This window comes from Parablautia sp. Marseille-Q6255 (assembly GCF_951230155.1).
Lineage (GTDB): Bacteria > Bacillota > Clostridia > Lachnospirales > Lachnospiraceae > Choladousia.
Genome location: NZ_CATNVD010000001.1, coordinates 288,358 through 346,028 on the forward strand (window position 1 = coordinate 288,358; position 57,671 = coordinate 346,028).

The following is a 57,671-nucleotide window of genomic DNA, read 5'->3' on the forward strand; positions in this document are numbered from 1 at the left end:
TAATTCCCCTCAATCCCTGCTTCGTCATGATACCAATATCAACTGCGTTTTGAGGAAATATATCTTTAAGCAAAAGATATGTCGTCGCTCTATCCCTCTTCCTTACAAACTCGATCGCATTGCAAAAGGTAATTGGCGGCGTAGAATAGATGACGGCATCAAACTTTACATTAGCAAAGTATCTTTTAATTCCCCGAATAAACTGATATTCAATGCAAACAGTTGAAATTCCTTTTTCTAAAAAAATTTGTTTTTTGTGTATTTCCAATTCTAAGCTTTAATATTGTTGCCATTTCCGTTTTCAAGATTAATGTATCCTGTTTTCTTCTTCTCTCAACTGGAGATATTACATAAACAGAATGTCCATTCTTATAAAATTCTCTTAAAAGATCTTGATAAATACCCGGCTCATCAATTGTACTAAAATCAATAAGTGTTAAAAAAAGAATATTCATAGCACTCCTCGTATTACAGACGGCTCAGATAAAACTCCTGTAGCAATCCCGCCTCATGAGAAATATCATAATGCCTCTCAATTAATTTCATTTTTGCATCTAAACGATGGTTATTACAAGATGACATAATCGCCTTCGCCCATTCATCATTACTTGTCTCTAAACTCAATATTTTTAGCTTATTAATCAAATCAGGTGCTGGAACAAGCTCAGAAATAACACAGGGTAATCCCGTACCCTGAGCTTCAACTATAACTACCGGTAAACCTTCATAATAAGATGGCATAAAGAATACATCCATTGCCATCATTAAATGATTTACATCCTCACGTTTACCTAATAATTTTACTTTACCAGAAAGCTGAAGGTCTTCTATTTGCTTTTGAAGTTTTTCTTTATCTGGTCCGTCACCAACCATAATAAGAACTGCATTTTCATCCAGTTTTGCAATTGAAGAAAAAATGTCAATTAGACGAAATAAATTCTTTTGTCCATCAAATAATCTTCCCACGTATCCTACAACAAATGCATCCCTAATCCCCAGATTTTCTCGAGTAGCTTCTCGAATTTCAAAACTAAAAGCATACTTTTCTAAATCTATTGCATTATTTATAATTTTAACATCACTTCTATTTCCAAAAACCCATCGTCCAGCGGCTTCTGAGCATCCAAAACGATCTGTTAAAAATAAATTAACAAACGGTTTAAAAAAATAGTGCTGCCACATGACATTACAGCATGTATTATGAGAATGTCCAACTATTGTTGAAACTCCACACAGTTTTGCTACGAAGGCATCCATCACCATACTAGCACTATTTTGATGTATATGAACAATCTCATAATTATTTTCTTTTATTATACGCTTAAGTTCCCTCATATAAGAAAAGGGGTGCCGAGATCTAGATGGTAATCTATGTATACCCCCCCCCGGTATAAAATTTCATTATCATATCTTTCTGCTGACTTTGAACAAGTAACAAAGTCAAATTGCACTTGCGATCTATCCATGTGCCTATAGTAATTCATCACAACAGCCTCTACACCAGCATATCCTAACGAGCCGATAATTTGTAATACTCGAATCATAATACTTTTCCCCGTATATCATTTATAGTTGTAACTTCCTCTTGCATTGCCGAGTGAGAATACAAACCATCTTCATTTCTAAAATAAATCCATTGCATTCCCAGTTGTTTACATGCTTGGAAATCCTTATTTGGATTGTCACCCACATAAACTATCTGTTCATATGGTATTCTCCAACGATTCTGCATTATGCGAAAAGAAATATCACACGGCTTTCTAAACTGAACACCGCCTAATTCATCCGTAATAATAATATCATCCATCACTTCATATAAACCAAGTGCTTCAAGTTTAGCTCTTTGTCCTTCAATCCTTCCATCTGTAATAATTCCAACTTTGATACCCCTATGCTTCAAATCCTGAACAAATTCAAGAACACCATCATACAAAGATATCTCTGGTATTTGCTCTCTGTAAATTTTTACACATTCATCTTTCTTTTCCACTTCTCCAATTTCAATTAGATATTCATCAATCGCCGATTTTCCAGCCATAAAGTGTGACCATAGCTTATCCGCAGCATCCTCTCTAGCTAGAAACTCACCAATTTTTTTATAACCACTTTTCACATACTGTTTCTCACTATATAACGTGTCATCAAGATCAAAAATAATGCCCTTTATTTGCCGTATGTTATCTCCTTCAGAAATACATACGCTTTGGTCAAAGCGGCTATATACCAAACCATCATCAACGGTATCTGTATACTCCACTTTTTCTTTCAACAACATTCTGAGAATTGCCTCTGCTGATCTTGCACCGGCTTTCATACTGAGCGGCGCACCACCTCCAAATCGAGGATTGATCTCTATGTAATAGTCATCACCTGTTCTATTCTGTCGGATCAGCTGCACTGTCATCGGACCACATGGCTGAAATTTATCTATTAGTTTACGACACTCTTCTATAATCTTCTTATCCATTACAATCTCTGTTTTAAGAACCTCTCCAGCTCTCACTGCACTTCGAATACGTGGTGTGATAAATATCGGATTACCTTCATAATCACAGAAGATATCAACTGTATATTCTGTACCCTCAATAAAAGGCTGAACAATATAATCTCCAACCTGCTCTGCATAGATCTTTAGTTCGGATTCTTTTTCCACCTTAAATGCATTAATGCTGCTACTTCCATCCTTTGGCTTAATGAAACACGGATACTGATCATGATAAAGCTGATAATCATTAACTGTCCGAGGTGCCTTTAAGCCACAGGATTCAAAAAAATCCGCTGTATAATTTTTATCTCTACATATTGCAATCTTATCTGACTTACTGATAAGCACCTTTGTCCCAATCGCATCAAATTCTGCCTCATTCCGACTAAGCACCAAAAGGTCAGTATCTATCGTAGGTATAAGCAAATCAATGTGATCAACTTTGCAAATTCTCAACAACTGTGGAATATAATCAACATCTCGCATTCCGCACACTTTCCGAGTATAATCACAAAAAGCCAATGCTGGTGCTGTTCCTGCCATATCTGCTCCATATAATTTCAGTTTAACATTCAAACAATTTGCTGCTTGTCGAAAAGCTTGCACCAGTTCCACACGTCTGCCTACACCAGTAAACAAAATTCTAAATGATCTCATCATGCAGCCCTCCCACTCATGAGAAGTTGCGAAAAGGTCTTATGATTTACTATTCGGCGGGATACCCCCCCCCATATTTTTAGTTGATTTCTTTCCCATTTCCATTCTCCTTGCCGGAACTCCTATAAATATTCCTGATTCTTCTATATTACTAATCACAACTGCCCCAGCTCCTATCATACAGTCAGAAGAGATAGAAGCATTATTTCTGACAGTTGCTCCAGCTCCAATCCATGTTCCATCTCCCACAATGACAGTCCCGCATAAATGGCTGCCAACTGCAATATGCACATAATCGCCCACCGTGCAATCATGATCCACCGAAGAACAAGTATTAATAATGCATCCCTTTCCAATCTTTGCTCCCGGATTAATCACAACACCGGCCATGACTACTGTTCCTGCACCTATCACTACATCCTCCGCAACAACTGCATCTGGATGAACAAGCGTAGTCAGTTTCTCCACTGGAATTGATTCCTGTATCCGCTTCCGAATATCCGCATTGCCAATTCCAACGATTACATCTGCATCTATCCTTTCAGCTTCTATACTTTTTCCTATGACTGGATAACCTCCACATTCATGGACATTTTCATCGTCATCTAAAAAAACAATCTCTCTATAACTATTTTTTTTTGCAATATCTGCAACTACCTTTCCGTGTCCACTTGCACCGATAATTGCCAATTTATTCATTTCCTCACCTTCTCAGTAATCCAGTATTTCCTGTACCCATAAATTCTTCCATTGTCGCAGAAGTTTCTGAGGAAATGCCTTCACTCTTTAACACTGTTTTCACCGTTTGAAGGATAATTTTTACATCTCCCCAAAAAGTAATATGGTTTACATACCACACATCCATCTCAAATTTCTCTTCCCATGTCACCGCATTTCGGCCATTTGCCTGTGCATACCCTGTCAATCCCGGACGCACATCATGACGATGCTTTTGATACTCATTGTAGCGATCCAAATATACTACTAGAAGCGGCCGCGGCCCGATAATGCTCATATCGCCTTTAACAATATTCAGTAATTCAGGCAATTCATCAAGACTTGTTTTCCGCAAAAACTTGCCATATGAGGTGAGTCTTTTCTCATCAGGCAACAGTTTTCCATTTTTATCCTTTTTGTTCGTCATCGTCCTGAATTTGATCAGCTTAAAGATTCTTTCATTTTTCCCCGGACGCTCCTGTGTAAAAAATGGATTACCATGCATTGCGATTGTCCCAAATATCGTCAGTATCAAAAGTACCGGAGACAATACCACTAATGCACAGAATGCAAGAAAGAAATCCAAACATCGCTTGATATACTTCTCGTAGAATCCTGGCTTTTTCTTCACAAATACTTGTGTACTATGATCTGACGCCTTATTCATTGAAAACAACCTTTCACAATTTCAATTATAATATCTTGTTGCTCTTCCGTCATCTTATTATCACTCGGCAAACAAAGTCCTCTGTGGAAAATATCCATTCCCACATCCAATGGAAGCCCATCTTTTCCTGTTGCCCCGCCGGAAATATAGGCGTTTGTCTTTGCTCGCCCATTCCCTTCCCTGGTGACAAATCCATTCATCCGATAGATCGGCTGCATGTGCATTGGTTTCCAGATTGGTCTGCCTTCTGCATTATATTTAGCAAGCAGTTCCAAAATCTCTGTAGGGCAGGTCTTGCCAGGCTCACTGATATAAAGCGCTTCCTGTTCTCCCCGTACCTGTTTACACATAGCCTCCGGATGGATCAGCATGCAGGAAAGCCAATAATTTGGCTCTGAATTTTCTTCATCAAAAGGATTCATGATTACAGGCAGATCCTGAAAGCCTTTTTTATATCTTTCATAAATCACTTTTTTCTGTGCAATGTGCTCCTCCAAATACGGAATCTGCCCCCGTACTACACCGGCGATCACATTACTCATGCGGTAATTATATCCTAGCTCTTCATGCTGATACCATGGAGCATTTTCTCTTGCCTGCGTGGACCATTTGCGCACCTTATTGGCAGCTTCCTTGTCATCTGTAAGCAACATCCCCCCGGCAGATCCGGTGATGATCTTATTACCATTAAAGCTGATCGCATTGTATGTGCCAAAGCTTCCCGTCTGCTGTCCTTTATATGTAGCACCAAGGCTTTCTGCCGCATCCTCAATGATCACTGCATGATGTTTCTCACAGATACTGCGTATTTCATCTATTTTCCCCGGCACTCCGTACAGATGCGCCACCACTACCGCTTTCACTTCCGGATAAAGCTCAAATGCTCTTTCAAGAGCTATAGGATCCATATTCCAGGTATCGTATTCTGTGTCAATAAATACAGGCACACCGCCCTCGTATACAACAGGATTCACTGTTGCATCAAAAGTCATATCTGAACAGAAAACTTTGTCCCCCGGCTTTACCCCGGCCAACTTCACTGCCATATGCAACGCTGCTGTACCTGCTGAAAGCGCTACGGCATATCTGCATCCCACTTTCTCGCAAATCTGCCCTTCCACTTCATTGATATTTTTACCAACTGTAGACATCCAATTCGTCTCATAAGCTTCCGTCACGTATTTCAGCTCTTCTCCATGCATGGTTGGTGAAGAAAGCCATACTTTTTTTTCAAATGGTTTTATCTGCATCTTTATTTACCAGCTTTCATTATATATATAAACTTTATCATTTTAGCAAAACAAATTTTCTATTCAGGCTTACTATCTCACTTATTATTTTACACATCAATAATCAATGCAGGAAAGCTAAATTTCATTTCCTTCCCGCGCCGCTGCCGCCTCCTGCATCAGCTTTTCATACACTGCTCCCTTTGCCTCGCTGCCTTCTCTCCCCGCCGGACGGAAGGTCGGCACCATTTTCTGGAGCAGCTCGCGGATATTCCTGCTGTTTGTGTAAGCTGCGTCCATCAGTCCATTAAGCTGTGCAATGAATTCATCGATATCAAATGCGATCGGCTTGCCGACATGGATCAGGTCATTTGCTGTCTTTTTCAGTCCTTCTTCTGCAAGAAGTTTTTCTTCGTACAGCTTTTCTCCCGGACGAAGTCCTGTATACTCGACCTTAATATCAATATCAGGGCGATAGCCTGACAGCTTGATCAGGTTGCGGGCCAGTGTGTCGATCTTGACCGGGCTTCCCATGTCAAGGACAAAAATCTCGCCGCCATTTGCATACGTACCTGCCTGAAGGACAAGGCTGACTGCCTCCGGTATCGTCATAAAGTAGCGGATGATATCGGGATGAGTGACTGTGACAGGACCGCCTTCTGCGATCTGTTTTTTAAACAGCGGAATAACAGAACCGTTGCTGCCGAGAACGTTTCCAAAACGGACTGCCACGAATTCTGTCTTTGCCTGTTTCAGCCGCTCAATGGTATCCGGCTTCTGCGCATGCCCCTTCATCCAGTGCGTAAAGAGCTGCGGGATATCTGCTGCTCTTCCCTGCTTGATCATAGTATCAAAGCAGAAAATGATCTTCTCACATGCACGCTTGGAAGCGCCCATCACATTTGTCGGATTGACTGCCTTATCTGTACTGATCAGCACGAAACGCTTCGTACCGTTTGCCATTGCAGCATAAGCTGTCTTATATGTACCGATCACGTTATTTTTGATCGCTTCACACGGGCTGTCCTCCATCAGAGGCACGTGCTTGTGTGCTGCAGCGTGGTAAACAATATCCGGGTGATACGTCTCAAACACATCAAAGATCTTCCGGCTGTCCCGCACAGAACCAATGATGACCTCCAGATTCAGCTCCGGATGATCATGGCGCAGCTCCTGCTGGATCGCATAGGCGCTGTTTTCATAAATATCAAAGATAATAAGCTGTTTTGGCTGGTGCCCTGCGATCTGACGGCAAAGCTCGCTTCCGATCGAGCCGCCCCCGCCTGTGACAAGGATCACCTTTCCTTTCAGATACTGGAATATTTCGTCCATATTTACCTTGATCGGATCGCGCTCCAAAAGCTCCTCGATATCAACATCACGAAGTCCGCCTACCAGAGCTTCTGATGGAGCTTCTCCTTTTACCAGCTGGTAGATGCCCGGAAGGCTCTTCAGCTCACAGCCTGCTTCTTTGCAGATATTCAGGATTTCTCTTTTCTGCTCTTTTGTCGCGCTCGGCATGGCGACACAGATCTTTTCTATATTATAGTCCTCCACTGAGGAAAGGATCTTGTCGCGGCCGCCGACTACCGGGACTCCCTCAATGTAACGCCCCCATTTGTTTGGATTGTCGTCAATAAAGCAGCAGACCTTATTGTTGAGTTCCTTTGACTTCATCATCTCGCGCAGGATGATCTGACCTGCCTGTCCGGCGCCTACGATCATGATACGCTTCGCGCGCGCCTCTTTATCTTTTTTCGTCCTTGTCTTTCTTTCTAATAAAATAAACCGATAGGAAAAACGGATTCCCAAAACGAGAAGGAACTGAAAGAGCGCACCGACCACGTAGTAAAAGCCCGGCATCCGGTGAAACAGCAGCGTGATCCCCACTGTATGAAAGATCGCTGTGACAACCGTCGACAGCACCACTCTGGAAAGCTCATTGTAGCTGGCAAACCGCCATATACTTTTATACAGACGCAGGCGCCAGAAAACTGCAATACAAAAAACCGTATAGATCGGCGCAAACTTTATCCACGCCCCCAGAAGCTCCTTCGGTATCATAGAAAAACGGCTGTCAAACCGAAGCCAGAGCACAAAAAAATAGGAACCGTTGACAACAATCGCGTCATAAATAATCAGATATAACGCTATAAGATGCCAGTGTTCCACTCTCAGACGCCTATTTTCGGCATTATTCATAATTTTTGTAGCCCCCCCCCTTGAAATTTTTGTTCATCATTTCTCTCTCCTGTTTTCATGCTGTTTTATACTGTTTTATACTTTTTTTATAATTCTTTATCTATTCTTTATATACCATACTTCCCACTTTTTGTAAACATTTGTTTGCAAAAAAATACAAAAGTCGACGAATTATAAGCCTCGCCGGTCCGTTCCCGACATATTTCTCCGCATCAAAAACGCACCGCCGAAGCGGTGCGCTCTTTCCGTTTGTACTCTATCTATCTTTCTTTTCCGTCAGCAGAATTTACTCTGTCTTTCCGTACAGTGTAACAAGCTTGTTCAGATACTCGTATCTTTCCTTATTGCACTCTGCGTTCTTAGCAAACAGCTTCTCTGCTCTTTCCGGATTTGCTCTCTTTAAGGAGTTGTAGCGAACCTCGCCATCAAGGAATGCCATGATATCCTCTGTCGGAGCCTTGGAGTCAAGTGTGAACTTGTTCTCTGCAGCCGGGTTGAAGCGGAACAGATGCCAGTATCCTGACTTAACTGCCAGCTCTTCCTCTGTCTGAGCCTTGCTCATACCCTTCTTGATACCGTGATTGATACACGGAGCGTATGCGATGATCAGTGACGGTCCCGGATATGCCTCTGCCTCTGCAAGTGCCTTAACTGTCTGGTTGTAGTCAGCACCCATAGCGATCTGTGCAACGTATACGTATCCGTAGCTCATTGCGATAGAAGCCATATCTTTCTTCTTCACTTCTTTTCCGCCTGCTGCGAACTGTGCTACTGCACCCGGCTGTGTAGCCTTGGAAGCCTGTCCGCCTGTGTTGGAGTAAACCTCTGTATCGAATACCATTACGTTGATGTCCTGACCGCTTGCAAGCACGTGGTCTACACCGCCGAATCCGATATCGTAAGCCCATCCGTCACCACCAAAGATCCACTGGGATTTCTTTCCAAGGAAGTCTTTGTTCTTCAGGATCTCTTTTGCAGCGTCACATCCGCATGCTTCCAGAGCAGCGATCAGCTTCTCTGTAGCTGTTCCGTTTGTAGCGCCTACGCCGTATGTGTCAAGCCATTCCTGACCTGCAGCCTTTACAGCCTCGTTGCTTCCCTCTGCTACGAGAGCCTCAACCTTAGCCTTCAGTCCGCCTCTGATCGCGTTCTGAGCAAGCAGCATACCGTAACCGAACTCAGCGTTGTCCTCGAACAGAGAGTTGGACCATGCCGGACCCTGTCCCTTTTCGTTTACTGTGTACGGTGTGGACGGTGAGGAGTTACCCCAGATAGAAGAGCATCCTGTAGCGTTTGCGATATACATTCTGTCACCGAAAAGCTGTGTGATCAGTTTTGCGTACGGTGTCTCACCACAGCCTGCACATGCGCCTGAGAACTCAAGCAGCGGCTGTTTGAACTGAGAACCTTTGACAGTATTCTCTTTGAATTTCTCTACTACGTCGAGTTTTGCCGGAAGCTCTACTGCGTAATCGAAGAACTTCTGCTCTCCTACGTTTGCTTCCATGTTCTCCATAGCCAGTGCCTTTGCACCCTTCTTGCCCGGGCAGACATTTGCACAGGAACCGCAGCCTGTACAGTCAAGAGCGGATACTACCATAGCGAACTTGTAGTCAGCCATACCTGTCATCGGAAGCATTCTCATGCCTTCCGGAGCTGCCTCTGCCTCTGCCTGTGTCAGAGCGATCGGACGGATAACAGCGTGCGGACATACGTATGCACAACGGTTACACTGGATACAGTTTTCCGGATTCCATACCGGGATATCTACTGCGATACCGCGCTTCTCGAATGCGGAAGATCCTGACGGTGTCGTACCGTCTACGTACTCTGTAAATGCAGATACCGGGAGGTTGTTTCCTTCCTGAGCATTTACTGCGTGCTGGATGTTGTTTACGAAATCAACAACGTCCTTTCTCTTGCCTTCTACATTCTTTGCGATGATGCTTTCTTCTTCAGCGTCTTTCCAGCTTTCCGGAACCTGGATCTCTACTACCTGCTTAGCGCCTGCGTCGATCGCATCGTAGTTCATCTGAACGATCGCATCACCCTTACGTCCGTAAGTAGCCTTTGCAGCAGCCTTCATCAGCTCGATCGCCTGCTCCTCCGGAATGATGTTTGCCAGTTTGAAGAATGCAGACTGAAGAACTGTGTTGATACGTCCGCCAAGTCCGATCTCCTTACCGATCTTGATACCGTCGATCACATACAGCTTGATGTTGTGGTCAGCGATGAATTTCTTTACCTGTCCCGGAAGATGCTGCTCCAGACCTTCCATATCCCACGGACAGTTCAGAAGGAATGTACCACCGTCTACCAGTTCCTGTACCATGTTGTACTTGCGTACGTAGGACGGGTTGTGGCATGCTACGAAGTTTGCCTTGTGGATCAGGTATGTGGATTTGATCGGGCTCTTACCGAAGCGAAGGTGAGACATTGTAACACCGCCGGACTTCTTGGAGTCGTAATCAAAGTATGCCTGAGCATACATATCTGTGTTGTCACCGATGATCTTGATGGAGTTCTTGTTTGCACCTACTGTACCGTCTGCGCCAAGTCCCCAGAACTTGCAGTTGATCGTGCCTTCCGGTGTCGTAACGAGCGGAGCGCCCAGCTCGAGGGAAAGGTTTGTCACGTCATCTACAATACCGATCGTGAATTTCTGCTTTGTTGTGTTGTTGTATACAGCAACGATCTGTGCCGGTGTCGTATCCTTGGAACCAAGTCCGTAACGTCCTGTAAAGATCGGTGTGTCGTTGAACTTGCTGCCCTTAAGAGCTGCAACAACATCCAGATACAGCGGCTCGCCAAGAGCGCCCGGCTCTTTTGTTCTGTCGAGAACTGTGATCTGCTTAACTGTCTCCGGAATAGCCTCGATGAGAGCCTCTGCGCAGAACGGTCTGTAAAGACGAACCTTTACAACACCGACTTTCTCGCCTGCTGCCATCAGGTAGTCGATCGTCTCTTCGATCGTATCACATACGGAGCCCATAGCGATGATGACCTTCTCAGCGTCAGCAGCACCGTAGTAGTTGAACAGCTTGTAATCTGTACCGATCTTAGCGTTCACCTTGTCCATGTACTCCTGTACGATTGCCGGCATAGCATCGTAGTACGGGTTGATCGCTTCTCTTGCCTGGAAGAAGATATCCGGGTTCTGTGCAGAACCTCTCTGACACGGATGGTTCGGATTCAGACACTGATCTCTCCATGCCTGCAGAGCGTCCATATCTGTCATCTCTTTGAGATCATCGTAATCCCATACTTCGATCTTCTGGATCTCATGTGATGTACGGAATCCGTCGAAGAAGTTGATGAACGGAAGACGGCCCTTGATCGCTGCAAGGTGTGCAACTGCTGTCAGGTCCATAACCTCCTGTACGCTGGATTCGCACAGCATACAAGCGCCTGTCTGACGGCAAGCGTATACGTCAGAGTGATCACCGAAAATAGAAAGTGCATGGCTCGCAAGAGCACGTGCAGAAACGTTGAATACGCCCGGAAGTCTCTCACCTGCAACCTTGTAAAGGTTCGGGATCATAAGAAGCAGACCCTGAGACGCTGTGTATGTAGTCGTAAGAGCACCTGCTGACAGAGATCCGTGTACCGTACCTGCTGCACCTGCCTCAGACTGCATCTCTGTTACCTGAACAGTCTGCCCAAACATGTTGAGACGGCCCTGTGTTGCCCACTCGTCTGTGGCTTCAGCCATGACGGATGACGGGGTAATCGGGAAAATCGCTGCTACGTCAGTAAAAGCATATGACGCATGAGCTGCAGCATGATTACCATCCATGGTCTTCATTTTTCTAGCCATTTGTGTATTCCTCCTTATAATTTGAGTATTTCACTCATTATTACTTCTCATACGGATTTAATTTTATCATATTTTCGTTTTTTTGTCTATTTCTGAGAGAGGATTTTTCCGTCTTTTTTGTATTTTTTATGGTACAGTCTCTGTTTTTCTCAGAAGATATCGTAAAAGTTTTCCTTCCAGAGGCGGTAATTGCAAAATCCCCGGCGCAGCCACTCACAGTCGCCGCAGGCTCTGCAAAACAGCTCCTGCGACATAAAAATCCCCGCCTTCTTTTTCAGCTCCTCTGCCTCACAGGGCATCCCGGCTTCTATGTGCAGCCCCTCAAGCAGCGTCCGGTCCTTTCGGATGATCTCCGCCTCCTTTTCACACCGGCAGCTGCCGCGCTCCAGGTTCTGTGCACTGTCCCGCATAAGATTCGGACAGTGCCTGCACAAAATATCCGGCTCATCCAGAAGCACAAGTCTGCCTTCATGCGCTTTCAGAGCTTTTATCACCGCCTCCATCTGGCTGCAAAATGCTTCGCTGTATCCGTTTCCCTGATACTGCGGGATACACAGCAAATGATGTGCCCGCAGCTTCAGCAGGTCTTTCTCTATACGCATATCCTTTCTATCCTCCTCTTCTTTGTCGTACGCGCCTCCAGTGCATACGCTTCTGCCACATCCTGCGCGACACTGCATGCGCCTGTACGCTCTGTCCAGTGTCCGGCTCTGCTTCATCGGCCGCGACATCAAAAAATCTGACACCCCTTTTGCCCGGGCTTCTGACCGCTTTTCTTTCAGCCTGCAAAAGGAATCTCAGATTTTCTTTTTTCTTTATATCACGCTTTGCTCACAAGAGAAACTCCTGCCGCACGCAGCCCTGTGCGGACTGCCTTCGCCACCGCATATGCGCCGACAAGCGACAGCACATCCTTGACCAGATACGGAAAAGATGCGAGAAGAAATGCTTCTCCGGGTGCCATCCCCATAACTGCCGAAAACTGCAGCACTCCTGTCAGATGACAGATCGCCAGCCCGGCAAGCGAAGCCGCAGCAAAGATCACCGGTTTTTTCGCATACCCGTATCCGCAGCATGCTGCCATTACCGGAAATCCCCATATAAAGCCTCCAGTCGCTCCGACCAGCACGCCGACTCCCCCGGAAAACTGCGAAAACACCGGCGCGCCCACTGCGCCAAGCAGTATCCATGCCGCTGTAGATACCAGACCGAATTTCCAGCCCAGAACATACCCGGCAAGCGCTACCGCAAAGGTCTGAAGCGTCACCGGCACACCGGAGGGCATCGGGATCTGCAATTGCGACAGCACCGCAAGCACCGCTACAAACATCCCGGATAAAACAAGCATCTTCGTGGAGTTTCTTTGCATTTTCATATGGAACCTCTCTTTGTAAACTTTTATTTTATTTTAGTTGACAATTTGAGTTTACATTATGAAGAGCTGTTTGTCAACTCTTATTTTAAGTTGGTTTACGTATGTCTGTTTTCACTTTCATCCTGCCGCGCTTACGCTCATTCCCCGCCGTATCACTCTCTTTTTCACATACAGATAGCAGATAAAATGCACTGCCTCCGTCACGATCCAGGTCACCGGATAAGACAGATACAGTACCGGAAGTGTACGATCCGCTGCAAATATCGTATAGATCCAGACCACGCGCAGCAGGCAGGAACCGATCATGGAGACAACCATAGGAAGCATAGATTCTCCCACCCCGCGCAGCATGCCGGAGAGCACATCCATGATACCACAGAGGAAGTATGTCGTTGCAATGATCCCCATGCGGGCAAGACCGTACCGGATCGCGTCCGCATCATCCGGCAGGTAAATCCCCAGAAGCTGCTCGCCAAAGAAGTACGCGCCCCATCCCAGCACAAGTCCTGTGACCACCACCATAGCAAGACAGTTTAAAAACACCTTATTGATCCTCTCGTACTTTCTGCCACCGACATTCTGGCTCGTAAAGGTCTGCGCTGCCTGATAAAAGGAATTCATAGAAATATAAACAAAGCCCTCGATATTTGACGCCGCTGAATTGCCTGCCACTGCCAGCTCTCCAAAGCTGTTGACAGACGACTGGATCAGCACATTAGATAAGGAAAAGATCGTCGACTGGATTCCTGCCGGGATCCCGACCTTCATGATCCGGCGAAGCTTGGGACCGGAAATGCGGATCTTTGCAGGCTCCAGCGCGATCTCCGGCTCCATATGCATCATGTGACGCACCGTCAGCGCTGCGGAAATCGTCTGTGATACGACAGTCGCAATCGCCACCCCTGCTACGTCCAGATGGAACACGATCACAAGAATAAGGTTTAAAATCACGTTAATAATACCGCCGATGATCAGATAATACAGCGGCCGTTTCGTATCTCCAAGCGAACGCAGGATCGCACTGCCGAAATTATAAAGAGACATTGCAGGAAAGCCAAGAAAATAAATCTTCAGATACACTTTTGCCAGGCCAATGATATTCTCCGGCGTATCCATCATTTCCAGTAAAAGTCCGCTCGCAAAAAAACCGACTGCCGCACAGATTACGCCGCCCAGCAGGCTGATCGCGATCGAGGTATGGATCGTCTCCTTTACCTGCTCCATTTCCCTTGCGCCGTAATAAAAAGCAACTGCCACCGCAGCTCCAACCGACAGACCGACTAACACATTCACGATCAGATTGATCAAAGCTCCGTTTGAACCGACCGCCGCAAGAGCATTGCTGCCCGCAAACCGGCCGACTACAATAATATCTGCCGCATTAAACAGAAGCTGCAAAATACCAGACAGCATGATCGGCAGCGTAAACACAAGGAGCTTCCCCGCCAGCGGCCCGTGCAGCATGTCTATTTTCTGTTCCTGCATGTTACCTGTTTTCTTCTCTGGTGCTCTTCTTTTCATCCCACTCTCACCCTCATCCAACCCTTTTTTCTTCTTAACAACTTAACAATATGATGCACAAACGGACAGCCTCCGCTGCCCGTCTGTGTATTTTACTCCTGCCTGTGCATAAATGCAAGTATATATTTCCAGATAATCACCTTCCCTGTTTTTTCCATACTTCTTATTTAAAGACTTGCTTTTTTCCAGTATTTCAGTACAATGATAATAGCATCTGTGCGCAATGGGACAGCGTATCCCCTGCATACCGATGATATATTTTACAACATCTATAAAGAAAACGAGGTTATCAAATGATCAGTGCAAACAACGTAACGCTTCGAATCGGCAAAAAAGCGCTTTTCGAGGACGTAAATATCAAATTTACCGAAGGCAACTGCTATGGTCTGATCGGCGCGAACGGAGCCGGGAAATCTACCTTTCTGAAGATCCTGTCCGGAAAGCTGGAGACGACAAAGGGCGACGTCGTAATGACGCCGGGACAGCGTCTGTCTGTCCTTGAGCAGGATCACTTTAAATATGACGAGTACACAGTACTGGATACCGTCATCATGGGCAATCAGAGACTGTATGATATCATGAAGGAAAAGGATGCGATCTACGCAAAGGAGGACTTCACAGACGAGGACGGCATCCGTGCAAGTGAGCTGGAGGGTGAATTTGCCGAGATGAACGGCTGGGAGGCAGAATCTGACGCTGCTACGCTCCTGAACGGTCTGGGGATCGACACCTCTCTCCATTACAGTCTGATGAAGGATTTAAACGGAAATGAAAAGGTCAAGGTGCTCCTTGCGCGCGCTCTGTTCGGCAATCCGGATATCCTGCTGCTCGACGAGCCGACAAACCACCTGGATCTCGAAGCCATCAACTGGCTCGAGGAGTTCCTGATCAACTTTGACAATACAGTCATTGTCGTATCGCACGACCGCTACTTCCTGAATAAGGTCTGCACGCAGATCGCCGATATTGATTACGGAAAGATCCAGCTCTACGCCGGAAACTATGATTTCTGGTACGAGTCCAGCCAGCTTCTGATCAAGCAGATGAAGGAAGCAAACAAGAAAAAGGAAGAAAAGATCAAGGAGCTGCAGGAGTTCATCTCCCGTTTCTCTGCAAACGCTTCCAAATCCAAGCAGGCAACATCGAGAAAACGTGCCCTGGAAAAGATCCAGCTCGATGAGATCAAACCGTCCAGCCGTAAGTATCCGTACATTGATTTCCGCCCGAACCGCGAGATCGGAAATGAGGTCCTCATGGTGGAAAATCTCTCCAAAACGATCGATGGTGTAAAAATACTCGACGGTATTACCTTCACACTCGGCCACGATGACAAGGTCGCGTTTGTCGGCAACAATGAGCTGGCAAAGACAACCTTCTTCCAGATCCTCGCAGGCGAGATGGAGCCGGATGAGGGCAGCTTCAAATGGGGCGTAACGACATCTCAGGCATATTTCCCGAAGGACAGCACGAAGGAATTTGACAATGACCTGACGATCGTAGACTGGCTGACACAGTTTTCCGAGATCAAGGACGCCACATACGTGCGCGGCTTCCTCGGCAGAATGCTGTTTGCCGGAGACGATGGAGTCAAGAAGCTCAAGGTCCTCTCCGGAGGCGAGCGTGTGCGCTGCCTGCTTTCCAAGATGATGATCTCCGGCGCAAATGTGCTTCTGTTAAATGAGCCGACAGACCATCTGGATATGGAATCCATCACTGCACTCAACAATGGAATGATCAAATTCCCGGGAGTACTGCTCTTCTCCTCCCGCGACCATCAGATTGTCCAGACAACAGCGAACCGTATTATGGAATTTCTGCCAAACGGCAAGATGATCGACAAGATCACAACGTACGATGAGTATCTGGAAAGCGACGAGATGGCAAGAAAGCGTCAGGTATACACGACTGACGGCACTCCTGAGGACAACTGAGCATTTTCATAAAAGGCTGCAAAAATACCATTTTATTTAAGGAGGGCTTACAAATGGCTGCAAAACACAAGATTATAAACGGATCTGTTTTTCAGGAAGAGGGGAGCTTTATCCAGGACACGCTCTATATGTGCGATGAGCGCATCGTTTCCCGCGAAGAATACGAAGCGGCGCCCGGAGAAGAAAGCGTCACAGACGCTTCCGGCTGCTATATTATACCGGGACTGACAGATATTCATTTTCACGGATGTATGGGAAGCGACTGCTGCGACGGCACAGCAGAAGATTTCGCCACGATCGCGCGGTACGAGCTGCGCCAGGGCGTCACTTCGATCACCCCTGCTACAATGACCATGTCAGAAGAGGTGCTTTCCGGCATCAGCGAGGCTGTTCGGGACTTTTCCTGCCCGGACGGCGCCGACCTTGTCGGGCTGTACATGGAAGGTCCGTTCATCAACATGGCTAAAAAAGGCGCACAGAACGGAAAATACATCCACCAGGCAGATACTGCTATGCTGGACCGTCTCCAGAAGCTGTCCGGCAACAAGTTTCTCAGCGTTGTCGTAGCACCGGAGACAGAGGGCGCGCTTGATTTTATCAGCGAGAACAGCGGTAAAATCAATATTTCCATCGCGCATACGACTGCTGACTACGAGACCGCAAAGGAAGCGATCGCACGCGGAGCTTCACAGCTTACCCATACCTTCAATGCCATGCCGCCGTTTACTCACCGCGCGCCGGGACCGATCGGAGCAGCGGCAGATGATGACCACTGCATGGCCGAGCTGATCTGCGACGGCATTCATATCCATCCGGCAGTCGTGCGCACCACCTTCAAGATCTTCGGCGATGACCGCATCATCCTGATCAGCGACAGCATGCGCGCGACAGGTATGGAGGACGGAGAGTACGATCTCGGCGGACAGAAAGTCATTGTCCGCGGCAACCTTGCTACGCTCGAGGATGGTACGATCGCAGGCTCTGCCACCAACCTGATGGACTGTGTGCGAACGGCAGTAAAAGAAATGGGGATCCCTCTTACAAGCGCCATCAAATGTGCTGCCGTCAACCCGGCGCGCGCCGTAGGCATTATCAAAGACTACGGTACTCTGGCTCCCGGCAAATACGCCAACGTTGTGATCCTTGATCAGCAGCTTGACACAAAGCATATCTTCCGCCACGGAACGCCAGTGACAGATTAATCTTTTATACAATAAAACACGAAAGGGGCGATTGCAGATCCACCGGACCCTGTGTTCTGCAACCGCCCCTTATCTATGTATTCTGAAGCCCTAAAAAGAACCGCCTCTGCCTCCGGCACGGCCGCCGGATGACGTCTGATGCGTTGCTCCGCCACCGCCTTCTCCCCCGGATGGTTTTTCCCTGCGGACCCTCGATACCGTCCGATACAGGTATACGTCTCTTTTGCGCGTCACGCGGAAGCTTCCCTCCCGCACATACTCCTGTGCCGCATCCCTTACTCCGACAGACCGAAGCTGTCCAAAGAGCACATACAGCACACTGCCCGCGACGATCAGCCCCGCGACTGCCGCGATCGCCAAACGTGTCCCCAGACTCATTTTCTGCCTGTATGTGTGATCGACATCGTACGGCTCCTGCGTCACTCCCTCCTTCACAAATTCTTCCGTCAGATCTGCGAATAAGGAAAATGCCTTCCCGTACGCTCCGTCAGAAAGCTTCTCCGAAACAAGCTCATCCATCCGCTCCAGGCCGTACGCAGTAAAAATATCTGTAGCATTTCCAAAGGTGGCAAAATAGTACTGGCGGTCTCCCATGCTCACAAGCATCATGATACCGTCATTTTCTTCTCCGAATCCATACCCCTGCGACAGATAATAGTCCTCAGCAAACTGCTGTGTACTCTTCCCTTCACACGAATCTACCGTCAGGATCACCGCGTCGTACTGGTAGGTCTGCGCAACTGCACTGAGCTGTTCCTGTAATTCTTTCTCCTGCTCCTCCGAAAGGATCTGTGCCTCATCAATCACCTTCCGCTGTGCATCCGCCCTTACAGACACTGTAAAGGACAGAATCATACACATCGCACAGATCAGACAGAGCAGCAGACTGGTTCTTTTTTTCTGCACCACTCTTCCCTCCCGTCTAAAACAACATCGTGACCAGAAAAGCCAGCGCAGCCGCGGCTGCAAAGGAACCTGCTGCGGCAATGGCTGCTTTCCCCTTATCGACCGGCAGATTGCCTACAAACTTTCCGGTCTGCCCGTTCATCGCAAACGTATAAAGCTTCCCCCTGTAGCGCGTATGCAGCACCCACACCGGAAGCAGCGCATATGTGATCTTCCCCTGCTTCAGCCGGATATCCGTATGCTCTGGAATGCAGGTCGCATATCCTGAGATCGTGCGCATAAAAGAATCCACCGTGCTTTGCCGCATGCGCGCGTTTGCACACGGCGCACATTCAGCCGCAGACTGATCGTATTTATCTGCCAGATAGCCCGCCAGATACGCCGTCTGAAAATCCACTGCCTCTGTATAATCAAACGGTTCGATCGACTGCATCAGAGCGTCATCCATCTTTGTCGAGCCATCCACCGGTACGAAATCAAAGCCAAGCTCTCCGCCGCGGCTTACCAGATAATGTCTCGTCTCGGTATAGCTGTAATCATCTGTGTTCCAGCAGCGGACTCTTGTCGCACGGCAGCGAAGCTCCGCCCGGGCGTCGCAGTCATACAGCCAGAACGGTACATAAACTCCTCGTATTTCCTCCAGCCTGTTTTCTGAGCGAAACAGTGACGGCAGCAGCACCTTGCCTTTCAGATGGCTGCGCAGCTGCTCCTTTGCCTGCTTCGCATCAAGCTTAAAAGGGATCACCAGATCCGGACGCAGTGCGCCGGAAAGCTTTCGGGGAATAATGACCGGATTTGCGCAAAACGGGCAGCTTGAGGCAGCCATATTCCGGTCTGCTACGATCTCTCCGCCGCATGATTCACACGTATACGAGACGAGCGTCCCATCCTCATCTTCCAGCTCCTCCTGTGTCTGCCATACATTTTCGCCATCCCACTGCGGATCGTGATCCTCCTCCATCCGCTCCTCCTCAAATTCTTTGAGTGATTCGATTTCAAACTCTGTATCGCAGTACGGACATTTCATTTTCTGCGCCTGACTGTCAAACGTGATCGCGCCTGCGCAGCAGGGACATTTATATTCCAAAACATCTGCCATATCTCTGTCTTTGCTCCTTTTTATGCACAGTACTTACGGTCTCTTTGCCCCGCATTCCGAACAGAATCTTCCGGTATTGACCGTCCCGCAGGTGCAACGCCAGCTCTCCTGCGGCCGCTTCGTCCCGCACTCCGAACAGAACTTCCCGGTATTGACCGTCCCGCAGGCGCAGGTCCACTGCTCATCCGGATGCGCAGCGTACGCTCCCGGCCTTTGCTGTCCCATTGAAAAAAGATCCTGCACATTCACGCCGCCTGCATTGCCGGCCATTCCCATTCCCATAAATCCTGCCATCGCGCCGGCAGGATTCGCTGCCGCTGTGCGCATCGCATCGCTTTGTGCTCCGACAAGCGCTGCCGCCGCCATCGCAGGATCTCTCAGCACGGCGCTTTTTTGCAGCTGCCGGATCATATCCTCATCCTCTTTAGAAGCCGAGACAGAGTTTAACCCCATCGAAGCGATCACGATCCCCCGCAGATCCTTCCACTTCTTCGAAAGGACCTCGTTGAGCACAGAGGCCAGCTCAAGCGTGTGCCCCGGAAGCTCACTGTAGCGCACACCCATGGCCGAGATCTGAGCAAATGCAGGCTGAAGCGCCGTCAAAAGCTCCGATTTAAGCATCTGTTCCAGTTCTGAGCGTTCATAGATATCGTCCACGTTTCCGCAGACATTCGTATAAAACAGGATCGGATCGGCGATCCTGTAGGAGTACTCGCCATTGCAGCGGACAGAGATGTCAACGTCCAGACCGATATTTCGGTCTGTCACACGGAACGGAACCGGCGTCGGTGTTCCGTACTTATTGCCCATGATTTCCTTCGTATTAAAATAATAGATCCTCTGATCCTGCGGCGCTTCCCCACCAAAGGCAAAGCGTTTTCCTATCTGTGCAAAGGTCCGCACGATCCCTTCACCCAGACTTCCGCCAAATATGGACGGCTCGGCCGCACTGTCATACGTATACTCTCCCGGCTCCGCACAGACCTCTGCCACCTTTCCGCCTTCCACAATCATCATGCACTGACCGTCTGCCACCAGGATCACTGAGCCATCCGAGATCACATGGTCATTCCCACGCCGGTTGGAGGAACGCCCGGAAGCCCTTTTTTGTCCTCTGCAAACCAGTATATCTGAATCCATTGCATCACAGTAAAAATATTCCTTCCATGCATCCGCAAACACTCCTCCGGCTGCACCTGTCGCCGCTTTCACCAGTCCCATACCATACCTCCATTTTTGTTGCGCATTTTAATTCTTCTATTTTCGCCAGATGGTTTCATTATATCAAATAAATTTGTCTTATTACAATGTTTTTTCAGAAAATCGAAAAATCAGTAACACTTCCGGCCGCTTCCTGCATACGATAAAAGTAAGTGTCCATCAGGAGTCACACGATCATGAACCGTTCTTCTTTTCAAACGCGGCTGCGCGCTGCACAGACGGATATGACAGATACCGGAAGTCTGCAGATCACCGCCGTCTCCGAACAGAATATCCCTGTAGAAGACGCCACCGTACAGATTTCCTACACCGGAGAGCCCGGGAGTACGATTGAAGAAATACAGACCGACAGCAGCGGACAGACCGAAGCGCTCGCACTTCGCACTCCGCCCGTCGAATACAGTCTTCAGCCATCAGAAATTATGCCCTATGCGGAATACACCGTCCGCGTCACTGCCCCGGGCTTTGAGCCAGTGGAGATCAGCGGCGTAGAGGTGCTCGGCGCACAGCTCTCCCTGCAGAACGTGCGTATGCGTCCTGTCCTGGTCGGGGAAGCGCCGGATGTGATCGCCATACCCGACCACACCCTGTACGGGGTCTATCCTCCAAAGATCGCAGAGGCAGAGATCAAGCCTGTCAATGTCAGCGGAGAGATTGTTCTGGATCAGGTGGTCGTCCCGGAGTTCGTGGTGGTCCATAACGGAACGCCCGGCGACACTTCCGCCGGCAACTATTATGTCCGCTACAAGGATTACATCAAAAATGTAGCCAGCTCCGAAATTTACGCAACCTGGCCGTATGAATCACTCATCGCCAATATTCTGGCGATCCAGTCCTTTACTATGAACCGCATTTACACGGAATGGTACAGAAACAAGGGATATAATTTCACGATCACATCATCTACTGCCTTTGACCAGAAATGGATTTATGGAAGAAATATTTTTGAGAGCATTGACGCCGCTGTTGATGACGTTTTTCTCAACTATCTGTCCCGCCCAAATGTGCGCCAGCCGATCCTCACCCAGTACTGTGACGGCAAACGGGTGCAGTGCCCGCAGTGGCTCTCTCAGTGGGGAAGCGCCGCCCTCGGCGAGCAGGGCTATGACGCGATCTCTATCATCCGCAATTATTACGGAGACACCATGTACATCAATGCCGCCGAGGAAGTATCCGGCGTCCCGGAGTCCTATCCCGGCTTTCCGCTGTCTATCGGCTCTGTAGGATCGGATGTCCTGAAAATCCAGGAACAGCTCAATACGATCTCCGACAACTATCCTCTGATCCCCAAGCTGACGCCAGATGGGATCTTCGGCGAAGCGACACAGGAGGCAGTCCGTACCTTCCAGTCCGTATTCGGACTCGGGCAGGATGGCATCGTCGGTCCGCGCACCTGGTACCGCATTCAGGATATTTACGTCGCAGTCACACGGATCGCCGAAAATATCTGACGCCGCTGCAGAAAATCCAAAAGGCTGCTGCAAAACACCCATTCCGGTGCATTTTGCAACAGCCTCATACTCAAAGGAGTAGTATCATACCTGTATTTCGTAAGGTTCCGTTCTCGTCCTTTTATTTTATTTTTAATACCTTTGCTTTGGACGAAAGCCCTTTACTTCTAAGCATCTTTTTATAAGAAGACAACTTCTGTGCAGGCACCTTCACCTTCAGTTTCCGCAGCTCTTTTCTGCCCACATTCGTAAATGCTTTGCTTCCTACGTTTTTCGCCGAGAGCTTTGACGTACGGATTGTCAGTGATGTCATTGCCTTGCAGTTATAAAACGCTCTGCTTCCAATACTCTTAACCTGTCCGCCCAATTCTACGCTCTTTAGAGCACTGCACCCCTCAAAAGCTCCTGCTCCGATACTCGTAACACTCTTTGGAATAACTACCTTTTTCAGTTTCCTGTTATTCTTAAACGCGTTCTTTGCGATCGAAGTCACCTGATACGTCACACCTTTTATCTTGATCCTGGATGGAACCGTGACAGTAGTCTTTGACGTATTTTTTTGCTCTTTTAATGCAACTGTGGATCCGCCCGTCACTGTATAGACAGTCCCCGTCTTTTTATCCGTCAGTTTCGTTCCTTTTGCCGAAGATACAATCTTAAATTTATGGACAATCGTACCGTCATACGTGCCGCATCCCTTAATTATCACGGATGCCGTTCCCACTTTTTTATTCTTCTTATAGGATACCGTAAAATCTCTATTTTCTTTTAAAGTCTTCTTTCCAATCTTTACAGTCACCTTTGGCGTAAGTTTCTTACCTGTATAGGTATAGCTCTTTTTTATGCCGCTTACCTTTGCTTCCAAAAGGCTAATCTGATAAGAAATGCCATGTTTCTTTGCATATTTGATCGCATAAGATCCCTGCGGTGCGCAAATAGTAGCCGATGTCAGATGTCGTCCTCCGCTTTCCCAGCCTGTCCATAAAACATCTTCTCCTATATTTGTCACGCTCGATGGGATCGTGATTTTTTCCAGCTTTTCACAATGAGCAAATGCTTCTTTTCCAATGGAGGTAAGTCCCGGCTCGATCACTACCTCCTTTAAGTTGTCCATATAAGCAAATGCCTTTTCTGGTATCCTTGTTATCCCTCTTCCGATCACAATCTTCTCAGCATGATCGCCAAGAAATGCCCACGCACTGCTGTTTTCCGATCCCACTTCCATATCACCGCTTCCGGAGATCGTAAGCTTGCCATCTTTAAAATCCCAGGTGCTCTGCTCTCCTGCCACCCGGTAGATCCTTTTGTTCACCTTTCCACTTACAGAATCAATCGAATAAAAATTCACCATATTTCCATTGGACGCATAATATACAACTTTCGAGCCTTTCACAATCGGCTGACAGTCAGAAAAAGACGTTGCTGCGGTATACTCCGTGCTGATCTTATTTCCATTTCCATCAACAAAAAGATAATGAAGGATCCCGGACGAAAGACTGTCGTCCAGGCTTGCAGCCCCTTTGCTTCCCACTTCCTCCCAAGAGATCATAAAGCGATTGTCGTTCACCTTTGTAATCCTGGCTCCTTTGAACCGTTTTCCATTTCCTCTATATGAGGTCAGCCACTTTACACTTGTCGCTCCTTCCGAAAAATTGGCCTTCGGCGTTACCGTCAGATAAATATTATACGGTGTATTCGCAGATACACTGTTATACTGCGACTGATCAATCGATGTACCCAGACACAGAATATTGTTTGCCGACATGGCCATGCCATCCACGCTTGCATAGCAGGGAATTGCCCAGGCAGAGTCCTGCGTTCCTCCGTACTGAAAGATATTTAAAGATGTCTCTTCAAATGTGGTCGCATTATATTTACTCAGCTTCATATACCTGGAACCCTCACTTTGCTCCAGAACATACAGGTCTTTCCCGTCACTTTTGATATACTGCGCAAAAGAATGCCACTGATCACCGGCTACAATCCTGCCTGTCATCGTTGCCGTATCCACCTCAACCATCAAAAAGCCCTGATGCCCCTGCTGAAAAAGCGGATCCACATATCCTTCATGTCCTGTAACAATGTACAGTTTCCCATTATTCTCTGTTACCTCCACACATCCATAGTCAAATGGATAACGCACCTTCCCGCCGAAAATCTCCGGGTTGCTGATAATCCGCGCGCTCCCGACGCGTCTCCAGTTAAAATCATATCGGATCACACGAATGACCTCTGCGGCATTATTCTCAGCTTCATTCGCCTGCCCTTCTATCAGATAATACCCATTGGACCCAGCATAAAATCCACCCCAGACCGGAAGCTCCATAGGAATCTCCCGCTTGCTCTTTATCTGGAAATTATCATCATAATACTCGATCCCTACTGTGTTTTTCTTCTCCTTATAAAACACTCTCATATATCCGTCCCGTATAGATACGATATCGGACCCGCGCCGCAAGCCAATCTCCAGGTTATCCCATGCAGTCGGCACATATGCTGCTGACACCTTTGCCGGATACCCTGCAAACAGCAGCATCAGAAAACATCCGCACAGCAGATACAGCTTTTTCAGATTTTTCTGTAACTTTTTTTGCATTCTTTGTTTCATTTTCTTCTCCCTCTTTCCATTCATCCAATCGCATATTTTTCCGTATTCTTATGCAGCAGGCTCTGCACCTGCATACGGATACTGTTCCTTTAGCATACCACCTTCCGAAGACATTTTCTACTGATCACTGCCAAAATATGACATATTTCGAAAGAATTTTTCTCACCACATCAAAAAAGAACAGTCAATCCTGACTGCTCCATCTGCTTTGAATCATTTAACTTTTATAACAGTTCGTAGGGGAATCGAACCCCTGTTTCCGCCGTGAGAGGGCGGCGTCTTAACCGCTTGACCAACGAACCATACGTATGTTTTCTTTTCTCCAAGAAAGAGCCTTCGCACTTTCTTAACAGTTCGTAGGGGAATCGAACCCCTGTTTCCGCCGTGAGAGGGCGGCGTCTTAACCGCTTGACCAACGAACCACACACATGTTATCTTTTCTTCAAGAAAGGGCTTTCGCACTTTCTCAACAGTTCGTAGGGGAATCGAACCCCTGTTTCCGCCGTGAGAGGGCGGCGTCTTAACCGCTTGACCAACGAACCATGCTGCTGTAGTATACCAACTGTTTTTACAAATTGCAAGTGTTTTTTGCATTTATTTTCAGGTTTTTTTGTATTAATTTCAGTACAATCCAAAAAAGCCCGGTTTTACGGTCTTTTTCCGCCCTTCGGACGCTTACCGCATCATACGCTGGATCGTCGTACACAGCTCTTCTACCGCGCCCTCCTGTCCTTCCCTGATATCGTGTACCACACAGGTCTGAATATGATTTGTCAAAAGAAGCTTATTAAAGCTGTTCAGTGCAGACTGTACGGCCGATACCTGTGTCATAATGTCAATGCAGTACCGGTCCTCCTCTACCATTTTCTGGATCCCGCGCACCTGGCCCTCGATCCTTTTCAGCCGGTTCTGCAGATCGCGGTATTCTTTCTCTTCCCGGTGCTTCGTACGGCATTCACAGCTGCGCGTCTCCTCTGTATGACAACAGCATGCTGTCGGTTCTTCTGTCTCCTGATTTATAAGCGCTTTTTCTATTTCTGCCATTTCTGCCTCCTTTACCGCATCAGATCTCTTTTTGTCATTCTTCCTACACACTAGCACAGACTCTGCCTGCTTGTCAACCGGCTTCCGGAGGTATCCGAAAAACGGGCGCCTGAAGAGATGCTATCCGCATTGCAGAAGATCTGCCTGTTTACATCTTTTCCTTTTTCGGTTATACTGGCAATAGCATCAGTGAACAGGGGACAACACCCACTGACGCTAGCTTCATTTTATAACGCAAAGGAGAATACAGATGAAATTAATAGATCTTCACACACATTCTTGCAGCTCTGACGGTACCCTGACGCCAGCCGAACTCGTCAGATGCGCTTCCGAGTGTGGACTTGCAGCATTTGCGCTGACAGATCATGACAACACAGACGGACTCCCGGAGGCCTTTGAGGCTGCCGCACAGTACGGGATCGAGCTCGTCCCGGGGATCGAATTTTCCACGGAGTACCTCGGTACAGATATCCACATCGTAGGCATTGACTTTGACTGGAAAAATCCCGCCTTTCAAAAGCGGATCGACTATTACCGTTCCGAACGTGTCCGCCGCAACCAGAAAATGATCGATATGATGGCTGCTGACGGCATTGATATTTCTTATGAGCAGATGGCGCAGTCCTTCGGGGAATCCGTATGGACGCGTGCACATTTCGCAAAGTTCCTGCTTGCAAAAGGCTACATTAAAGATATCAGCGAAGCCTTCACGACTTATATCGGAGATAACTGTAAATATTTTATTCCGCGCGAAAAGGTGAGTCCGTTTGAGGTCGTAGAGCTGATCCGCGAATTTGGCGGCATTCCGATCCTTGCGCATCCATTTCAGTACAAGTTCTCTGATGAAGTGCTGCGCACACTTATCCAGAAGCTGATCGACGCAGGGCTTCTCGGCATGGAGGTTTATTATTCCACCCATACGCAGGAGCAGTGCGACTACCTGCTGGCACTTGCTGATGAATTTGGGCTTGCCCCAAGCGGCGGTTCTGATTTTCACGGTTCCAATAAGCCGGATATCAGCCTTGGCAGCGGCAAAAATAATCTGCAGATCCCGTACAGCATACTGGAGCATCTGCGAGACAGACTACAGGAGGCAGAAAGATGAAGTTCCGTGAACGGTACATGCGCCATGAAGCCGAGTTTGAGGAAATTTTTGTCCTGACAGATGAGTGGAATTTCAGCGATGAGACCTGCACGCTCCGCGAATACCTGGGTCTGACCGCCCAGGAAGAGGACGTCTGGATCAGTGAAAGCGACGAGGCTCTGGAGGAATTGCTGGAAAAAGAACGTATCCGTCTGGATACAGAAAAGGGGACACATGAATAAAAAAATTCTTTTTACTGACCTGGACGGCACCTTATTAAATGATGAAAAAGAAATCTCAGAAGAAAATCAGCTGGCGATCGACGAGGCTTTGCAAAAGGGTCATTTTGTCGTCATATCCACCGGAAGGCCGCTCCCCAGCGCACGCATTCAGGCGAACCGCCTGGGGCTTGTAAAGGAAGGCTGTTTTGCAATCACATACAACGGAGCACAGATCTACGATTTTCACAATGAAAAAACGATCTACAAACGCGGTGTGCCGCATCGGCTGGTCGCTCCGCTATTTGAAGCTGCCGCCTCCTGCGGCCTGCATTTTCAGACATACAGCGATACGCATGTGATCGCGCAGAAGGAGCGCCCGGAGCTGATCCGCTACAGCGGCATCCTGCAGGTTCCTTATCTGATCACAGACCACATAGAAGAAGCCCTGGCGCAGGATCCCTACAAGTTCCTCGCCATTGACCCAGATCATGATAAGCTGGAGGATTTTCAGAAAAATGTCCTCTCCCGGTACAGTGACCATCTGACCTCCTTTTTCTCAAATGAGCATTATCTGGAGATCGTCCCTCTCGGGATTTCCAAGGGCTTTGCCGTCACCTGGCTGTGCGATTATCTCAATATCCCCATCGAAAACTCAGTAGCTGCAGGCGATGCACAAAATGATATTGAGATGCTCCAGGCTGCCCATATCGGAGCAGTGATGTGCAATGCCTTTCCGGGTGTTGCACAGTACGGTGATTACGTGACCGAAGCGGACAACAACCACAGCGGCCTTGCAGAGATCATTCGCCGCTTTATCCTTTAAAATATATCAGAAAAGGCTGTTACAAAATACATCCGGCGGTGTGAATTTCCATCGGGATCCGTATTTTGCAACAGCCATTTTTATATCCGGTATATCAGTTACATCTTATTGTAGATTTCCCGCAGTCCCTGCGCGATCTTGCCGATCGTACCCTCCTCAAACGGAGAATCCAGTCCCGCTGCTTTTACGGTATTCGTAAAGAAATCTGACGCGCTTGCCTGGCAGAAGCCAAGGTAGCTTTCCCACGCTGCCCGGTAATCTTTCTGCATCCAAATCTTGTACTGGAACGCATCGGTCTGCGCGATCACATAGTCAATGTAATAGAACGGGAAACTGTAAATATGGTGCTGACGCTGCCAGAAGCCTCCGCCCTGATAGAAGGAAGACTCGTCCTCATACTTCATATGCGGCTTGTACTCTGCCTCCAGCTTTTTCCACGCCTCTTTGCGCTGTGCCGGAGTCATCTGCGGATGGTCGTATACGATATGCTGGAACTCGTCTACCATGCTTCCATACGGAATAAATACTACGGCATCTTCAAGCTGGGATTTCAGGAAATCAGAAGCTCTGTCCCCAAAGAACTTCTCCATCCACGGATTCGTGAAAAACTCCATCGACATAGAGTGCGTCTCTGCAGTTTCCATGGTAATGTCTGCGTGCTCCATGACCGGATCTTTTCCGGAGAGATAGCCCTGGAAGGCATGGCCGCACTCATGCGTCACCACATCGACATCTCCGGCTGTCCCGTTAAAGTTTGCGAAGATAAACGGCGCATGGTAATCCGGCAGATACGTCATATATCCGCCCACCTGCTTATGCGGACGTGAAAATACGTCAAACAGCTCTCCATCCATCATAAAGTCAAAAAATTCTTTTGTCTCCGGTGAAAGCTCCTCATACATCTCCTGACCGCTCTTTAAAATCTCCTCCGGTGTGCCGGTCGGCTTCGGACTGCCCTGCGGGAAGCTTACGCCCTCATCCATATGATACATGACGTCCAGACCAAGCCTCTTTCTGCGGTTCTCCCACATCTCTTCCGCAAACGGCACCCACTCCTTCTTGACCTGCGCGCGGAAACGCTCCACATCCTCTCTCCAGTAGCTGTTGCGCTGCATACGGCAGTAGCCAAGCTCCGTATACGTCTCAAACCCGAGCTTCTTCGCCTGCTGCGTGCGGTTCTTTACCAGTCTGTCATACAGATCGTCCAGCTGTGCTTCTACGCTCTCATAAAACGTATTTACCTTTTTAGCTGCCCTTCTGCGGACATCGCGGTCCTTATGGTTCAGATACGGAATGATCGTGGACAGATTCAGTGTATCTCCATCCCAGTCGATCGCAGCGCTTGCAAGAAGCTTTTCATACTCTGTCACAAGTGCATTCTCTTCCTGCATCAGAGGAATGATCTCCTCACTCACAGACTTTGACGCAAGCTCGATATTCCGGATCGCCGGTCCCCCGATCACCTTCTCGATCTCCTCCCGGTATGGTGATGCGTATAACAGCTTTCTGTACTGCACCGCCAGATGCTCAAATGCCGGAGTCTCCTGATCATAATACGTCTTCTCTGCTTCATAAAATTCATCGGAAGTATCAATACTGTGACGGATGCTTGCGATCGTCATCTGCGTCTGCATTCTGCCGGACAGCGCATAGTAGCGTCTGTGTACCTCCAGCTGCTCGTCTGCCGACTTTGCTGCCTGAAATGCTTCCATAATGGAAGCCAGCTCTTTTTTCGCCGCCTCAATATCTACTCTCTCGTACGGCATGTCTTTGAATTTCATACGTGTTATCCTCCTGTCTTTCTCCTGCATCAATACAGGTTGCGCACCTTGAATTCCTTTTCCGCCTCTCTGCGCTGGTCTTTCTTTGCAATGTCCTGACGCTTATCATACAGCTTCTTTCCTTTTGCAAGACCGATCTCCACCTTTGCGAGACTTCCCTTGAAATATACCTGAAGCGGCACAAGTGTATATCCCTTTTCTGCGATTTTGCCGGTGATCTTATTGATCTCGCCCCGGTGCAGCAGCAGTTTACGCACACGCAGAGGATCCTTGTTGAAAATATTCCCCTTCTCATACGGGCTGATATGCATCCCGTAAATGAGTACTTCTCCGTTTTCAATTCGGATAAAGGATTCCTTGACGCTGCACTTTCCCATGCGCAGCGACTTCACCTCTGTGCCGTGCAGCGATATACCCGCTTCGTATTTATCTTCAATGAAATAATCATGGTACGCTTTTTTATTGTTTGCGATCAGCTTTACAGATCCTGCCATCTTTTTCCCCCTCTTACACAAGCTCAAAATCAACGGTCTTTGCCGCCTTATCTGCATCTGTCACACGCACGCGGATCGTATCGCCAAGCCGGAAGATGCGGCCTGTATCCATCCCGTACATTTCGTAGGACTCCTCCCGGTAATAATATCTGTCATCGTACATGCGCGTGACATGGATCAGTCCCTCTACCGTATTTGGAAGCTCCGCGTACATGCCATAGGACATAAGGCCTGTAATGACGGCATCGTACTCCTCCCCGATATGGCCCGCCATATACTCTGCCTTTTTCATCTTCACTGTATCACGCTCCGCCTCATCTGCTCTTCTCTCAGTCCTGCTGCAGTGCTGCGCAATATCAGGCAGGAGCTGCGCATAATGCCCGTTCTTTTCCTGCCCCAGTCTGCCACGCAGCACATCCTTGATGATCCGGTGTATCTGCAGATCAGGATAGCGGCGGATCGGCGAAGTAAAATGACAGTAATGCTGCGCTGCAAGTCCGAAATGTCCGGTATCCTCTGTCGCATACCGCGCCTGCTTCATGGAACGCAGCGTCAGCCTGCTGATCATCAGCTCCTCCGGCGTATCTGCCGTCCTCGCCAGAAGCTTCTGGAGTTCCTTTGGATGCACCTCATCCGAAATCCCCTTTATGCCATAGCCAAAGCTTGCAATAAAGGCAGCCAGCTGTTCTATCTTTTCACTGTCCGGCGCTTCGTGTATCCGGTACAAGAACGGAGTCTCCTGCCAGAAGAAATGCTCTGCTACTGTCTCATTGGCACACAGCATAAATTCTTCAATGATCCGCGTCGCCGTATTGGGCTCCTGCGGCCGTATTTCCAGAGGAACACCGTTTTCATCCAGCACGACCTTTGACTCCGAAAAGTTAAAGTCAATCGCCCCGCGCTTTTTTCTCTTTTTGCGCAGGATCTGCATCAGACGTTCCATCTCTTCAAGCATCGGGACAACATCTTTGTATTCCTCACGGAGCTGTTTCCCGATCTCATCGGTACAGGGCTGCTTTGTACCAGAAAGGATCTCCTTTACCTGTGTGTAGGACAGCCTGTGTCTGACGCAGATCACAGACTCCGTGATTTCGTGGTCGATCACATTGCCTTTGGCGTCTATTTTCATCAGGCAGCTCATTGCGAGACGATCCACTCCCGCATTCAGAGAACAGATCCCGTTTGACAGCCGGTGCGGCAGCATCGGTATCACCCGATCCGCCAGATACACGCTCGTCCCTCTCTGTCTTGCCTCGCAGTCCAGCGCACTGTTTTCCTGCACATAATTCGCCACATCCGCAATGTGCACGCCAAGATGGTAATCCGTCCCGTCAAAGGAAAGTGAAACAGCATCGTCCAGATCCTTTGCGTCTTCTCCGTCTATCGTCACCATCGTCATGCTGCGCAGATCGCGCCTTCCCTGCCTGTCTGCCTCACTGACGCAGACGGATGTCCTCTCGGCCTGCTTCATCACACGATCCGGAAATTCAAACGGCAGGCTGTACTCATAGACGACTGACAAAATGTCTGTCCCCGGATCATTGATATGCCCGATGATCTCTTTGATGCGCCCCTCCGGGCTTTTTCCTTTCTCACCGTAGGAGAGCAGCTCCACCAGGACCTTATGCCCGTCCATCGCGCCTGCGCTGTTTTCCTGCGCGATAAATATGTCTCTCGTGATGCGCTGATTATCCGGCAGGACAAATCCGTAATTTTGTGTGCTGCGGCTTTGATACGTGCCGATCAGCTCTTTGATCCCGCGCTCTGTGATCTTTACGACCGTACCCTCCTGCCGTTTTCCCTCCGTCCTCTGCAGGATCGCTACCTGCACCGTATCCCGGTGCATCGCTCCTCCTGTCTGATCCTCCGGAATAAAAATATCCGACTCGCGCCCATCCACCTCTACAAAGCCAAAACCGCGCGGATGTGCAATAAAGGTCCCTTCCAGAAACTTTGCGGTTGCCCTGCGATATTTTCCTTTGGCAGTAAGCTCTATCTTTCCTTCTACGATCAGAGCATCCAGCACTTCCCGAAGCTCCTCCCGCTGTTCGCGGGGCACACTCAGAAGAATGGCGATCTCTTTGATTTTCATGGGAATATAGTGCTTATCACAGATCATGTCATACAGCACTTTTTTCCGTCGTTCTAACTGTTCCTTCTTTTCTGCCATAACATCTCCTGTCTTTTTTATAATGCAAAGGGACTGCTGCGCCACCGCATCAGTCCCCTGTCTCTTAAAAGTTCAAGTTCAAAATAATGGCAAGCACAATAAACAGAACTGCCAGCCATGTCGTAATCTTAACAAGTCTGCCTTCCATGGAACGTGACTTGTTCTTTCCCCAATAGGTATCACCTATTCCGCCGATCGCTCCCAGGCCGGCATCCTTCCCCTGCTGAGCCAGAACAATACCTGTCAGTACAATGCAAACTAATAAAAAAACAATCGTTAAAAAGATTCTCACAGCGAACTACACCTCCTATGTCAAACATAATTAGTCTATCACAGGAAATGCCAGATTTCAACTGTTTTTTTCCATTTGGAGAACAATTTAGAGAAAGCGAACCTTTTCCTATATCCGGGCAAATGGATTCTCATATACCGCTGCAAATCCCACGGCATCCTCGATCCGCAGGAGCTGGTTGTACTTTGCAACGCGCTCTGTCCTGCACGGCGCTCCTGCTTTGATCTGCCCTGCTCCGGTCGCCACTGCAATATCCGCGATCATCGTATCCTCCGTCTCTCCTGAACGGTGAGAAAGGATCGTCCGATATCCCTTTTGCTGTGCCAGCCGGATCGCATCGAACGCCTCTGTCAGCGTCCCGATCTGGTTGACCTTCACCAGTATGGCATTTGCCGCCCCCATCTGGATCCCCTTTTGCAGGCGGCTCTCATTCGTAACGAACAGATCGTCACCCACAAGCTGTATTCTGGAACCGAGTCTGCCGGTAAGCTCCTGCCAGCCGCTCCAGTCATTTTCATCCAGTCCGTCCTCTATGGACACGATCGGAAAACGGCTGCAAAGTTCCTCCAGGTAGCTGATCATCTCACCGGTCGTTCTGGTGATCACTTCACCTTTCATCTGGCTCTCACCCGGAAAACGATAGACATGCTCCTGTGCATCGTACAGCTCGCTCGCCGCTACATCCAGAGCGATCACAATATCTTTTCCCGCCGCATATCCGGCTTTTTCCACAGCCTCACAGATCAGCTGCAGCACTGCCGCCCCGTCCGGCACATCCGGAGCAAAGCCTCCCTCATCTCCCACGCCGGTAGCCATCCCGCGCTCCTTTAAAATAGCTTTCAGCGTATGATAAATCTCCGCGCACATCTGAAGGCCATGCGCAAAGCCATCCGCCCCGACCGGCATGATCATAAACTCCTGGATATCCACACAGTTTGCGGCATGCGCGCCTCCATTAAAAATATTCATCATCGGCACCGGCATCCGGTTGGCATGCATGCCGCCCAGATACCGGAACAGCGGCGTATGCAAAGACTTTGCTGCTGTAACAGCCGCCGCCATGGATACCCCAAGGATCGCATTCGCTCCGAGCCGTTTCTTGGACGGCGTACCGTCCTCCCGGCAGAGCAGCCGATCAATCGACGCCTGATCGTATACATTCTCCCCGATCACAGCATCCGCAAGGATCGTATTGACAAAATGGCACGCCTGCTCCACGCCTTTTCCAAGGTAGCGCTTCTGTCCGTCGCGAAGCTCGACCGCCTCGTACTGACCAGTCGAAGCGCCGGAGGGCACTGCCGCCCTGCCGACGCTTCCATCTTCTGTCATCATCTCTACTTCAACGGTCGGATTCCCTCTGGAATCCAGTATCTCTCTCGCATAAACATCCGTAATCGGCATATAATTGCACATATTGTAAAACCTCCTGTATCCCTCTTTCGATCACAGCTGCTTTATACATCCAACGCACCGTATTCTGTATCAAACAGCTGCATCCGGTTTACAATAGTGTATCCATTTTCTTATCGAACAATACGGATAATATAGCCGACTTTCCAGTTATTCATATCTACTGACGGCACAGGACCAAAGGAATTATAAATAAAAATATTTTTATTTGTCACTTCATTATGTCCGCCGTCATTTTTAATATCTTCCTCGATCACAGCCTCCGGCACTCCTGCTGCGATCAGCTCCTTCTTGGTCACGCCAGACTGACCGTCTCCGCTTCTTCCTGCATCGTACCAGACATCTCTGCCTGAGGCGTCCTTTCCGGCATAAACATTCGTATGCGTCATCCCATGCCATGTACAGATGTCACCCGGAAGCAGGAGACCCTCCGCCAAAAGCTGCGCAGGACTCTTATGCACCTCTATGATCCGGCAGCTCTGCCTGAGCGTATTCTCCACTCCGCTGTTAAAGTGAATGCCTCCGTCTGTTCCCCAGAAATTCTGCTTTTCTCCGAGGCGTCCCATCTCGCGCAGCGCCATACGCACCATAAGGGCACAATTGTTGTACGTGATGCCGCGTGTATTCATCGTTGCCTTTGCCTGCGCCCATGTATATGGCGTCAGCTTGCTGCTGTTCGAATATGCCACATATTTTCCCGACGCCCGCGCTGCTTTTAATTCCTGTGAATACCGCTCCAGGATACCCAGAAACTGGTACGCCGCTGCAGAAGGTGACGTCTCGGACTTCACAACGCGCACCGTGCAGTACGCATACTGCGTCCCCTGTGTATTTGCCGCCACGATCATCGCAGTCCCTTCATTCACACCGATCACAGTACCGTTGCGCGTCACAGTCGCCACAAGGCTGTTCGAAGTCCCCCACACAACACTCCCGACTGCTCCCGATACAGAAAGTGTACGGCTGTCTCCCTCAAGAAGCTCCATCGACGACGGATTCATGCCTAGCTGTGGAACGGCTGTTCCCGAATCTGTCATGACAAGGCAGGACCCCTTCACGCCGCTTCCATCCTTTGCAGACGCTGTGATCACCGCATTGCCTACGCCGACTGCCTTTACTCTGCCTTTTGATGAGACAGTAGCTACAGACGGATTGCTGCTCGACCACACAAGGCCTTTATTATCCGCGCTCTTTGGTCCTACAGTCGCCTTGAGCGAGTATTTTTTGCCGGTCTTTAAGGATATGCTCGTTCTGTTCAGGCGGATTTTTGTCACCGGCTGCTTTACTGTGACCCTGCAGCGGTATGACCTTCCGTTCACCTTTGCCGTGATTACCGCTGTCCCCTTCTTTCTGGCCCTGACCACGCCCTGCTTATTTACCGTTGCCACCTGTTTTTTTGAACTGCTCCATTTTACTTTCTTCTTTGTCCGTTTCATTTTAAGTGTGGTGGAGGAGCCCTTCAAAAGCGTCACGCTCGTTTTATTAAGCCGTGGTTTTGCCGCCTTCGCCTGAACTGGCATCGCCAGAAGCAAAACTGCCAGCAAAACCAGAAGCCTCCCCCGCCATCTCTTTTTTTCTGTTTTCATCGCTGTCGCCCTCTTCACTGTCACACGCTTATTGTTATCTCAGTCTTATAATATGTCCGATCGTCGTGCCTGACATATTGACTGCCGCCGCAGGTCCAAAGGAGGTAAAGCTTCCCGCACTCTTATTGTAATTCACTCCGCGCCCGGCGTCATACCACAATCCGTTCCCTGCATATATGTTTGTATGCTGATACTCCACATAAGTACAAATATCTCCCGGAAGAAGATTTCCCTCTTTTAAAAGCTGATTTGGCGTCTTGTATACCGGGATAATATCGCAGTGCCGCAGCAGCTGCTCTTTTACATTCCCACGGTACTCGATCCCGCCTCCGATCAGCCCCCAGAAATTTGTGGAGTCAATGATCCCCATATCCCGCAGCCCCCAGCGTGCCAGAAGCGCACAGTTGCATTTCGGATTCTTTTTCTTTGCCTGCTTCCAGGTAGACGCAACGCCACTGTTCGCATAGCCCCAGTGTCTTCCCTGCGCGTAGTCCCGCTCTACCTGATCAGAATATTTCTGCAGCAGCGAAAGGAACTGTGCTGCCTTTGGAGATGCGCCGGACGGCGGCGTCACCTGCGGCTCCTGCGGTGTCTGCTCTTCTTCGGAGGAATCTCCCTGGGAAGCCTCCTTTACTGTCACTTTGCAGTATACCGTCTGCCTGTTGTCTGCACGATAGGCAGCAATGGATGCCGTACCTTTTCCTACTGCCCTCACCGTACCATTTCCGGATACTGTGGCAACCGCCTTATTGGAGCTTCCCCATGCAACGGGCATGCCTGCACTCCCTTTGACTCTCAGTCGGATACTCTGCCCCTCCTCCAGTGTCACAGAGGTCTTTTTCATCTTCATAGAAACAGAGGTCACAGTGATCCGGCAGGATGCCTTCGCCCCGCTTCCGTCTTTTGCCCGTGCAGTCACTACCGCAGTCCCGCTTCTTTTTCCCTTCACATTGCCCTGCGTGTCTACAGAAGCAACATCCGGATTGCTGCTTGACCAGACAAGCGTTTTGTCTGAAGCATTTGACGGCTTCACAGATGCCTGGAGCATCGCAGTCTTTCCCTGCTTTACTACGAGGACAGAATGGTTCAGCGACAGCTTTGTCACAGGCTGCTTTACCTTTACCCTGCACTGGTACACATCCTCCCCGACCTGTGCCGTGATCACGGTCTTCCCTTTTTTTCTTGTCTTTACAAGTCCCTTTTTATTTACAGTCGCCACGCTGCTCTTTGAACTGCTCCACTTCACTTCTCCCTCTACTCCGGGGAGGAGCAGACGATAGCGCTCTCCGTTTTGCGCCGTGATCTTTTTCTTTACTGTCATATTTACCTTCTCCGCCGCACTTGCAGAAAGCGGCAGAGAAAGCAATGTGATCGCCAAAAATAAAACTATGCGATACATCCAGATTTTCTTTTCCGTCTTCATAGATGATGCCTTCTCCTTTCAATTCCAACTTATCCAGCTTATTTTCATTATACACATATTTACCATATTTACAAATAGTTTTTTACAATTTTATTAAATTTATTTCTTACTTTTAAATAATTCATTACGTCCATCCACAGGACTTTTCTGTATCAAAAAAGCTGCCCCAAGAGATACGCTCTTTTGCATATCTCCTGCTGCAGCTTCTTTTGCAGATATCTCTGCCTGTTCTGGAACTTTTTCAGAGGGAAGCTCAGAATCCCTCATGATGATTGAAGTAATAATACGGAAATCTGCGGAAGCCCTCCGGCATGGAAGGAAGCTCTTCGCGACGCTCCTCCTGCATCTGCGCATCCAGCTCTGTCTCATCCTCCTGCGGCTCTGACTCCTGCGCCTCTGATTTTTCCTGTGCTGCGGACTCCTCGCCTTCCTGCAGTGTGACCTCTGCCTCTCTGCTCTCATAGGAACCATTATTAGCCGTCTGGAGCTCTACCGTCACCGTCTCGCCCACTGCATAGTAGCTGATCTTATCGATCAGATCGTCGGAGCTGGTCACCGCTTCTCCGTCAAACCGGGTGATAATATCTCCCTTGCGGATGCCTGCCTTATCCGCAGCAGAGCCTTCTGCTACTTCATAGACAAATGCGCCCTCCGGCATATCATAGAGATCCTTCGCGTCCTCATTTACATTCACAACTGTAGCGCCAAGATATCCGCGCTGTGTATTTTCCATTTTATCGCGGGTTTCTTTGTTCGCCAGACGCTCCAGTACCGGTATCGCAGTATCGATCGGCACAGCATAGCCCATGCCTCCGTCCTCATATGCCACGCTGATGCCGATGACCTCGCCCTGCGTATTGAGCACGGCACCGCCTATACTGCTGTAACGCATCGGCGCATCGATCAGAAAGGTATCCGTATCTACATCGCCGGATTCAAAGGACCGATCCAGCGCACTGACAATACCGGTTGTGACATTGCAGCCATAATCCGGCTCATGTCCGATCGCAAGAACCGGCTGTCCCGTCTTCAGATCCTCTGACTCTCCAAGGCTCGCGATCCTGATCTGCTCATAAACATCCTCCGGAATATCAGCAAGCGATACGGCAACCACTGCGAGTGCATCACTATTATCCACTCCCTTTATCTTCGCCGGAATCCCCTTTGCATCCTTTTCATCCTTATCTGCTGCAAACCATACCTCCAGATCCACTGCGTCTGCTGCGATGGAACTGTTTGTCGCGATCAGGAGCTCCTCTTCATTCTGAGCAATGACAATACCCGAAGTCAGCTCTGTCACATCCGGTACCGTGTCCTGCGGCAGATATCCTTCCATGTTAAGGCTGCCGTACGGATCTAACATATAGCCGCCTTCCTGAGCATACGCATCTTCTCCTGATTCCTGCTCCACGGTATTTCGGATCAGGACGATCGAAGACTGCACCTTCTCAACGACCTCCGAAACGTCCGTAGCCACTACAGAGCCTTCGCCGGTCTCTACAGACTCCATCTTTGCGTATGACTCCTCGTCATCCTTTTTATCTTCTTTATCGGATTTCTTATCATCATCCTTTTTATCCGATTTTTCATCTTTCTTGTCGGATTTCTCATCGTCATCCTTTTTATCCGATTTTTCATCCTCCTTATCGGATTTCTCATCGTCATCCTTTTTATCCGATTTTTCATCCTCCTTATCGGATTTCTTATCGTCCTCTTTCTTGTCTGACTTCTTATCCGACTTCTCGTCCGCATCATCCTTCTTATCCGATTTTTTATCTTTCTCTTTTTTGTCGGATTTTTCTGTCTCTTCTTCCTCTGCAGTTTTGAGGGTGATCCGTTCCTCTTCTTCCTCATCTGCAGTCTTCATCGTGATCCGCTGCTCTTCCTGTGCATAGGCGATATCAGCGCCAGCCCCTGCGCCCGCCGCCGTACCTGCCAGAAATACACTTGCCATAGCGATCACACCATAACGCTTCCATGCATTCCATTTACGGTCTTTGCTCTTTTTATTCTGATCAGACATTGCTGCATCCTCCTTTTATACCTTGATGATTTTCTTCAATATACCGAATGAATGTGTCAAAAATGTGAAAAATACTGCAAAACTATTTTTCTGGAAGATCTATACTTTCAGACAGTTTTGCAGCCTTTTACATGCCGTCACACCGCTTTATCATGACGCGAGTACGGATTTTCCCCATTTTATGATTTCATCCGCCATTTTCAAAGCGTCTCTGACATGATGTTCCTCTAAAAATAATTCGCTAGGATACCGCACAGCAACACCATACGGTGTCAGCTCATCTGCATAATCATAAAGTTCATCTCGCACAGACACCTGATTTTTTATTTGATTCATCAAAAATGATAAATCATGTGATTTTGGCATCCCTCCCCTGGAACCACTTGCTATAATAATTCCCTTCATTATTTTTTCTGCCGATTGCTGACAATGATAACAAATAATCTCATACGGTTTGGGGTAATATGTTTCATACAAATGCTTTGCTACCCCATAGTCCATTTCTGCCATATCAACCCACTTTTTTATTTCCTGATTCATACAAAAGCACTCCTTTTTTTTCCACCTCATTTTCTACTGACGGAATATTCTTTTTATTTTCAAATGTGCTTTCTGTTCCAACAATAATATCTACTGGACGTTTTTTTATCTTTCGGATGGAACGATATGCCTGTGTAGTCAAATCCTTTAAATTCTCCTTTGCATCGTTCACAATAATGTAAAAATCAAAGTCGCTTTCTTCGGTATAAGTGCCATTTGCAAAAGAACCAAATAAATAAATTCTCAAAGGCATCAATTGACTGATAAACTGTTCTTTCAGTTCCTCAATTTCATTTACTGGCATATTATCACCACCTTGCTTTTTTTATCGTTATATTTCTTTTTGTATCCCTATTATAGCACCTCTCTGTATGATTGTCATGCCTGAGTTTCCACATGCTAATTACTACAGCAAAAAACTCCTGAAACTTCAGCATCCATTCTCCGAAGTTCCAAGAGTCCTGCAATTAAGTCATTGTGGATTAAGCTATGCTTAGATAAACACACCCTGCCATCGGGTGTTTTATCTTTTTATTTCTCGATCAGAAGAGACTCTCCTGTCATCTCTGCCGGCTGCTCCATTCCCATAAGAGCAATCAGAGTCGGCACAATATCAGCAAGACGTCCGCCCTCTTTCAGACCGTACTTCTCTTCGCAGTTTACGAGGATAAACGGTACCGGATTCGTTGTATGCGCGGTAAACGGAGCCTCTGTGTCATAGTCTACGAGCTGCTCTGCGTTTCCATGATCCGCGCAAATGAACATCTGCGCATTGACATCCTTTACTGCTGCGACAACTTTTCCAACACACTCGTCCACTGCCTCGATCGCCTTTACTGCAGCTTCCATCACACCCGTATGGCCTACCATATCCGGGTTCGCAAAGTTCGTGATCACGACGTCATATTTTCCAGAGGTCACTGCCTCCACTACCTTATCGCACACCGCGTACACACTCATCTCCGGCTGCAGATCATACGTCGCTACCTTCGGAGAATTCACAAGAATACGATCCTCGCCCTCGTTCGGCGCCTCCACGCCGCCATTAAAGAAGAATGTCACGTGTGCGTACTTCTCTGTCTCCGCGATCCTTGCCTGCTTCAGCCCATTTGCCGCAAGATACTCGCCAAATGTATTCGTAACTGATACCTTCGGGAAAGCAACTGTCTTATTCGGGATCGTCACATCATATTCTGTAAAGCATACGTATACGACATTCTTTCTCGCTCCGCGGTCAAATCCGTCAAAATCATCGCAGCAGAACGTACGGGAAATCTCTCTCGCGCGATCCGGGCGGAAGTTAAAGAAAATGACAGAGTCATTGTCCTGGATCGTCGCTACCGGAGCGCCGTCCTTTACTACAACTGTTGGAAGGACAAATTCATCTGTCTCTCCCTTGTCATAAGACTGAGCCACAGCCTCTACACCGGATGCTGCCGTCACACCCTCACCCTGTGTCATAGCACGGTATGCCTTCTCGACACGATCCCAGCGGTTGTCACGGTCCATTGCATAATAACGTCCCATCACCGTAGCGATCTGACCGACTCCGATCTCCTGCATCTTGTCTGTAAGCGCCTGCACGTAATCTTTTCCGGATGCCGGCGGCGTATCACGGCCATCCAGGAAGCAGTGTACATAAACCTTTGTCAGACCGTATTTCTTTGCCATCTCAAGGAGGGCATACAGGTGTGTGATATGACTGTGTACTCCTCCGTCTGAAAGCAGACCGTACATATGGAGGCTGGAATCCTTTTCCTTTGCATTCTCCATCGCACGCTTCAGCTCATCATTTTCAAAAAAGGTCCCGTCCTCGATTTCCTTTGTGATCCTCGTAAGATCCTGATATACGATACGCCCTGCTCCCATATTCAGATGTCCTACCTCTGAATTACCCATCTGACCATCCGGAAGTCCTACTGCCAGACCGCTGGCATTTCCCGGTACGAACGGGCAGGTTGCCATCAGCTCATCCATCACAGGAGTGTTTGCCTGTGCGATCGCATTCCCCTCCTTTTTGTCATTCAGTCCGTATCCGTCCAAGATCATAAGTACCGTAGGTCTCTTCTTCATCTTCATTCTCCTTCTATCTTAATAGTCCATAGATAAAAAACCACATTTTCTGACTGCTGTATTATAGCACATTCTTCCATACAAACGCAACGCCATTTTCTGTATTGCGCAGCCTCCGGCACAGTATCTGAAAAAGCATGCGCCAGAGCGTTCTGCCGCAGAGTAAAAGCCGGCATACCGCGCGGATCTGCTCCGCCAGAATATACCGGCCCATTTGCTTTATGATCGATGTGCTTTTGTCCTTTTACTCTATACAAGTACTTTGGAAAGGAAATCCCGTAACCGGGGATTCTGCGGATTCGCAAAGAATTCCTTCGGCGTATTTTCTTCTTTGATCGTTCCCTCATCAATAAACATGACGCGTGTCGCAACCTCTCTGGCAAATCCCATCTCGTGTGTGACAACAATCATGGTCATTCCGGTCTTTGCAAGCTCCCTCATAATATCCAGGACCTCGCCTACCATCTCCGGATCAAGCGCCGACGTCGGTTCATCAAAGAGCATGACATCAGGATTCATCGCGAGCGCACGCGCGATCGCAACGCGCTGCTTCTGTCCGCCGGAGAGCATGGACGGATACTGATCTGCCTTATCTGGCAGGCCAATACGCTCGAGAAGCTCATCTGCCCTCCTCGACGCCTCCTCCGCACTCATCAGCTTCAGCTTCACCGGAGCCAGCATAATATTTTTCTTGATCGTCATATGCGGAAACAGATTAAACTGCTGAAAAACCATGCCGATCTTCTGCCGCATTTTGTCAAGGTCTACCTTTTTATCTGTAATATCGACTCCCTCAAAGAGGATCTGTCCGCCTGTAGGCACCTCCAGAAGATTCAGCGAACGCAGAAACGTCGATTTTCCGCAGCCGGACGGCCCGATGATCGCCACGACCTCTCCCTTTTTGATCTCTGTCGTGATCCCGCGCAGGACGTCCAGCCCGCCAAAACTCTTTTGCAGATTATTTACCCTGATCAAAACATTATCTTCGTTCATTGTTCCTCAGCCTCCTCTCCAGAATACTCAAAAGCTTGCTGAATACAAGTACCATAGCAAGATAGATGAGCGCCACCGCGATCAGCGGCATAAACGCGTCATACGTCCTGCTTCGGATGATATCGCCGCCCTTCGTCAGATCCTCAAGCGCAATATAGCCTGCGACTGACGTCTCCTTGAGCAGTACGATAAACTCATTTCCAAGCGCCGGCAGCACATTTTTGAACACCTGAGGAAGGATAACGTAAATCATCGTCTGACCGTATCCCAGTCCGAGGCTTCTGCCCGCCTCAAGCTGTCCGCCCTCAATAGACATGATACCGCCTCTTATAATTTCCGCCACGTATGCACCGGAATTCAGACCGAATGCCAGAATAGCGACAAGCGTCTTGTCTATCTTTACAGAGCCAAAAATCACAAAATAAATGATCAAAAGCTGAACAACGACCGGTGTACCGCGGATCACCGTAAGGTATACCTTGCAGACTGCATTAAGCAGCCTGAGCTTGCCTGTCTTTTCGCATGTAGAGCGGACGATCGCCACGATAAAGCCGAGGACAATACCGATCAGAACGGCGAAAAAAGTAACTGTCAGCGTCGTTTTCAGACCGTTTACCAGATATTTCCACCTGTCATCCGCAATAAAATTCAAATAAAACCTGTCCTGAAATTCCTGCAACATACTCATAAACTCCTAAATAGGAGTGCGCGATGTTCTTCTCATGCGCACTCCCTTCCTCTTACTCCTTTGTCAGTTACAAATATCTGTGTTACTGCGCTGCCGTTTCCGTCTCTGTCTCAGCAACTTCTGTCTCAGCAGCCTCTGTCGCAGCTTCCGTTCCCTCTTCCGCTGCCTGTGCCTCAGCTGTCTGCGCCTCTGTCACAGCTTCTGTCTCCTCCTCTGAAGCATCACCGCCGATGTACTTATCTACTACCTTCTGGAACTCTCCCTCTTCCTTCAGCTCGTTCAGTGCTGTATTTACCTTCTCGAGAAGCTCCTCATTGTCCTTTGCGATAGCGATTGCGTACTCTTCCTCTGTAAATGCCTCCTCAAGCAGCTTGATGCCCTCATTCTGCTCTACGAAAACCTTTGCCGGTTCCCCGTCAATGATCACCGCATCAATCTTGCCCTGGATCAAAGCCTGTACTGCCTCAAAGCCTTTGCTGTAACGCTCTACCGTGCCATCCTCAATATCTTCTGCATAGATATCGCCTGTCGTTCCAAGCTGTACACCGACTGTCTTACCTGTGAGGTCCTCCGGAGATGCGATCTCACTGTCCTCTGTCACGATAATCATCTGTGTCGCCTTTGTATAAGTATCTGTAAAGCTGACCATCTGCTCACGCTCCGGCGTCACTGTGATGCCTGCCATCGCGATATCTGCTTTTCCTGTCTGAACTGCAGCCAGCACAGAATCAAATGCCATGTCCTCGATCTCCAGCTCCATGCCAAGCTTATCAGCAATCAGAGCGGCTACCTCAGCGTCAATTCCTATGATCTCGTCTCCCTCGCGGTACTCATACGGCGGGAACTCCGCGTTTGTCGCCATCACCAATGTCTTATCCTCATCTGCCATAGCTGTCATGCCAAGAGACATCACCATAGCGCCTGCCGCAACTACTGCCATAACCTTTTTCATAATGATCTCCTCCTCATAAACATAAATAAATATGAATTTTTATAAACAATACCACCAAACCGCACATCTGTCAATAGCTTTTTTATTTTTCCCTGTATCAAAGCCGGATACGGGAGGCTGCCAAAACAGCCATACATAAAATCCCACTCATGACAAAGGAATCCTGCACGGTACTGTATGTCTGGAAAATCCCAGGTACAAAACAGTAGATAAAATAAAGTATCGTACAGGCAAGAAATATAAAAAGCTGCCGGCGCGCATACCTCCTCCGTTCTTTTGCAGAAGCCTTCTGCGCCTGCCCATATGTGATTTTATTCATCCAATATACATTTTTTGTTGCATAAATAATCATAAAAAGAATATCCAGCATACCATAGAGCACGATCCCGAAGGACCGGACCGGCCCCTGTCCTGCAAGCCGGAGCATCCCGAAGGATCCCGGCAACAGAAGTATCCCGAGCAGCAGCAACCAGATGTCAAACAGGACATACGACGCTGTGTCATACGGTTTTTTCTGGCTGTTCTCTCTCATCTTGCATCTCCTTTCCACCCGTTTTGGCTTTCCGTCCCGTGTTCCCTGCCTTCCCGCTTTGCTCTTTAGCAATTTTTGAAAAACGGTGTCCGGCTTTTTGGCAGACCATTTTCCTCACTCCACAAAAGGATCAGCGTCCCTTCTCCCACTGCGACACTGCTTTCTTCCCCTATAAATTCATTGCTGACTCCAAGCGTCTTATCGCATGTCATGACTGCGTCCTCCAGCGTATATTTCAATCCGCGCTCCCAGACGCCATGCGCCGGGGCGCTCAGACAAAATACAGACAGAATCCCCTGGGCGGATCCTGCAAATGTGACGCATTCCTGTGTAGCTGCGGTAAGAATATTGCCCTCCCCGATCAGATACGCCTCTGCGCCCTCCCTCGACAACCCCATCAGGAGCTGGAGATTACCGATCGTGTGATCGAGCCGTCCACCCAATCCGCCATAAATCAAAAAGCGTCTGCATCCCTGCTGCACACCGTACGCTGCTGCAAGCGCCATATCGGTATCATCCTTGATCGGCGAATGACGCTCCAGATGCTCATGCTCCGGTATGCGCTCAAGGGAATCAAAATCCCCAAGCAGCACATCTGCCTCAATCCCTGCCTCTTTCAGGTAGGTATATCCTCCGTCCGCCGCTATGACGAGATCTCCTGCCTTCGGCTGTATGCACATTCCATCAAAGCTCCCGGCTCCGACAATAAAACACGTCTTTCCTGCTGCGCACAGCTCCTCTGTATCTAAAGCCATATCATCTGTGACAGAAAATACGAGATGCGGCATATCGATCCCATAATAGTGCTTGACAAACTGATCCTTTACCACCATGCCATTTCGCCGCGCCACCCTCTGCGATGCCACATTGTTGTCACGGATGATCGAGTAAAGCTCCTTCATTTTCAGCTGTCCGAATCCATACGCTTTGCAGGCAAGCGCGGCCTCTGTGGCGTATCCCTGATGCCAGTATGCCCTCTGCAGCAGATATCCGATCTCCGGCACCTGTCCCCCATGATACTCCTGCATCGTGATACCGCACTGCCCGATCATTTCTCCCGTTTCTTTCAGGACCACTGCCCACAGACCAAACAGATGCCCATATTCTTCATAGCGTCCCAGCTGCCGCTCCAGCCACTGCCATACTTCTTCATCAGAAAATGCATGCTCATACGCATACATCACCTCAGGGTCCTTCAGTATCCGGCACAGCGCAGCAAAATCATCCCTTGTCATTTCTCTTAAATATAGTCTTTTTGTTTCCAGCTTTATCGCATTCATAACTGTCAAGTCTCCTGTCATAGCCATCATAATCATCATTTGCCGCTCCCGATAAACAGGCTGCACCTGCTCCCGGCCGCTGACATTATGAATTATACCATAAACCCTTCTTTTCTGTCACTTTTTATAAATCTCTGAGAAAAAATAACCATCCTGCTATCTGCCCGAATGAGCCACTTCGCAGTCTGTATCGCCGGGCACACGAAAACCGCCCTTCCGGCTTTTCTGGCCAAAAAGGGCGGTCCAAATTTTATTGTATTTCTTTATACCGGATATGCTCCGTTCTTTGTATCTGCTACAGTCGGATCTACTTTTTTCTCCTGTGCCTCACGGTACTTGAAGAACTCTGTAGCTACCTGCGGGAACAGTGCGTAGGAGAGAACGTCCTCATCCTGCTCGGACCACTGAGCCATCTCGCCGCGCAGTGTATCGAGCTCATCCGGAATCAGGTCAGCCGGACGGCAAGTAATAATCTCTGCATCGCCGATGCATTTTTTCTGTACTTCCGGATTGAACGGTTTTACTGTTGCGCCGTATTTTCCACTCAGGACATCCTTTGTCTGCTGCGGAACCATCTTGTAGCGCTCGCCGTTGATGACGTTCATAACAGCCTGCGTACCTACGATCTGAGAAGACGGTGTAACAAGCGGGCACTCTCCAAGGTCCTTACGTACGCGCGGAACTTCCTCAAGCACTTCATAGTACTTGTCCTCTGCATGCAGGTCCTTGAGCTGAGAAGTCAGGTTGGACAACATACCGCCCGGTACCTGATACAGCAGTGTCTTGATATTTACGCCGAGGTTCTTCGGATTAAGCAGACCGCTCTCCAGAGCCTCATCGCGGATCGGTCTGAAGTAATCAGCGATCTCTGCAAGCAGCTTCTGATCAAAGCCTGTATCGTATGGTGTGCCCTTGAAGGTCTCTACCATAACCTCTGTAGCCGGCTGGGAAGTACCAAGTGCGAACGGTGACATAGCCGTATCGATCACGTCTACGCCTGCCTCTACTGCCTTTAAGTATGTCATAGAAGCAACACCGGATGTATAATGCGTATGAAGCTGTACCGGAATATCTACGACTTCCTTAATTGCTGTTACAAGCTCTGTAGCTGTGTACGGAAGGAGAAGACCTGCCATGTCCTTGATACAGATAGAATTTGCACCCATATCCTCGATCTTCTTTGCCATCTCTGTCCAGTACTCCAGTGTATATGCCTCACCCAGTGTATAGGAGAGCGCTACCTGTGCATGTCCTTTTTCTTTATTTGCTGCCGTTACTGCTGTCTGCAGATTGCGCAGGTCGTTCAGACAGTCAAAAATACGGATGATGTCAATACCATTTGCGATAGATTTCTGTACAAAGTACTCTACCACATCATCTGCATACGGACGGTATCCCAGGATATTCTGTCCACGGAACAGCATCTGCAGCTTTGTATTTTTGAATCCGTCACGGAACTTGCGAAGTCTGTCCCACGGATCTTCCTTCAGGAAACGAAGAGAAGCATCAAATGTCGCTCCACCCCAGCACTCTACGGAATGGTAGCCGACTTTATCCATTTTATCAACGATCGGGAGCATCTGCTCTGTCGTCATACGTGTCGCGATCAGAGACTGATGCGCATCACGAAGGATCGTCTCAGTAATCTTGATTGGTTTTTTTACTTGTTCAGCCATGTTAGTCCTCCTGTAATAATGATAAGGAAAAGGAATAAATTCGCAGTGCCTGCCTCAAAAACGCTCCGCATTTTTGAGGTCGCGGGCGTTCGCCCTATACTGCTTTTTAAGGAAGTTCCGTTCACTAGGCTCTGGCTTCGCCTGACGGCTCGCCAGTCGCCAAGTTCCCCGGAACGACCTTCGCACTAAACTCAAGCTGCGCTTATCAGCTCGCTTTCGCTAAGTGCTCTAGGTCATACCCCGAATATTGCCATGAATGTTCCGGCTGCGACAGCCGTACCGATAACACCTGCTACGTTTGGTCCCATTGCATGCATCAGCAGGAAGTTTGTCGGATCTGCTTCCGCACCGACCTTCTGTGATACACGCGCTGCCATCGGTACTGCAGATACGCCTGCGGAACCGATCAGCGGATTGATCTTGCCGCCTGTCAGCTTGCACATCAGTTTTCCAAGGAGTACGCCGCCGGCTGTACCAAATGCGAATGCTACAAGTCCAAGAATAACGATCTTGATCGTATTCATGTTCAGGAATGCCTCTGCACTCGTCGTAGCACCTACGGATGTACCAAGCAGGATAACAACGATATACATCATCGCGTTGGAAGCTGTCTCTGTAAGCTGCTTTACAACACCAGACTCACGGAACAGGTTACCAAGCATCAGCATACCTACAAGCGGAGCTGTGGACGGAAGAAGCATACATACAACGATCGTAATGATGATCGGGAAGAGGATCTTCTCCAGCTTGGAAACCGGACGGAGCTGTTCCATCTTGATCTTTCTCTCTTCTTCTGTTGTGAGCAGCTTCATGATCGGAGGCTGGATGATCGGAACGAGAGACATATAGGAATATGCCGCTACGGCGATCGGTCCCATCAGGGCTGTCTGTCCAAGCTTACCTGCAAGGAAGATCGATGTCGGGCCGTCTGCACCACCGATGATAGAGATCGCTGCTGCTGCCTTGCCGTTGAAGCCAAGGAAGATAGCCAGGAAATAAGCTACATAGATACCAAGCTGTGCTGCTGCACCGAGCAGAAAGCTCTTCGGGTTTGCGATCAGCGGACCGAAGTCTGTCATCGCGCCGACACCCATGAAAATCAGTGACGGAAGAATACTCCACTCATCCATCAGATAGAAATAATGGAGAAGACCGCCTGCATGTTCAATACCGTTTGCGTCTGTATATGGCTGCGCCATAATATCCGGGTAGATATTTACGAGCAGCATACCGAATGCGATCGGGACAAGCAGCAGAGGTTCAAATCCGTGTTTGATTGCCAGATACAGGAACACACAGGCTACTGCGATCATGACATAGTTTCCCCATGTCAGATTCAGGAACGCTGTCTGATCCAGTAAGTTGGACAACGTATTTGTAATGTAAGACATTTCTTTACCTCCCAGTTCAAATTCTCAGACAATGTCTGTTGCGTTCAGGCTTCTCCCGCTCTTAGTTCAGAGTAGCGAGAACGTCGCCTGATTCGATTGCCTGACCTGCTGTTACATCGATGCTTGCTACCGTACCATCCTGCGGAGCAACAACCGGGATCTCCATCTTCATTGCCTCAAGTACTACGATCGGATCACCTGCTTTTACAGCCTGTCCAACACTTGCCTCAACCTTGTATACCTTGCCCGGTACGGAAGCTGCTACCTTGACTGATCCTGCGCCGCCTGCTGCCGGAGCTGCCTTCGGAGCCGGTGCTGCTTTTGGCGCTGCCTTCGGTGCTGCCTTCGGAGCCGGTGCCGGTGCTCCTGTGCCTGTTCCTTCTTCTACTGTTACATCGTATACATTGCCATTTACTGTGATTGTATATGTTTTCATGAATATGTCCTCCTGTACTTAGGCTCTGTGCCAGTTTCTTTTATTTGCTTTTTTAATGGAACGAACGACAAATCCGTCTGTTGATGTCTGTTCGGAAGCTGCGATCGCCGCTGTGATAACTGCGACAAGCTCAAGATCATCTGTCAGATCCTCTTCCTCTGCAACCGGAGCCGGTGCTGCTGGTGCCGGTGCTGCTGCCGGCGTCGGCTCACTCTTCTTTGTCCGCTTCTCGATCATATCCGGGATGATATGGAGCTGTCCGATCAGCCAGCTTAAGAAAAGCAGTGTTAAAAATACAATGCCAAGTCCCATAACCGTATTCAGGCCTGCCTGCTGCATTTTCACTGCCATCGGGTATTCGATATCCCAGTTCATGGTAGCTGTCTGCTGTTCCGGATTGACTGTGTATTTTACCGTTACTGTTGTGTTGTCATCCACCTTCTCATATTTTACATGTCCGGTGATCTCCGTTCCCTCTGCATTGAGCGTTGCATCTGTGACTTCCACAAACGCACCAAGCTCTTCTTTTACGGATTTCCAGTTGCCTGCAACTGCCTGGCTCGTTATATCATCGCTCTCAATGAGCTGTTCGATCTCGTTGTCTGTCCAGGAAGAAATCTGAGCAAGCTGTGATTCGAGAAGCCCTTTGGCCATATCCTCCGGAGTCGCAGGAGCTTCTGTCTGTGTCCCCTGCTCTGACTGCGCTGCCTCTGTGCCTGCTTCTGTCGCTGCAGTCTCTGCCTCTGTCACCTGCTCTGTTGCCGCAGTCTCCGTCTCCTCCGCATATACGCCCATGGAAAGAGCTGACACTGTAAGCCCCACAGCAAGTAATACTGCGCTTAATCTACGTTTCATGTGATTCACCTCGCTTAAACTGTTCCGTGCTTTTTGGACGGGCGATCATCTCTCTTTGTGAATAACATCTCGAATGCACCGATCACATATTTTCTTGTGTCTTCTGCCTCGATGATATTATCTACATAGCCTCTTCTGGCTGCTGCTGCTGCGCTTGACTGAAGGGCTGCATACTCTGCCGCCTTCTCATTGATAACCTTCGCGTCTGCATCTGCATACATGATCTTTGCCGCAAGCTGCGCATCCATCATGCCGATCTGTGCCTGACTCCATGCAAATGTCATATCAGCACCGATCGCCTTGCTGTTCATTGCAACGTATGCGCTGCCGAACGCCTTTCCGATGATCACGTTTACCTTCGGAACTGTCGCATTTGCGAAAGCGTATGTAAGCTTTGCCACAGCCTTTGCGATCTTTTTCTCAGAACACTTGGAAGCCTTAAAGCCTGTCACATTCGTCAGAGTCAGTACCGGGATCTCAAACGCATCACAGAATGTAACGAACTGTGCCGCCTTCTCTGCTCCTCTTGCGCTTAATACACTTTCGAAAGACTCCTTCAGTGCGCCTTCCTCATCATAGATCTCTGTGCGGTTTGCAACTACGCCGACGGTCGTTCCGTTCAGACGGATGAAGCCTGTCACCATATCCGGTGCATAAGCAGCCTTTACCTCGACGAAATTATTGTCATCAGCGATATTGGAAATGAGGATGGACGTATCTCCCGCTGCATTTGCAAGATCTGCGCATACACGGTTAAGATCATCTGTGCACTCCTCATAGGACATATCATCTTCGTTGTTGGCCGGAAGCATTGTCACAAGTTCACGGATGCCTGCAAGGATCTCATCCTCTGTGCCAACGAAATCAACCAGACCTGCCTCTTCACTCTGGAAAGCTGCTGCTGCAGTATTGCACTTCTCTTTTGTGTTTCCATCAAGTGCATTCGGGGAGTTTACAAAAAGCTCTGCCTTCTTGCCTTCCATAAATGTGAAATCTGTCAGCGCCGGTACAAGTGCCAGACCGCCGCCGCATGTCCCGAATACTGCGGAAATCTGCGGAATAACGCCGGATGCCAGTGTCTGCTTCATATAGATCTCGCCAAATGCATTCAGTGCATCTGTAGCCTCCTGAAGTCTAAGGCCTGCGCAGTCAAGAAGTCCGATCACCGGAGCTCCCATTTTCATCGCCATATCGTAAAGACCTGCGATCTTTTTCGCATGCATCTCACCAATGGTTCCGCCAAGTACAGACGCATCCTGGCTGTACACATAAACCAGATTGCCATCAATCACACCGTAACCTGTGATCACGCCATCACCCGGTGTCTCCGTCTGCTGCATGTTGAAATCAGTACTTCTGGCAGTAACGTATCCGCCGATCTCAACAAAACTGTTCTCATCAAGCAAAGAAGCGATTCTTTTGCCTGCTAAGCTTTGTGCTGTATTACTCATTCTTCAGCCCTCCATTGTTATATTAATAATGTAAACCAATTTCTGCCGAGTCTATAGTAGCGTGTTTGGCAGAAAATTGCAAGTCTTTTCGCCATATTTTTCAAGAAGACAGCTACATTATCCGGTATAGAGAAACAAAATTCTGTGTATCAGTTCCCGCAGGCAGGAAGTGTAATTCCAGACCGGCACAACCTCCCTCGCAACGACCGGATACTGCGCATATACAGTACCGCCGACCAGGTAGCTGACACGCCCTACCTCCTGCCCCTTCTGCACCGGCGCCTGCAGATTTTCCGCCAGCTTCGTGCGCACCTCAACCTGCTCCCCGGGCTGCATCAAAACGGTCGTATTACTCACTTTTCCTGTTGTCCCTGCGTAATCAACAGCAGTGGCAACAGATGGCACGCTTCCTCCCGAAACGCAGATATCAGCCGTCTTTTGCGGCTGTTCCACAAGTAAGCGTTTCTCAAAATTTTCAAATCCATACTTTACCAGCTTTTTGGTATCCACCCATTTATAGCCTTTATTATTCGGCCATCCGCATGCCAGCAAAGAGACGATCAGAAGCCGTCCATCGCGCTGTGCTGCACCAATATAACAGTAGCCTGCCTTCCCGGTAAATCCGGTCTTTCCGGATACTGCCTCTTTCAGGATCGTAAGCAGCGCGTTGTGATTTGTGCAGGAATAGTTCCTGCTTCCCGCTACATTTGTAAAGGTGTGGGAAGCTGCCCGTGTGATCTTTAAGAACAGCCCGGAGCATTCGGACTGTCTCAGACAGTAACGCATGACCAGGGCAAGCTCTTCTGCCGTCGTATGATGCTCCCCGCGCGCATCCTGTGCATCCAGTCCGTTCGGAGTGATATAGTATGTATTTTCACAGCCGATCTGCGCGGCCTTCTGGTTCATCCGATCTGCAAATCCCTGGACGCTTCCGCCTACGGCCTCTGCAATACACACAGCCGTATCATTATGTGACTCCAGCATCAGAGAATACAGCAGATCCTCCAGATAAAAGGTATCTCCTTTTATCATCCCAAGCTTTACCTTCGGCTGCGCTGCTGCATTTTCTGAAACGGTGCAGATCATATCCAGCTCCGCCTGCTCCAGCGCTACGATACATGTCATGATCTTTGTTGTGCTTGCCATAGGCATAGGAGTATCTTCCCCCCGCCCATAAAGAATACGCCCGCTGTCTCCATCCATCAGGACGGCACTGCGGGCGTATAGCTCCATCTCCTCATACGCCGCCGCTGTCTGCGGCACATACAGGAGGATAAAAAAACAACTGATCCAGGTCACGCACTGCTTCCATCTGTCTTTCATACAAAAGGCCCTCCGCCACCAGCTCTTAGCATATGTATGCGCCAGCTGACCGCTGTATGACTGATGCAGCTCCTGTGCCTGTCTGGATACCTGCCGGGATATTCCCGGTATTCAGACCTCCAGATCCAGCTTCATTTGTACTTCTTCTTCAGCCTCTGCTTTAAAGTCCTCTATCTGAACCGGATTCAGAGTAGGAAGATCTTCCAGGGAATGTACTCCGAAATGGCGCAGGAATTCCTCTGTTGTGCCAAACAGGAGCGGTCTGCCCGGCGCATCCAGTCTCCCAAGCTCTGTGACCAGGTTGTATTCGACCAGCTTATTTACTGCATGGTCGCACTTTACCCCACGGATCTTTTCTATCTCAAGCTTTGTGATCGGCTGCTTATACGCAATGATCGACAGAGTCTCCATCACAACGTCGCTCAACGCGATCTTACGCGGCTGCTTTGCCACACGGATCAGATACTCATACAGCTCTGTTTTCGTACAAAGCTGATACGCATCCTCCAATTCCAGGATCTGTATCCCCCGCTCCTGCGCCTGATAGCGCTTCATCATCCCTGTAATGATCTCTTTTACTGTACCTGTATCCAGTTCGACTGCTTTTGCGATCTTTTCCAGCTCAACAGATCCGCCCATCGCAAAAAGAATCGCTTCGATCGCCGCTTCTGTCTTTTTTGTGTCCACTCGTATTTCTCCTCAATCCTTTGAACGCATCCTAAAAACGCTCAGTCATAATCTCCGGACAGCTCTCCAAGCTCTCCTTCCTTTCCGGTAAACCGTATCTGAATATCTGCAAAGGTCTCCGGCTGCTCGACCTCTACCTGTCCCTCCTTCATCAGCTGCAAAAGCGTCAGAAAAGTGACGATCTTATACATCTTTCCTCTGCGAAGCCGCAGAATCTCGCCGAACATACAGCTTCCGCGCTCCATAATATAGGAGCTCACAAAATGCATCGTCTCACTTAAGTCAAATTCTTCTTTTTTTACGTTCCCAAACCGGCTTCTGATCGGATCTACACGATCCTCCTGCCTGCGAAGAATATCCTGAAAGGTGGCGTACAGTTTCTGAAGCGTCACATTTCCCAGAAGCGCATCAATATCAACGGGTTCGCGATATGCTTTCACCTCATCTGGTATCGTCGGCTCCTTGAACATCCGAAAAGAAGCGTCCTCCTGCCGGTCGCGCAGCTCATACGACATATACTTGTACATTTTGTATTCCAGAAGCTTCTGCACAAGCTCCTCCCTCGGATCGATCTCCTCTCCTTCCTCCGTCACCTCCGGCGGAAGCAGCATCCTTGATTTAATATCCAGAAGCGTTGCCGCCATCACAAGGAATTCGCTCATGATATCGAGATCCTCATTTGGAATATCCTTGATGTATTCCATGTACTGTTCTGTGATCTCCACGATCGGAATGTCGTAAATATTTACTTTATTTTTTTCGATCAAATGCAGCAGAAGATCGAGCGGTCCCTCAAACGCCTGCAGTTTTACCGGTATTCCCATCTGATATCTTTATTCCTTTCAGACAAAATCGATCACCACAAGCTGCGGCGGATTGTTGATGCGCAGCGGTATCGTATGACTTCCCAGACCGCCGCTGACGATCAGCCGCTTCCCGTCTGTGATCTCATACATGCCGCGGTCATAACGCGGAAAAGGCCGAAGCTGCGGACTGATCAGGCCACCCAGATACGGCACCCGGACAAGTCCTCCGTGCAGATGCCCGGAAAGCGCCAGATCCGCTCCCCATGCCGCATATATCTTCGCATATACCGGATGGTGGGCAAGCAGAATATTGTATGCCGACGCATCCGGCTCTCCGATCAGATCGGTTATCTGCATCCTCGTAAGCTGCGGCATCTTTCCCTTGTAAAAATATTCCCCCGGAAGCTCCAGTCCCCAGATCGCAAGCGGAAATCTGCCGATCTGGACGCGCTCGCACCCATTTTCGATCAGGTGGACTCCAAAGCTTCTGATCTTGTCCGCATACCGCTCATACGCATCTGCATATCGTTCTGTATTGATCTTCATACGATGCTCATGATTTCCGTTTGCATAAAAGACCGGATATTTCCTTGTGAGCTCATCCATCAGCTCCAGTGCCGCGTCCATCTCCACCGCATCCTTTGCTGCTGTCAGCATGTCTCCTGCAATGAGCACAAGGGATGGATCCGCGCTGCGGATCGCCGCCAAAAGTCTGCAATTATGGTCGCCGTAGCTTGCATTATGCAGATCACTTAGAAAAACAGCCGAAAACGGCTGCTGTATATTGTGCTGACCCTTCTCTGCCTTTATCCGGTATCGCGCTACTTTAAACTCCGGCATCGTACTCACCCGTCCTTTCTCAGGTCATACCGCACAGCTGGTACTGTGCGGCACAAACCGCTTCACACTGCACAGCGATTCCCGCAGCCTGGATACGCTCCGGGAATCCTGATCATTTTTCTATTATATCATATTTCTGCTTCTGTGCCAACGGTGCCATATCCCCGCTTTTGTCTCCATCTCCCGCCGGCTTTATATCGTCCAAAGCCTCCACATTTCCTGCACCCAGTCAAAATAGTCTGCCCGTTCTACTCCTTCTGCGGTCACGATCGCTACCCGGCCGATCTCCTTATCGCCAAGCGTATAGACAAGCTCGCCTACTTTTGCTCCCTTTTCAAGAGGGGCTGCGACATCCTCCTGCCACTTTTGCTGCTTCCTGATCTGAGAAAAATCCTCATTTTCCGTGCTCAGGTAGGAAAAGGTATCCTGATATTCCACCCGCACCATCTGGTTGAGCGCTCCCCGGACCTCGATATCCGGCAGCTTCTCCATTTCATCATCGTGGTACATCGTACATCTGGAGAATCCATAATTAAGCAGCTGCGCCGCTTCGGCAAAACGGATCTTGGAATCAGGCGCAGTCATCACTGTCCCGATCAGCCGGATCCCGTCGCGCCGCGCAGTTGCACTGAGACAAAATTTTGCGCGGCTCGTGCTTCCCGTTTTCAGCCCGTCGCATCCGCTGTATGCGCGCAGCAGCTTATTGGTATTGGAAAGAGTAAATACACTGCTGCCTTTTGCCGTCACGTGTGTAATATCCTCCATCCATATATCAGAGTACTCCACTACCTGCGGATAATTCAGCAAAAGCTCCCGGGACATCAAAGCCACGTCCCGCGCCGATGTATAGTGCTCCTGGGAATCTGTCAGTCCGCAGCAGTCTACGAAATGTGTATTTTTCATCCCAAGCTGCGCAGCTTTTTCATTCATTCGGGCGACAAAGGCCTCCTCGCTGCCCGCGATCTGCTCTGCCATCGCCACCGACGCATCATTTCCTGACGCGATCAGAATACATTTAAGCAGCGTATCAACCGTCTGGACCTCTCCTTCCTCCAGAAATACCTGTGAACCACCCATAGACTTTGCGTGCGCACTGGTCATCACTTCCTGATCCCAGGTAAGTTTCCCCTGCTCAAGCGCCTCAAAAGTCAGTAATACGGTCATGATCTTTGTCACGCTCGCCGGATGCAGCTTCGCATCCGCGTCCTTTTCGAACAGTACCTTGCCCGTCGACACCTCCATCACAAGCGCATGCGGAGTCTGCAGCGATGCTGCCAGAGCCGCCGCCTCATCCGTCCTGTGTCTCTGTCCGGATACCTCCTGATCCTCATTTGGCGAAACCGGTGCATACTGCGCCTCCTCCATTGGAACGTACGATGCCGCCTCCGCCGGAAATACGCTCATCGCCGCCATCAGTCCTGCCAGCCATACTGCTGCCGTTCTTTTCATAATCATCACCTGCCATGTCCTTACTTAACTATATTAGCGATCATGAAAAATATGACGGCTTATGCCAGGAAGCGTCCGTATTACAGCAGTGGAGCAAACAGGCGCAAAATACTCTGCCACAGTCTGGTCCAGCCGCTTTTGTTCATGCAGTCCAGCGCGCTGATCTCCCGGCACTGCTCCAGGATATCAAGTGCATCCTCCTTTATCTGCATGACAGCGTCTGTCTGATACATCCATACGCCGCACTCAAAATGCAGATA

At 48.8% G+C, this 57,671-nt stretch carries 49 protein-coding genes and 3 tRNA genes (2 of these 52 only partly in view); 6 read left to right on the plus strand and 46 right to left on the minus strand.

The genetic code is table 11. The features are described 5' to 3' along the window. The 11 genes from QOX44_RS01420 to QOX44_RS01470 all read right to left on the minus strand — a co-directional run. Positions 1-268, minus strand: the 5' portion of a protein-coding gene (locus QOX44_RS01420) for a glycosyltransferase family 4 protein (protein WP_283680866.1). The gene continues 758 nt to the left of window position 1, outside the view; 268 of the gene's 1,026 nt are visible here — the first part of the coding sequence; the start codon lies at positions 266-268; the stop codon falls past the left edge of the window. A gap of 200 nt (positions 269-468) precedes the next feature. Next, positions 469-1,392 carry a glycosyltransferase gene (locus tag QOX44_RS01425; protein ID WP_331488289.1) on the minus strand — a complete coding sequence of 308 codons (924 nt, stop codon included), beginning with the start codon at positions 1,390-1,392 and terminating at the stop codon, positions 469-471. A gap of 148 nt (positions 1,393-1,540) precedes the next feature. After that, entirely contained in the window at positions 1,541-3,145 is a 1,605-nt protein-coding gene (locus QOX44_RS01430) for an HAD-IA family hydrolase (protein ID WP_283680867.1), read from the minus strand. 36 nt (positions 3,146-3,181) lie between these two features. After that, entirely contained in the window at positions 3,182-3,841 is a 660-nt protein-coding gene (locus QOX44_RS01435) for an acetyltransferase (RefSeq protein WP_283680868.1), read from the minus strand. A gap of 4 nt (positions 3,842-3,845) precedes the next feature. Continuing rightward, positions 3,846-4,526 carry a sugar transferase gene (locus tag QOX44_RS01440; protein WP_283680869.1) on the minus strand — a complete coding sequence of 227 codons (681 nt, stop codon included), beginning with the start codon at positions 4,524-4,526 and terminating at the stop codon, positions 3,846-3,848. Further along, a complete protein-coding gene (locus QOX44_RS01445; protein WP_283680870.1) occupies positions 4,523-5,776 on the minus strand; it encodes a DegT/DnrJ/EryC1/StrS family aminotransferase in 1,254 nt (417 codons plus the stop codon). The genes QOX44_RS01440 and QOX44_RS01445 overlap by 4 nt, the downstream gene beginning before the upstream one ends. A 117-nt stretch (positions 5,777-5,893) precedes the next feature. Then, positions 5,894-7,957, minus strand: a complete 2,064-nt coding sequence (locus QOX44_RS01450; protein ID WP_283680871.1) for a polysaccharide biosynthesis protein — start codon at positions 7,955-7,957, stop codon at positions 5,894-5,896. A gap of 286 nt (positions 7,958-8,243) precedes the next feature. Next, entirely contained in the window at positions 8,244-11,774 is a 3,531-nt protein-coding gene (gene nifJ, locus QOX44_RS01455; RefSeq protein WP_283680872.1) for a pyruvate:ferredoxin (flavodoxin) oxidoreductase, read from the minus strand. Between the two features lie 149 nt (positions 11,775-11,923). Then, complete coding sequence (locus tag QOX44_RS01460) at positions 11,924-12,376, minus strand: DUF1284 domain-containing protein (protein ID WP_283680873.1); 453 nt, start codon at positions 12,374-12,376, stop codon at positions 11,924-11,926. A 218-nt stretch (positions 12,377-12,594) separates the two neighbouring features. Next, a complete protein-coding gene (locus tag QOX44_RS01465) occupies positions 12,595-13,149 on the minus strand; it encodes a biotin transporter BioY (protein ID WP_283680874.1) in 555 nt (184 codons plus the stop codon). Between the two features lie 117 nt (positions 13,150-13,266). Beyond that, complete coding sequence (locus QOX44_RS01470; protein ID WP_283680875.1) at positions 13,267-14,670, minus strand: MATE family efflux transporter; 1,404 nt, start codon at positions 14,668-14,670, stop codon at positions 13,267-13,269. Between the two features lie 293 nt (positions 14,671-14,963). Between QOX44_RS01470 and QOX44_RS01475 the strand changes: the two genes are divergently transcribed. Together QOX44_RS01475 and nagA are read left to right on the plus strand one after the other, a co-directional pair. Then, a complete protein-coding gene (locus tag QOX44_RS01475) occupies positions 14,964-16,601 on the plus strand; it encodes an ABC-F family ATP-binding cassette domain-containing protein (RefSeq protein ID WP_283680876.1) in 1,638 nt (545 codons plus the stop codon). 53 nt (positions 16,602-16,654) lie between these two features. Further along, the gene (gene nagA, locus QOX44_RS01480; RefSeq protein WP_283680877.1) at positions 16,655-17,803 is read left to right on the plus strand and encodes an N-acetylglucosamine-6-phosphate deacetylase; all 1,149 of its coding nucleotides are present in this window, start codon (positions 16,655-16,657) and stop codon (positions 17,801-17,803) included. A gap of 90 nt (positions 17,804-17,893) precedes the next feature. On the opposite strand, the gene QOX44_RS01485 is transcribed toward nagA, so the two are convergent. Genes QOX44_RS01485 through QOX44_RS01495 form a run of 3 tightly spaced genes read right to left on the minus strand, consistent with a single transcriptional unit; the run spans position 17,894 to position 21,029 of the window. Then, the gene (locus tag QOX44_RS01485; protein WP_283680879.1) at positions 17,894-18,709 is read right to left on the minus strand and encodes a TPM domain-containing protein; all 816 of its coding nucleotides are present in this window, start codon (positions 18,707-18,709) and stop codon (positions 17,894-17,896) included. A 16-nt stretch (positions 18,710-18,725) separates the two neighbouring features. Next, complete coding sequence (locus QOX44_RS01490; protein ID WP_283680881.1) at positions 18,726-19,808, minus strand: hypothetical protein; 1,083 nt, start codon at positions 19,806-19,808, stop codon at positions 18,726-18,728. Between the two features lie 33 nt (positions 19,809-19,841). Beyond that, positions 19,842-21,029, minus strand: a complete 1,188-nt coding sequence (locus QOX44_RS01495; RefSeq protein WP_283680883.1) for an SPFH domain-containing protein — start codon at positions 21,027-21,029, stop codon at positions 19,842-19,844. A gap of 176 nt (positions 21,030-21,205) precedes the next feature. On the opposite strand from QOX44_RS01495, the gene QOX44_RS01500 reads away from it, so the two are divergent. Then, on the plus strand, positions 21,206-22,480 hold the full coding sequence (locus QOX44_RS01500) for a peptidoglycan-binding protein (protein ID WP_283680884.1): 1,275 nt from the start codon (positions 21,206-21,208) through the stop codon (positions 22,478-22,480). Positions 22,481-22,601: 121 nt separating this feature from the next. Here the strand turns inward: QOX44_RS01500 and QOX44_RS01505 are convergent, their stop codons facing one another. The 5 genes from QOX44_RS01505 to QOX44_RS01525 all read right to left on the minus strand — a co-directional run bounded on the left by QOX44_RS01505 (position 22,602) and on the right by QOX44_RS01525 (position 26,132). After that, positions 22,602-25,088, minus strand: coding sequence for a leucine-rich repeat domain-containing protein (locus QOX44_RS01505; RefSeq protein WP_283680885.1), 2,487 nt, complete (start codon positions 25,086-25,088; stop codon positions 22,602-22,604). Between the two features lie 230 nt (positions 25,089-25,318). Then, positions 25,319-25,390 (minus strand) — tRNA-Glu (locus QOX44_RS01510). Between the two features lie 48 nt (positions 25,391-25,438). After that, positions 25,439-25,510 (minus strand) — tRNA-Glu (locus QOX44_RS01515). Positions 25,511-25,558: 48 nt separating this feature from the next. Beyond that, positions 25,559-25,630: transfer RNA gene (locus QOX44_RS01520), tRNA-Glu, on the minus strand. 133 nt (positions 25,631-25,763) lie between these two features. Next, on the minus strand, positions 25,764-26,132 hold the full coding sequence (locus QOX44_RS01525; protein WP_283680886.1) for a metal-sensing transcriptional repressor: 369 nt from the start codon (positions 26,130-26,132) through the stop codon (positions 25,764-25,766). Positions 26,133-26,382: 250 nt separating this feature from the next. On the opposite strand from QOX44_RS01525, the gene QOX44_RS01530 reads away from it, so the two are divergent. The 3 genes from QOX44_RS01530 to QOX44_RS01540 are packed head-to-tail and all read left to right on the plus strand — an operon-like array spanning position 26,383 to position 28,260. Continuing rightward, a complete protein-coding gene (locus QOX44_RS01530; RefSeq protein WP_283680887.1) occupies positions 26,383-27,237 on the plus strand; it encodes a PHP domain-containing protein in 855 nt (284 codons plus the stop codon). After that, positions 27,234-27,458 (plus strand): hypothetical protein, encoded by a 225-nt coding sequence (locus QOX44_RS01535; RefSeq protein WP_283680888.1) that lies wholly within the window; start codon positions 27,234-27,236, stop codon positions 27,456-27,458. The genes QOX44_RS01530 and QOX44_RS01535 overlap by 4 nt, the downstream gene beginning before the upstream one ends. Continuing rightward, positions 27,451-28,260, plus strand: a complete 810-nt coding sequence (locus QOX44_RS01540; protein WP_283680889.1) for a Cof-type HAD-IIB family hydrolase — start codon at positions 27,451-27,453, stop codon at positions 28,258-28,260. Before QOX44_RS01535 ends, QOX44_RS01540 begins: the two co-directional genes overlap by 8 nt. Before the next feature lie 98 nt (positions 28,261-28,358). On the opposite strand, the gene QOX44_RS01545 is transcribed toward QOX44_RS01540, so the two are convergent. The 27 genes from QOX44_RS01545 to cls form a co-directional block, all read right to left on the minus strand. Continuing rightward, positions 28,359-30,041, minus strand: a complete 1,683-nt coding sequence (locus QOX44_RS01545) for a M3 family oligoendopeptidase (RefSeq protein ID WP_283680890.1) — start codon at positions 30,039-30,041, stop codon at positions 28,359-28,361. A 29-nt stretch (positions 30,042-30,070) separates the two neighbouring features. Continuing rightward, positions 30,071-30,535 carry an SsrA-binding protein SmpB gene (smpB, locus tag QOX44_RS01550; protein ID WP_283680892.1) on the minus strand — a complete coding sequence of 155 codons (465 nt, stop codon included), beginning with the start codon at positions 30,533-30,535 and terminating at the stop codon, positions 30,071-30,073. 13 nt (positions 30,536-30,548) lie between these two features. After that, on the minus strand, positions 30,549-32,705 hold the full coding sequence (gene rnr / locus QOX44_RS01555; protein WP_283680893.1) for a ribonuclease R: 2,157 nt from the start codon (positions 32,703-32,705) through the stop codon (positions 30,549-30,551). A gap of 64 nt (positions 32,706-32,769) precedes the next feature. Beyond that, positions 32,770-32,997: a preprotein translocase subunit SecG gene (gene secG, locus QOX44_RS01560; protein ID WP_283680894.1), complete on the minus strand. Its 228-nt coding sequence runs from the start codon at positions 32,995-32,997 to the stop codon at positions 32,770-32,772. A gap of 108 nt (positions 32,998-33,105) precedes the next feature. After that, positions 33,106-34,410, minus strand: coding sequence for a phosphopyruvate hydratase (gene eno, locus QOX44_RS01565; protein ID WP_283680895.1), 1,305 nt, complete (start codon positions 34,408-34,410; stop codon positions 33,106-33,108). Positions 34,411-34,520: 110 nt separating this feature from the next. Then, the gene (locus QOX44_RS01570; protein ID WP_283680897.1) at positions 34,521-35,993 is read right to left on the minus strand and encodes an Ig-like domain-containing protein; all 1,473 of its coding nucleotides are present in this window, start codon (positions 35,991-35,993) and stop codon (positions 34,521-34,523) included. A 34-nt stretch (positions 35,994-36,027) separates the two neighbouring features. Further along, positions 36,028-37,416 carry an Ig-like domain-containing protein gene (locus QOX44_RS01575; RefSeq protein ID WP_283680898.1) on the minus strand — a complete coding sequence of 463 codons (1,389 nt, stop codon included), beginning with the start codon at positions 37,414-37,416 and terminating at the stop codon, positions 36,028-36,030. A 253-nt stretch (positions 37,417-37,669) separates the two neighbouring features. Beyond that, positions 37,670-39,439 (minus strand): S1C family serine protease, encoded by a 1,770-nt coding sequence (locus QOX44_RS01580; protein WP_283680899.1) that lies wholly within the window; start codon positions 39,437-39,439, stop codon positions 37,670-37,672. Between the two features lie 150 nt (positions 39,440-39,589). Then, on the minus strand, positions 39,590-39,979 hold the full coding sequence (locus QOX44_RS01585; protein WP_283680900.1) for a HEPN domain-containing protein: 390 nt from the start codon (positions 39,977-39,979) through the stop codon (positions 39,590-39,592). After that, the gene (locus QOX44_RS01590) at positions 39,951-40,283 is read right to left on the minus strand and encodes a nucleotidyltransferase domain-containing protein (protein ID WP_283680901.1); all 333 of its coding nucleotides are present in this window, start codon (positions 40,281-40,283) and stop codon (positions 39,951-39,953) included. Before QOX44_RS01590 ends, QOX44_RS01585 begins: the two co-directional genes overlap by 29 nt. Positions 40,284-40,510: 227 nt before the next feature. Beyond that, the gene (gpmI, locus tag QOX44_RS01595) at positions 40,511-42,052 is read right to left on the minus strand and encodes a 2,3-bisphosphoglycerate-independent phosphoglycerate mutase (protein ID WP_283680902.1); all 1,542 of its coding nucleotides are present in this window, start codon (positions 42,050-42,052) and stop codon (positions 40,511-40,513) included. Between the two features lie 249 nt (positions 42,053-42,301). After that, on the minus strand, positions 42,302-43,045 hold the full coding sequence (locus tag QOX44_RS01600) for an amino acid ABC transporter ATP-binding protein (RefSeq protein WP_283680903.1): 744 nt from the start codon (positions 43,043-43,045) through the stop codon (positions 42,302-42,304). Then, the gene (locus tag QOX44_RS01605) at positions 43,032-43,727 is read right to left on the minus strand and encodes an amino acid ABC transporter permease (RefSeq protein ID WP_283680904.1); all 696 of its coding nucleotides are present in this window, start codon (positions 43,725-43,727) and stop codon (positions 43,032-43,034) included. Before QOX44_RS01605 ends, QOX44_RS01600 begins: the two co-directional genes overlap by 14 nt. A gap of 88 nt (positions 43,728-43,815) precedes the next feature. Continuing rightward, positions 43,816-44,649, minus strand: a complete 834-nt coding sequence (locus QOX44_RS01610; RefSeq protein ID WP_283681018.1) for a basic amino acid ABC transporter substrate-binding protein — start codon at positions 44,647-44,649, stop codon at positions 43,816-43,818. Positions 44,650-44,782: 133 nt separating this feature from the next. Further along, entirely contained in the window at positions 44,783-45,217 is a 435-nt protein-coding gene (locus QOX44_RS01615; RefSeq protein ID WP_283680905.1) for a hypothetical protein, read from the minus strand. 65 nt (positions 45,218-45,282) lie between these two features. After that, positions 45,283-46,536 carry a thiamine diphosphokinase gene (locus tag QOX44_RS01620; RefSeq protein WP_283680906.1) on the minus strand — a complete coding sequence of 418 codons (1,254 nt, stop codon included), beginning with the start codon at positions 46,534-46,536 and terminating at the stop codon, positions 45,283-45,285. 224 nt (positions 46,537-46,760) lie between these two features. Next, positions 46,761-48,173: an oxaloacetate decarboxylase subunit alpha gene (locus QOX44_RS01625; protein WP_283680907.1), complete on the minus strand. Its 1,413-nt coding sequence runs from the start codon at positions 48,171-48,173 to the stop codon at positions 46,761-46,763. 233 nt (positions 48,174-48,406) lie between these two features. Next, positions 48,407-49,564, minus strand: a complete 1,158-nt coding sequence (locus QOX44_RS01630) for a sodium ion-translocating decarboxylase subunit beta (RefSeq protein WP_283680908.1) — start codon at positions 49,562-49,564, stop codon at positions 48,407-48,409. 61 nt (positions 49,565-49,625) lie between these two features. After that, on the minus strand, positions 49,626-50,000 hold the full coding sequence (locus QOX44_RS01635) for a biotin/lipoyl-containing protein (RefSeq protein WP_283680909.1): 375 nt from the start codon (positions 49,998-50,000) through the stop codon (positions 49,626-49,628). Positions 50,001-50,018: 18 nt separating this feature from the next. Further along, the gene (locus QOX44_RS01640; protein ID WP_283680910.1) at positions 50,019-50,855 is read right to left on the minus strand and encodes an OadG family protein; all 837 of its coding nucleotides are present in this window, start codon (positions 50,853-50,855) and stop codon (positions 50,019-50,021) included. A gap of 14 nt (positions 50,856-50,869) precedes the next feature. Continuing rightward, complete coding sequence (locus tag QOX44_RS01645; protein WP_283680911.1) at positions 50,870-52,306, minus strand: acyl-CoA carboxylase subunit beta; 1,437 nt, start codon at positions 52,304-52,306, stop codon at positions 50,870-50,872. 117 nt (positions 52,307-52,423) lie between these two features. Then, positions 52,424-53,629 carry a D-alanyl-D-alanine carboxypeptidase family protein gene (locus tag QOX44_RS01650; protein ID WP_283680912.1) on the minus strand — a complete coding sequence of 402 codons (1,206 nt, stop codon included), beginning with the start codon at positions 53,627-53,629 and terminating at the stop codon, positions 52,424-52,426. Positions 53,630-53,740: 111 nt separating this feature from the next. Then, positions 53,741-54,316 carry an SMC-Scp complex subunit ScpB gene (gene scpB / locus QOX44_RS01655; RefSeq protein ID WP_283680913.1) on the minus strand — a complete coding sequence of 192 codons (576 nt, stop codon included), beginning with the start codon at positions 54,314-54,316 and terminating at the stop codon, positions 53,741-53,743. A gap of 41 nt (positions 54,317-54,357) precedes the next feature. After that, complete coding sequence (locus QOX44_RS01660; protein ID WP_283680914.1) at positions 54,358-55,140, minus strand: segregation and condensation protein A; 783 nt, start codon at positions 55,138-55,140, stop codon at positions 54,358-54,360. Positions 55,141-55,158: 18 nt separating this feature from the next. Further along, on the minus strand, positions 55,159-55,962 hold the full coding sequence (locus QOX44_RS01665; protein WP_283680915.1) for a metallophosphoesterase: 804 nt from the start codon (positions 55,960-55,962) through the stop codon (positions 55,159-55,161). Between the two features lie 192 nt (positions 55,963-56,154). Further along, on the minus strand, positions 56,155-57,411 hold the full coding sequence (locus QOX44_RS01670; RefSeq protein WP_283680916.1) for a D-alanyl-D-alanine carboxypeptidase family protein: 1,257 nt from the start codon (positions 57,409-57,411) through the stop codon (positions 56,155-56,157). Positions 57,412-57,491: 80 nt separating this feature from the next. Beyond that, a protein-coding gene (gene cls, locus QOX44_RS01675) for a cardiolipin synthase (RefSeq protein ID WP_283680917.1) crosses the window boundary here: on the minus strand, positions 57,492-57,671 show its end. It continues 1,356 nt past the right edge of the window; 180 of the gene's 1,536 nt are visible here — the last part of the coding sequence; the start codon falls outside the window, past its right edge; the stop codon is at positions 57,492-57,494.

Excerpts from the sequence above, each read along its gene's own strand:
- QOX44_RS01430 (WP_283680867.1), bottom strand. The coding sequence starts at position 3,145 with ATGATGAGATCATTTAGAATTTTGTTTACTGGTGTAGGCAGACGTGTG.
- QOX44_RS01435 (WP_283680868.1), bottom strand. The coding sequence starts at position 3,841 with ATGAATAAATTGGCAATTATCGGTGCAAGTGGACACGGAAAGGTAGTT.
- QOX44_RS01440 (WP_283680869.1), bottom strand. The coding sequence starts at position 4,526 with ATGAATAAGGCGTCAGATCATAGTACACAAGTATTTGTGAAGAAAAAG.
- QOX44_RS01445 (WP_283680870.1), bottom strand. The coding sequence starts at position 5,776 with ATGCAGATAAAACCATTTGAAAAAAAAGTATGGCTTTCTTCACCAACC.
- QOX44_RS01450 (WP_283680871.1), bottom strand. The coding sequence starts at position 7,957 with ATGAATAATGCCGAAAATAGGCGTCTGAGAGTGGAACACTGGCATCTT.
- nifJ (WP_283680872.1), bottom strand. The coding sequence starts at position 11,774 with ATGGCTAGAAAAATGAAGACCATGGATGGTAATCATGCTGCAGCTCAT.
- QOX44_RS01460 (WP_283680873.1), bottom strand. The coding sequence starts at position 12,376 with ATGCGTATAGAGAAAGACCTGCTGAAGCTGCGGGCACATCATTTGCTG.
- QOX44_RS01465 (WP_283680874.1), bottom strand. The coding sequence starts at position 13,149 with ATGAAAATGCAAAGAAACTCCACGAAGATGCTTGTTTTATCCGGGATG.
- QOX44_RS01470 (WP_283680875.1), bottom strand. The coding sequence starts at position 14,670 with ATGAAAAGAAGAGCACCAGAGAAGAAAACAGGTAACATGCAGGAACAG.
- QOX44_RS01475 (WP_283680876.1), top strand. The coding sequence starts at position 14,964 with ATGATCAGTGCAAACAACGTAACGCTTCGAATCGGCAAAAAAGCGCTT.
- nagA (WP_283680877.1), top strand. The coding sequence starts at position 16,655 with ATGGCTGCAAAACACAAGATTATAAACGGATCTGTTTTTCAGGAAGAG.
- QOX44_RS01490 (WP_283680881.1), bottom strand. The coding sequence starts at position 19,808 with ATGGCAGATGTTTTGGAATATAAATGTCCCTGCTGCGCAGGCGCGATC.
- QOX44_RS01495 (WP_283680883.1), bottom strand. The coding sequence starts at position 21,029 with ATGGGACTGGTGAAAGCGGCGACAGGTGCAGCCGGAGGAGTGTTTGCG.
- QOX44_RS01500 (WP_283680884.1), top strand. The coding sequence starts at position 21,206 with ATGAACCGTTCTTCTTTTCAAACGCGGCTGCGCGCTGCACAGACGGAT.
- QOX44_RS01505 (WP_283680885.1), bottom strand. The coding sequence starts at position 25,088 with ATGAAACAAAGAATGCAAAAAAAGTTACAGAAAAATCTGAAAAAGCTG.
- QOX44_RS01525 (WP_283680886.1), bottom strand. The coding sequence starts at position 26,132 with ATGGCAGAAATAGAAAAAGCGCTTATAAATCAGGAGACAGAAGAACCG.
- QOX44_RS01530 (WP_283680887.1), top strand. The coding sequence starts at position 26,383 with ATGAAATTAATAGATCTTCACACACATTCTTGCAGCTCTGACGGTACC.
- QOX44_RS01535 (WP_283680888.1), top strand. The coding sequence starts at position 27,234 with ATGAAGTTCCGTGAACGGTACATGCGCCATGAAGCCGAGTTTGAGGAA.
- QOX44_RS01540 (WP_283680889.1), top strand. The coding sequence starts at position 27,451 with ATGAATAAAAAAATTCTTTTTACTGACCTGGACGGCACCTTATTAAAT.
- QOX44_RS01545 (WP_283680890.1), bottom strand. The coding sequence starts at position 30,041 with ATGAAATTCAAAGACATGCCGTACGAGAGAGTAGATATTGAGGCGGCG.
- smpB (WP_283680892.1), bottom strand. The coding sequence starts at position 30,535 with ATGGCAGGATCTGTAAAGCTGATCGCAAACAATAAAAAAGCGTACCAT.
- rnr (WP_283680893.1), bottom strand. The coding sequence starts at position 32,705 with ATGGCAGAAAAGAAGGAACAGTTAGAACGACGGAAAAAAGTGCTGTAT.
- eno (WP_283680895.1), bottom strand. The coding sequence starts at position 34,410 with ATGTGCAATTATATGCCGATTACGGATGTTTATGCGAGAGAGATACTG.
- QOX44_RS01570 (WP_283680897.1), bottom strand. The coding sequence starts at position 35,993 with ATGAAAACAGAAAAAAAGAGATGGCGGGGGAGGCTTCTGGTTTTGCTG.
- QOX44_RS01575 (WP_283680898.1), bottom strand. The coding sequence starts at position 37,416 with ATGAAGACGGAAAAGAAAATCTGGATGTATCGCATAGTTTTATTTTTG.
- QOX44_RS01580 (WP_283680899.1), bottom strand. The coding sequence starts at position 39,439 with ATGTCTGATCAGAATAAAAAGAGCAAAGACCGTAAATGGAATGCATGG.
- QOX44_RS01585 (WP_283680900.1), bottom strand. The coding sequence starts at position 39,979 with ATGAATCAGGAAATAAAAAAGTGGGTTGATATGGCAGAAATGGACTAT.
- QOX44_RS01590 (WP_283680901.1), bottom strand. The coding sequence starts at position 40,283 with ATGCCAGTAAATGAAATTGAGGAACTGAAAGAACAGTTTATCAGTCAA.
- gpmI (WP_283680902.1), bottom strand. The coding sequence starts at position 42,052 with ATGAAGAAGAGACCTACGGTACTTATGATCTTGGACGGATACGGACTG.
- QOX44_RS01600 (WP_283680903.1), bottom strand. The coding sequence starts at position 43,045 with ATGAACGAAGATAATGTTTTGATCAGGGTAAATAATCTGCAAAAGAGT.
- QOX44_RS01605 (WP_283680904.1), bottom strand. The coding sequence starts at position 43,727 with ATGTTGCAGGAATTTCAGGACAGGTTTTATTTGAATTTTATTGCGGAT.
- QOX44_RS01610 (WP_283681018.1), bottom strand. The coding sequence starts at position 44,649 with ATGGTGATGTCTCTTGGCATGACAGCTATGGCAGATGAGGATAAGACA.
- QOX44_RS01615 (WP_283680905.1), bottom strand. The coding sequence starts at position 45,217 with ATGAGAGAGAACAGCCAGAAAAAACCGTATGACACAGCGTCGTATGTC.
- QOX44_RS01620 (WP_283680906.1), bottom strand. The coding sequence starts at position 46,536 with ATGATGATTATGATGGCTATGACAGGAGACTTGACAGTTATGAATGCG.
- QOX44_RS01625 (WP_283680907.1), bottom strand. The coding sequence starts at position 48,173 with ATGGCTGAACAAGTAAAAAAACCAATCAAGATTACTGAGACGATCCTT.
- QOX44_RS01630 (WP_283680908.1), bottom strand. The coding sequence starts at position 49,564 with ATGTCTTACATTACAAATACGTTGTCCAACTTACTGGATCAGACAGCG.
- QOX44_RS01635 (WP_283680909.1), bottom strand. The coding sequence starts at position 50,000 with ATGAAAACATATACAATCACAGTAAATGGCAATGTATACGATGTAACA.
- QOX44_RS01640 (WP_283680910.1), bottom strand. The coding sequence starts at position 50,855 with ATGAAACGTAGATTAAGCGCAGTATTACTTGCTGTGGGGCTTACAGTG.
- QOX44_RS01645 (WP_283680911.1), bottom strand. The coding sequence starts at position 52,306 with ATGAGTAATACAGCACAAAGCTTAGCAGGCAAAAGAATCGCTTCTTTG.
- QOX44_RS01650 (WP_283680912.1), bottom strand. The coding sequence starts at position 53,629 with ATGAAAGACAGATGGAAGCAGTGCGTGACCTGGATCAGTTGTTTTTTT.
- QOX44_RS01660 (WP_283680914.1), bottom strand. The coding sequence starts at position 55,140 with ATGGGAATACCGGTAAAACTGCAGGCGTTTGAGGGACCGCTCGATCTT.
- QOX44_RS01665 (WP_283680915.1), bottom strand. The coding sequence starts at position 55,962 with ATGCCGGAGTTTAAAGTAGCGCGATACCGGATAAAGGCAGAGAAGGGT.
- QOX44_RS01670 (WP_283680916.1), bottom strand. The coding sequence starts at position 57,411 with ATGAAAAGAACGGCAGCAGTATGGCTGGCAGGACTGATGGCGGCGATG.